The 53,796-nt window shown below is 73.7% G+C and carries 54 protein-coding genes and 2 pseudogenes (2 of these 56 cut by a window edge); 25 read left to right on the forward strand and 31 right to left on the reverse strand.

Features of this window, described 5'->3' with window-relative positions:
* Together ACE1OC_RS36220 and ACE1OC_RS36225 are read right to left on the reverse strand one after the other, a co-directional pair.
* A protein-coding gene (locus tag ACE1OC_RS36220; protein WP_407840550.1) for an SIR2 family NAD-dependent protein deacylase crosses the window boundary here: on the reverse strand, nt 1-226 show its start. 515 nt of this gene lie to the left of the window's left edge; 226 of the gene's 741 nt are visible here — the first part of the coding sequence; the start codon lies at nt 224-226; its stop codon lies off the left edge, out of view.
* Between the two features lie 47 nt (nt 227-273).
* Nucleotides 274-738: an AAC(3) family N-acetyltransferase gene (locus tag ACE1OC_RS36225; RefSeq protein WP_407841788.1), complete on the reverse strand. Its 465-nt coding sequence runs from the start codon at nt 736-738 to the stop codon at nt 274-276.
* A 145-nt stretch (nt 739-883) separates the two neighbouring features.
* On the opposite strand from ACE1OC_RS36225, the gene ACE1OC_RS36230 reads away from it, so the two are divergent.
* Together ACE1OC_RS36230 and ACE1OC_RS36235 are read left to right on the forward strand one after the other, a co-directional pair.
* Nucleotides 884-1,762, forward strand: coding sequence for an ATP-grasp domain-containing protein (locus ACE1OC_RS36230; RefSeq protein WP_407840551.1), 879 nt, complete (start codon nt 884-886; stop codon nt 1,760-1,762).
* A gap of 42 nt (nt 1,763-1,804) precedes the next feature.
* On the forward strand, nt 1,805-2,674 hold the full coding sequence (locus ACE1OC_RS36235) for a GNAT family N-acetyltransferase (RefSeq protein ID WP_407840552.1): 870 nt from the start codon (nt 1,805-1,807) through the stop codon (nt 2,672-2,674).
* Between the two features lies 1 nt (nt 2,675).
* Here ACE1OC_RS36235 and ACE1OC_RS36240 read toward each other — a convergent pair whose 3' ends face one another.
* The 3 genes from ACE1OC_RS36240 to ACE1OC_RS36250 all read right to left on the reverse strand — a co-directional run bounded on the left by ACE1OC_RS36240 (nt 2,676) and on the right by ACE1OC_RS36250 (nt 4,198).
* Complete coding sequence (locus tag ACE1OC_RS36240; RefSeq protein ID WP_407840553.1) at nt 2,676-3,119, reverse strand: subtilase-type protease inhibitor; 444 nt, start codon at nt 3,117-3,119, stop codon at nt 2,676-2,678.
* Between the two features lie 184 nt (nt 3,120-3,303).
* Nucleotides 3,304-3,762, reverse strand: coding sequence for a Crp/Fnr family transcriptional regulator (locus ACE1OC_RS36245; protein ID WP_407840554.1), 459 nt, complete (start codon nt 3,760-3,762; stop codon nt 3,304-3,306).
* 133 nt (nt 3,763-3,895) lie between these two features.
* The gene (locus ACE1OC_RS36250) at nt 3,896-4,198 is read right to left on the reverse strand and encodes a hypothetical protein (RefSeq protein WP_250739249.1); all 303 of its coding nucleotides are present in this window, start codon (nt 4,196-4,198) and stop codon (nt 3,896-3,898) included.
* Between the two features lie 423 nt (nt 4,199-4,621).
* Here ACE1OC_RS36250 and ACE1OC_RS36255 point away from each other — a divergent pair, with 423 nt between their 5' ends.
* Nucleotides 4,622-7,351 (forward strand): DNRLRE domain-containing protein, encoded by a 2,730-nt coding sequence (locus ACE1OC_RS36255; protein WP_407840555.1) that lies wholly within the window; start codon nt 4,622-4,624, stop codon nt 7,349-7,351.
* Nucleotides 7,352-7,415: 64 nt separating this feature from the next.
* Here ACE1OC_RS36255 and ACE1OC_RS36260 read toward each other — a convergent pair whose 3' ends face one another.
* On the reverse strand, nt 7,416-7,724 hold the full coding sequence (locus tag ACE1OC_RS36260; RefSeq protein ID WP_407840556.1) for an ArsR/SmtB family transcription factor: 309 nt from the start codon (nt 7,722-7,724) through the stop codon (nt 7,416-7,418).
* Nucleotides 7,725-7,797: 73 nt separating this feature from the next.
* On the opposite strand from ACE1OC_RS36260, the gene ACE1OC_RS36265 reads away from it, so the two are divergent.
* Complete coding sequence (locus ACE1OC_RS36265; RefSeq protein WP_407840557.1) at nt 7,798-9,870, forward strand: heavy metal translocating P-type ATPase; 2,073 nt, start codon at nt 7,798-7,800, stop codon at nt 9,868-9,870.
* Here ACE1OC_RS36265 and ACE1OC_RS36270 read toward each other — a convergent pair.
* Entirely contained in the window at nt 9,858-10,292 is a 435-nt protein-coding gene (locus ACE1OC_RS36270) for a DUF3224 domain-containing protein (protein ID WP_407840558.1), read from the reverse strand. The genes ACE1OC_RS36265 and ACE1OC_RS36270 overlap by 13 nt on opposite strands.
* A 115-nt stretch (nt 10,293-10,407) precedes the next feature.
* On the opposite strand from ACE1OC_RS36270, the gene ACE1OC_RS36275 reads away from it, so the two are divergent.
* Nucleotides 10,408-11,454, forward strand: coding sequence for a helix-turn-helix transcriptional regulator (locus tag ACE1OC_RS36275; protein WP_407841789.1), 1,047 nt, complete (start codon nt 10,408-10,410; stop codon nt 11,452-11,454).
* A gap of 108 nt (nt 11,455-11,562) precedes the next feature.
* Entirely contained in the window at nt 11,563-13,404 is a 1,842-nt protein-coding gene (locus ACE1OC_RS36280; RefSeq protein ID WP_407840559.1) for a hypothetical protein, read from the forward strand.
* 140 nt (nt 13,405-13,544) lie between these two features.
* Here the strand turns inward: ACE1OC_RS36280 and ACE1OC_RS36285 are convergent, their stop codons facing one another.
* Nucleotides 13,545-14,015, reverse strand: a complete 471-nt coding sequence (locus tag ACE1OC_RS36285; RefSeq protein WP_407840560.1) for a hypothetical protein — start codon at nt 14,013-14,015, stop codon at nt 13,545-13,547.
* A gap of 158 nt (nt 14,016-14,173) precedes the next feature.
* Between ACE1OC_RS36285 and ACE1OC_RS36290 the strand changes: the two genes are divergently transcribed.
* Nucleotides 14,174-14,527: a hypothetical protein gene (locus tag ACE1OC_RS36290; protein ID WP_407840561.1), complete on the forward strand. Its 354-nt coding sequence runs from the start codon at nt 14,174-14,176 to the stop codon at nt 14,525-14,527.
* On the opposite strand, the gene ACE1OC_RS36295 is transcribed toward ACE1OC_RS36290, so the two are convergent.
* From ACE1OC_RS36295 to ACE1OC_RS36305, 3 genes are all read right to left on the reverse strand, one after another.
* Nucleotides 14,494-15,039: an adenylate kinase gene (locus ACE1OC_RS36295; RefSeq protein WP_407840562.1), complete on the reverse strand. Its 546-nt coding sequence runs from the start codon at nt 15,037-15,039 to the stop codon at nt 14,494-14,496. The two genes, ACE1OC_RS36290 and ACE1OC_RS36295, sit on opposite strands and share 34 nt — an antisense overlap.
* Before the next feature lie 29 nt (nt 15,040-15,068).
* A complete protein-coding gene (locus ACE1OC_RS36300) occupies nt 15,069-15,905 on the reverse strand; it encodes a MerR family transcriptional regulator (RefSeq protein WP_407840563.1) in 837 nt (278 codons plus the stop codon).
* Nucleotides 15,906-15,988: 83 nt separating this feature from the next.
* Nucleotides 15,989-16,492 (reverse strand): hypothetical protein, encoded by a 504-nt coding sequence (locus ACE1OC_RS36305; RefSeq protein ID WP_407840564.1) that lies wholly within the window; start codon nt 16,490-16,492, stop codon nt 15,989-15,991.
* Between the two features lie 518 nt (nt 16,493-17,010).
* On the opposite strand from ACE1OC_RS36305, the gene ACE1OC_RS36310 reads away from it, so the two are divergent.
* The 4 genes from ACE1OC_RS36310 to ACE1OC_RS36325 all read left to right on the forward strand — a co-directional run bounded on the left by ACE1OC_RS36310 (nt 17,011) and on the right by ACE1OC_RS36325 (nt 20,239).
* Nucleotides 17,011-18,339: an MFS transporter gene (locus tag ACE1OC_RS36310; protein WP_407840565.1), complete on the forward strand. Its 1,329-nt coding sequence runs from the start codon at nt 17,011-17,013 to the stop codon at nt 18,337-18,339.
* Between the two features lie 285 nt (nt 18,340-18,624).
* The gene (locus ACE1OC_RS36315; RefSeq protein ID WP_250739300.1) at nt 18,625-18,771 is read left to right on the forward strand and encodes a hypothetical protein; all 147 of its coding nucleotides are present in this window, start codon (nt 18,625-18,627) and stop codon (nt 18,769-18,771) included.
* Nucleotides 18,772-18,866: 95 nt separating this feature from the next.
* Nucleotides 18,867-19,643 carry a peptidoglycan-binding domain-containing protein gene (locus tag ACE1OC_RS36320; protein WP_407840566.1) on the forward strand — a complete coding sequence of 259 codons (777 nt, stop codon included), beginning with the start codon at nt 18,867-18,869 and terminating at the stop codon, nt 19,641-19,643.
* 47 nt (nt 19,644-19,690) lie between these two features.
* The gene (locus ACE1OC_RS36325; RefSeq protein ID WP_407840567.1) at nt 19,691-20,239 is read left to right on the forward strand and encodes an AAA family ATPase; all 549 of its coding nucleotides are present in this window, start codon (nt 19,691-19,693) and stop codon (nt 20,237-20,239) included.
* A gap of 40 nt (nt 20,240-20,279) precedes the next feature.
* Here ACE1OC_RS36325 and ACE1OC_RS36330 read toward each other — a convergent pair whose 3' ends face one another.
* Nucleotides 20,280-21,023, reverse strand: coding sequence for an SDR family NAD(P)-dependent oxidoreductase (locus ACE1OC_RS36330; RefSeq protein ID WP_407840568.1), 744 nt, complete (start codon nt 21,021-21,023; stop codon nt 20,280-20,282).
* Between the two features lie 212 nt (nt 21,024-21,235).
* Between ACE1OC_RS36330 and ACE1OC_RS36335 the strand changes: the two genes are divergently transcribed.
* From ACE1OC_RS36335 to ACE1OC_RS36350, 4 genes are all read left to right on the forward strand, one after another.
* Nucleotides 21,236-22,315: an RNA ligase (ATP) gene (locus ACE1OC_RS36335; RefSeq protein WP_407840569.1), complete on the forward strand. Its 1,080-nt coding sequence runs from the start codon at nt 21,236-21,238 to the stop codon at nt 22,313-22,315.
* Between the two features lie 50 nt (nt 22,316-22,365).
* Entirely contained in the window at nt 22,366-22,980 is a 615-nt protein-coding gene (locus ACE1OC_RS36340) for an HD domain-containing protein (RefSeq protein WP_407840570.1), read from the forward strand.
* Between the two features lie 59 nt (nt 22,981-23,039).
* Nucleotides 23,040-24,098, forward strand: a complete 1,059-nt coding sequence (locus ACE1OC_RS36345; protein WP_407840571.1) for a LacI family DNA-binding transcriptional regulator — start codon at nt 23,040-23,042, stop codon at nt 24,096-24,098.
* 93 nt (nt 24,099-24,191) lie between these two features.
* Nucleotides 24,192-24,674: a hypothetical protein gene (locus tag ACE1OC_RS36350; RefSeq protein ID WP_407840572.1), complete on the forward strand. Its 483-nt coding sequence runs from the start codon at nt 24,192-24,194 to the stop codon at nt 24,672-24,674.
* A 44-nt stretch (nt 24,675-24,718) separates the two neighbouring features.
* Here ACE1OC_RS36350 and ACE1OC_RS36355 read toward each other — a convergent pair whose 3' ends face one another.
* Together ACE1OC_RS36355 and ACE1OC_RS36360 are read right to left on the reverse strand one after the other, a co-directional pair.
* A complete protein-coding gene (locus tag ACE1OC_RS36355) occupies nt 24,719-25,234 on the reverse strand; it encodes a putative immunity protein (protein WP_407840573.1) in 516 nt (171 codons plus the stop codon).
* Nucleotides 25,231-26,556: an ROK family transcriptional regulator gene (locus ACE1OC_RS36360; RefSeq protein ID WP_407840574.1), complete on the reverse strand. Its 1,326-nt coding sequence runs from the start codon at nt 26,554-26,556 to the stop codon at nt 25,231-25,233. Before ACE1OC_RS36360 ends, ACE1OC_RS36355 begins: the two co-directional genes overlap by 4 nt.
* A gap of 245 nt (nt 26,557-26,801) precedes the next feature.
* Here ACE1OC_RS36360 and ACE1OC_RS36365 point away from each other — a divergent pair, with 245 nt between their 5' ends.
* On the forward strand, nt 26,802-27,719 hold the full coding sequence (locus ACE1OC_RS36365; protein ID WP_407841790.1) for an NADP-dependent oxidoreductase: 918 nt from the start codon (nt 26,802-26,804) through the stop codon (nt 27,717-27,719).
* Nucleotides 27,720-27,892: 173 nt separating this feature from the next.
* Here ACE1OC_RS36365 and ACE1OC_RS36370 read toward each other — a convergent pair whose 3' ends face one another.
* The 7 genes from ACE1OC_RS36370 to ACE1OC_RS36400 all read right to left on the reverse strand — a co-directional run bounded on the left by ACE1OC_RS36370 (nt 27,893) and on the right by ACE1OC_RS36400 (nt 39,618).
* A complete protein-coding gene (locus ACE1OC_RS36370) occupies nt 27,893-28,966 on the reverse strand; it encodes a DUF1996 domain-containing protein (protein ID WP_407840575.1) in 1,074 nt (357 codons plus the stop codon).
* A gap of 134 nt (nt 28,967-29,100) precedes the next feature.
* The gene (locus tag ACE1OC_RS36375; RefSeq protein WP_407840576.1) at nt 29,101-31,287 is read right to left on the reverse strand and encodes a discoidin domain-containing protein; all 2,187 of its coding nucleotides are present in this window, start codon (nt 31,285-31,287) and stop codon (nt 29,101-29,103) included.
* A gap of 324 nt (nt 31,288-31,611) precedes the next feature.
* Entirely contained in the window at nt 31,612-34,488 is a 2,877-nt protein-coding gene (locus ACE1OC_RS36380; RefSeq protein WP_407840577.1) for a poly(A) polymerase, read from the reverse strand.
* Complete coding sequence (locus ACE1OC_RS36385; protein ID WP_407840578.1) at nt 34,488-36,416, reverse strand: RNA ligase family protein; 1,929 nt, start codon at nt 36,414-36,416, stop codon at nt 34,488-34,490. Before ACE1OC_RS36385 ends, ACE1OC_RS36380 begins: the two co-directional genes overlap by 1 nt.
* 81 nt (nt 36,417-36,497) lie before the next feature.
* A complete protein-coding gene (locus tag ACE1OC_RS36390; RefSeq protein WP_407840579.1) occupies nt 36,498-37,163 on the reverse strand; it encodes an NAD(P)-dependent oxidoreductase in 666 nt (221 codons plus the stop codon).
* Nucleotides 37,164-37,260: 97 nt separating this feature from the next.
* The gene (locus ACE1OC_RS36395) at nt 37,261-37,758 is read right to left on the reverse strand and encodes a hypothetical protein (protein WP_407840580.1); all 498 of its coding nucleotides are present in this window, start codon (nt 37,756-37,758) and stop codon (nt 37,261-37,263) included.
* A 105-nt stretch (nt 37,759-37,863) separates the two neighbouring features.
* Nucleotides 37,864-39,618: a VanW family protein gene (locus ACE1OC_RS36400; protein WP_407840581.1), complete on the reverse strand. Its 1,755-nt coding sequence runs from the start codon at nt 39,616-39,618 to the stop codon at nt 37,864-37,866.
* Nucleotides 39,619-39,925: 307 nt separating this feature from the next.
* On the opposite strand from ACE1OC_RS36400, the gene ACE1OC_RS36405 reads away from it, so the two are divergent.
* Nucleotides 39,926-41,035 (forward strand): NUDIX domain-containing protein, encoded by a 1,110-nt coding sequence (locus ACE1OC_RS36405; RefSeq protein WP_407840582.1) that lies wholly within the window; start codon nt 39,926-39,928, stop codon nt 41,033-41,035.
* A gap of 54 nt (nt 41,036-41,089) precedes the next feature.
* Entirely contained in the window at nt 41,090-41,620 is a 531-nt protein-coding gene (locus ACE1OC_RS36410; protein WP_407840583.1) for an SRPBCC family protein, read from the forward strand.
* Between the two features lie 44 nt (nt 41,621-41,664).
* Here ACE1OC_RS36410 and ACE1OC_RS36415 read toward each other — a convergent pair whose 3' ends face one another.
* On the reverse strand, nt 41,665-42,735 hold the full coding sequence (locus tag ACE1OC_RS36415; RefSeq protein WP_407840584.1) for a hypothetical protein: 1,071 nt from the start codon (nt 42,733-42,735) through the stop codon (nt 41,665-41,667).
* A gap of 206 nt (nt 42,736-42,941) precedes the next feature.
* Between ACE1OC_RS36415 and ACE1OC_RS36420 the strand changes: the two genes are divergently transcribed.
* Nucleotides 42,942-43,478 (forward strand): hypothetical protein, encoded by a 537-nt coding sequence (locus ACE1OC_RS36420; protein WP_407840585.1) that lies wholly within the window; start codon nt 42,942-42,944, stop codon nt 43,476-43,478.
* A gap of 69 nt (nt 43,479-43,547) precedes the next feature.
* Here the strand turns inward: ACE1OC_RS36420 and ACE1OC_RS36425 are convergent, their stop codons facing one another.
* Nucleotides 43,548-45,050 (reverse strand): DEAD/DEAH box helicase, encoded by a 1,503-nt coding sequence (locus ACE1OC_RS36425; RefSeq protein ID WP_407840586.1) that lies wholly within the window; start codon nt 45,048-45,050, stop codon nt 43,548-43,550.
* 79 nt (nt 45,051-45,129) lie between these two features.
* Nucleotides 45,130-45,624, reverse strand: a complete 495-nt coding sequence (locus tag ACE1OC_RS36430; RefSeq protein ID WP_274547250.1) for a MarR family transcriptional regulator — start codon at nt 45,622-45,624, stop codon at nt 45,130-45,132.
* A 105-nt stretch (nt 45,625-45,729) separates the two neighbouring features.
* Between ACE1OC_RS36430 and ACE1OC_RS36435 the strand changes: the two genes are divergently transcribed.
* Nucleotides 45,730-46,098 carry an HGxxPAAW family protein gene (locus ACE1OC_RS36435; RefSeq protein WP_407840587.1) on the forward strand — a complete coding sequence of 123 codons (369 nt, stop codon included), beginning with the start codon at nt 45,730-45,732 and terminating at the stop codon, nt 46,096-46,098.
* On the opposite strand, the gene ACE1OC_RS36440 is transcribed toward ACE1OC_RS36435, so the two are convergent.
* Nucleotides 46,016-47,065 carry a 2-oxoglutarate and iron-dependent oxygenase domain-containing protein gene (locus ACE1OC_RS36440; protein WP_407840588.1) on the reverse strand — a complete coding sequence of 350 codons (1,050 nt, stop codon included), beginning with the start codon at nt 47,063-47,065 and terminating at the stop codon, nt 46,016-46,018. The two genes, ACE1OC_RS36435 and ACE1OC_RS36440, sit on opposite strands and share 83 nt — an antisense overlap.
* A 223-nt stretch (nt 47,066-47,288) precedes the next feature.
* Here ACE1OC_RS36440 and ACE1OC_RS36445 point away from each other — a divergent pair, with 223 nt between their 5' ends.
* Complete coding sequence (locus ACE1OC_RS36445; RefSeq protein ID WP_250739345.1) at nt 47,289-47,495, forward strand: cold-shock protein; 207 nt, start codon at nt 47,289-47,291, stop codon at nt 47,493-47,495.
* Between the two features lie 95 nt (nt 47,496-47,590).
* On the forward strand, nt 47,591-48,115 hold the full coding sequence (locus ACE1OC_RS36450) for an AAA family ATPase (protein WP_407841791.1): 525 nt from the start codon (nt 47,591-47,593) through the stop codon (nt 48,113-48,115).
* 38 nt (nt 48,116-48,153) lie between these two features.
* Here the strand turns inward: ACE1OC_RS36450 and ACE1OC_RS36455 are convergent, their stop codons facing one another.
* Nucleotides 48,154-48,729 (reverse strand): TetR/AcrR family transcriptional regulator, encoded by a 576-nt coding sequence (locus ACE1OC_RS36455; RefSeq protein WP_407840589.1) that lies wholly within the window; start codon nt 48,727-48,729, stop codon nt 48,154-48,156.
* Nucleotides 48,726-49,079 carry a DUF1304 domain-containing protein gene (locus ACE1OC_RS36460; protein ID WP_407840590.1) on the reverse strand — a complete coding sequence of 118 codons (354 nt, stop codon included), beginning with the start codon at nt 49,077-49,079 and terminating at the stop codon, nt 48,726-48,728. Before ACE1OC_RS36460 ends, ACE1OC_RS36455 begins: the two co-directional genes overlap by 4 nt.
* A gap of 112 nt (nt 49,080-49,191) precedes the next feature.
* Here ACE1OC_RS36460 and ACE1OC_RS36465 point away from each other — a divergent pair, with 112 nt between their 5' ends.
* Nucleotides 49,192-50,226: a BtrH N-terminal domain-containing protein gene (locus ACE1OC_RS36465; protein ID WP_407840591.1), complete on the forward strand. Its 1,035-nt coding sequence runs from the start codon at nt 49,192-49,194 to the stop codon at nt 50,224-50,226.
* Nucleotides 50,227-50,322: 96 nt separating this feature from the next.
* Here ACE1OC_RS36465 and ACE1OC_RS43380 read toward each other — a convergent pair.
* Nucleotides 50,323-50,505: pseudogene (locus ACE1OC_RS43380) on the reverse strand (transposase); the annotation flags it as partial.
* A 153-nt stretch (nt 50,506-50,658) separates the two neighbouring features.
* Here ACE1OC_RS43380 and ACE1OC_RS36470 point away from each other — a divergent pair.
* Nucleotides 50,659-51,471: pseudogene (locus tag ACE1OC_RS36470) on the forward strand (RNA-guided endonuclease InsQ/TnpB family protein); the annotation flags it as partial.
* Nucleotides 51,472-51,647: 176 nt separating this feature from the next.
* Here ACE1OC_RS36470 and ACE1OC_RS36475 read toward each other — a convergent pair.
* The 3 genes from ACE1OC_RS36475 to ACE1OC_RS36485 form a co-directional block, all read right to left on the reverse strand.
* Nucleotides 51,648-51,845 (reverse strand): ferredoxin, encoded by a 198-nt coding sequence (locus ACE1OC_RS36475; RefSeq protein ID WP_407841792.1) that lies wholly within the window; start codon nt 51,843-51,845, stop codon nt 51,648-51,650.
* 23 nt (nt 51,846-51,868) lie between these two features.
* Nucleotides 51,869-53,059, reverse strand: a complete 1,191-nt coding sequence (locus ACE1OC_RS36480) for a cytochrome P450 (RefSeq protein ID WP_407840592.1) — start codon at nt 53,057-53,059, stop codon at nt 51,869-51,871.
* A 150-nt stretch (nt 53,060-53,209) separates the two neighbouring features.
* Nucleotides 53,210-53,548: a thioredoxin family protein gene (locus ACE1OC_RS36485; RefSeq protein WP_407840593.1), complete on the reverse strand. Its 339-nt coding sequence runs from the start codon at nt 53,546-53,548 to the stop codon at nt 53,210-53,212.
* Between the two features lie 94 nt (nt 53,549-53,642).
* Here ACE1OC_RS36485 and ACE1OC_RS36490 point away from each other — a divergent pair, with 94 nt between their 5' ends.
* Nucleotides 53,643-53,796, forward strand: the 5' portion of a protein-coding gene (locus tag ACE1OC_RS36490; RefSeq protein ID WP_243340458.1) for a hypothetical protein. The gene runs 116 nt beyond the window's last position; 154 of the gene's 270 nt are visible here — the first part of the coding sequence; its start codon is at nt 53,643-53,645; its stop codon lies off the right edge, out of view.

Genomic DNA, 53,796 nt, shown 5'->3' on the forward strand with positions numbered 1-53,796 from the left:
CGGCGAGGTGCGCGGCGTTCGGCCGCGCCCCCAGGGCCCCGATCTCGGCGCGCATCAGCCAGGACCGGCGCCGGATCTCCGGATCGGCCATGTAGGAGGCGTAGGTCACGAGCTTCTCGGCGTCGGGCTCCCGGCGCCACAACCCCTGAGGCCCCCGGTAGTCGGGAATCCCCGAATCGGTGGACATCCCGGCCCCACTGAACACTGCGACGAGCGGCTTTCCCATGGGGCCGACTCTAGGCAGCCCGGGTGATGATCTCCACGGGGTTTCGGCTAGCTTGCACAGTCCGCGCCCACGCCCCCGTCGGCATCGAGCAGTTCCTGAAGGCGGGGGACCGCGCATCGGGAAGCGCCGCAGCCGCAACCGGGGGCGGGGCACGAGGGACTCGACGTAGTGCAGGAACGAGTTCCGGTTGTGACCAGGGACCGCAGTGCCTCCGGTACGGCACCCAGTGCACGAGTGACCGGCATGCCCGCGTGGAACAGCGGCACCGCGGCCCGGTGTGCCACGACCGCCGCGTCCGGCGGGCCCACGTGCTCCGGTTCGGGATCGGCCACCTCCCAGGTGAACGCCGGGACGGCCACCGTCCCGGCCGGACCCACGGCCTCGCGCAGACTCGCCACCACCGTCGCGGCGCCCCCGTCCACCCGTCCGAGCGCGGACAGCGAGGCGTGCACCATCAACGTCATGCCCTCGCAGACCCCGGCCTCCCGCCAGCCGGCGACCAGCTCACCCATCCCGAGCACGAACGCCCTCCCGCTCCCCGGCCGGCTCCGATTGCGGCAAGTCGGCCTTCCGGTTCCTGTGGCGATCACATCATTGCGCCGGGCCGCCGGTGCATCCGGGGCTCGTGTTCCGCGCGGACGTCCGTAGGGTGGCGGCATGCAGACCACCGTCCTGTACTGCTCCGATCCGCTGAACGGGCGCCGTCCCGACGCCCACTTCGCCGAGGAGGCCCGCGCGGTGCGCGCCGTCGGGGGCGGCGTCGTGCTCATCGACCACGACGCGCTGCTCGCCGGGGACGCCGGCCGGGCCGTGGCCGGGGTGCCCGCCGGGGCGGGGCCGCTCTGGTACCGGGGCTGGATGATTCCGGCGGCCCGGTACGCCGAACTCGATGCGGCCCTGCGCGAGCGCGGCGCCGGACTCCGGGTCACCCCGGACGCGTACCGCCGCGCCCACGAACTCCCCGGCTGGTACGAGGCGTTCGCCGGGCTTACCCCGCCCAGCCGCTGGCTGGCGACACCCCCGGGGAAGACCCCGGAGCCGGCCCGTCTCGCGGACGCCGCCGCGGCCCTGCCGTCCCGCGCGGGCATCGTCAAGGACTACGTCAAGTCCCGCAAACACGAGTGGGCCGAGGCCTGCCACCTCCCCGACCTCGCGGACCGGACCGCCGTCCACCGCGTGGTGAACCGGTTCGTGGAACTCCAGGGCGAGGATCTGGCCGGCGGGGTGGTGCTGCGCGCCTTCGAGACGTTCACGGCGACCGAGGGCGTGGCCACCGAGGTGCGCGTCTGGTGGCGCGACGGCGACCCCCGGCTGGTCACCGCCCACCCCGACAGCCCGTACGCCGAGGCCGCGGCGCCGGACCTCGGGCCGGTGCGGGCCGCCGTCGCGGAGCTCGGCTGCGCCTTCGTCACCACGGACCTCGCACTGCGCGCGGACGGGGTCTGGCGGGTCGTGGAGGTGGGCGACGGGCAGGTGAGCGATCTGCACCGGGAGGCCGATCGCGCGGCGTTCGTCCGTCTCCTGACGGGCGGTTGAGCCCACGCGGACCGCAGTGGTGGATCTGGTACAACAGCGGACATGACGGGACTCGCTGGATTCGAGATCAACGGCGCGAGCGCCGCCGACATGGCGCTGCTCCGGGACTGGGCCGATGAGGAGGGCTGGAACCCCGGGGACTCCGACCGGTTCGCGTTCGCGGTCGCCGATCCGGGCGGATTCCTCGTCGGGCGGCTCCGTGGGGAGCCCGTCGCCTGCATCTCGGCGGTCCGCTACGGCGCCGGATTCGGCTTCATCGGCTTCTACATCGCCCGCCCCGACGTGCGCGGGCAGGGGTACGGGATCCGGTTGTGGAAGGCCGGGATGGAGCGGCTCGACGGGCGGCTCGTCGGGCTGGACGGAGTGGTCGAGCAGCAGCACAACTACCGCAAGTCCGGCTTCCGCTCGGCCTGGAACAACGTCCGTTACGAGGGGGTGCCGCGGGCGTCCGGGGACCTCCCGCAGGAGCCGGCGCCCGGGGTGCGGATCGTGGACGCGGCCACCCTGCCCTTCGGGCAACTCGCCGCGTACGACCGGAGGTTCTTCCCCACGCCGCGCGACGCCTTCCTCTCCGCCTGGGTCGCGCTGCCCGGCCGCATCGCCGTCGCCGCCGTCCGGGACGGCCGGGTCGAGGGGCTGGGAGTGGTCCGGCCGAGCAGCGGCGCCGCGCGCCTCGGCCCGCTCTACGCCGCCGACCCGGCCGTCGCCGCCGCCCTCCTGCTCCGGCTCGCGGAACGGACCCCCGACGGCAAGGTCGCCGTGGACGTGCCGGACGCCCATCCGCGAGCCGCCGCCCTGCTGGGCGGACTGGGCCTGGCCCCGACGTTCGAGACCGCCCGGATGTACACCGGCCAGGAACCGGACCTCGACCTGACCGGCATCTACGGGGTCACCAGCCTGGAGCTGGGCTGACTCAGATGGTGAAGGCCGCGCCGGTGCTGTTCCACAGCGCGCACGGGTTCGCGTAGGTGTAGCTGTAGCTCATCCGGCGGCCCTGCCACACGCCTTCGGCGGTGACGGTCAGCGGGCTCCACTCCCGGGTACACGCCGCGTCGGGGCGCGGCTCGGCGAGTGCGTCCAGGTCGGGGGCGTGGGCCTGTAACTCGGCGCAGGCGGCTTCCGGGTCCGGGTGGGTTCCGCCGGGCCGGGGCGCGCAGACCAGGGTGACCGCGCGCAGCACCGTACCGCCCACCGCGTCCTCGCCGTCGGTCACGCTCAGGACGAGCGCGGACGGGGCGTACAGGCTTTCGCCGCCGGCGGGTGCGGCTCCGGCGGCGCCCGAGCCGGCCAGGGCGGTGAGGGCGGTGAGCCCCATGGCGGCGGACGACAGTCCCAGGGTCCTGGTGACGGATCGCATGTCGAACACTCCTCGCGTCGTTGTGTCGGATAACGGACGCGAGTCTTGCCCATGCGGAACCGGAACGCCCGTTCGCACCGCTACTTCTCGTCACGCAGCGCGCACGCATGACCGCAGACCGCAGCGGTCCGGGGCGCCTGACCTGTGGGGGAGCGGTGGGTGGAATCGGCCCGAACCGCCCGGGTCAGCTCGCGGCGAGCCGGGGGGCGTACGTGTCGAGGAGGCGGGTCCGGGTCTGGTGCAGCCGCAGCGCGAGGACCCGCCCGACCCAGTGGCCGAGGGCGGACCCGAAGGCCGGATCGGCGTCCATGAGCATCCGTACGGTCGTGGCGTCGAACTCGTACGCGCGGACGGGCGTCATGGCCTCGGCGCCCAGCTGCCACACGTACGGCGGGAACAGCCACGACCAGCCGACCAGCTCTCCCGGGCCCAGGCTCTCGATGGGGGTGGGCCGGCGGCCCGGAACCGGGATCTCCAGGGTCACCGTGCCGGAGCGCACGATCCAGAAGGAATCCGCCCGGCTGCCCTCGTCGAAGATCCGCGCGCCCTCGGGGAAATTGACCTCACGGGCGTGGGACATCAGCCGTCCGCGGTACTCGGTCGACAGGACGGCAGCGATCCGGATGGGGGAAGGTGTGCTCACGACGGCCTCCGATCGGGACCCCCCGCTCCCCCCAGTGTCGCCCACGCCGGGCCGAATCCGAGGTGTCCACCTCCGGAGAATTGTCCGATTTTCGGCGATGCAAACCCGGAGGTGCTCCGCGGCTGCTCCGCGGTCATTCCTCGGCACCGGCCTCCAGGCAGGCCAGCTCCATGGCGTCGAGGACGGCCTCGTGGCTGCGCCCGCTCAGTTCGGAGACGTTCTCGATCTGTGCCGTCGCCCAAGCCGCCAGGGTCATCACCAGCACGCGGAGCCCGTCGGTCCCGTACTCGGCGAGTACCTCGTCGGCGGTGTTCATCGCCTCCTCGGGCACCTGTTCCGGTGGTTCCAGCCCGGCCAGGCCGCGGAGCAGGGTCAGGGTGCGGCGGGAGATCTCGGGGGTCATCCTGGCCAGCCGCGTGTCTTCTTCGTCGCTCATCCCGCTCCGCCCCTCCGGTCCCGCGCCCGCGCCCGCGTACGTCCCCGGGCGTGCGCTTCTGCCCGTGCCTGTGCCGTCCCCCCAGGGCACCGTAGAGGGGCGCGGGCCCGGGTGGGGCGGCAATCGCCAGAACGGGCCCGGCGTCCCATGTTCCGGACGGATGGGCGGGTGCGCGCCCGCGGTGTCGTCGGCGCGGGCCGTCCCGTCGCAGTCCGTGGCGGCGAGCCGGAAGCCGGCCTGGGGTGTCCGGACCGGTGCGATATGGGATCCGATGGGTCAAGTGCGGTGAAAGGAGCCGAGGTTCCTTCTGGGGGCCCGTGGGCGCGGCCGTGGACGTCCGTACGATAGCTTCCGGCCATTCCGTTTTTCACGGTCCGTCAATCCGGTCCGTCATTCCGCATTCCATATCGAACTGGGGGGTTCATGCGTAGATCCAGAGGGCTGGCAGCCGCTCTCACCCTGGCCCTGGCCGGCACCTGCACGGCCATGGGCCTCGGCCTCGTGGAAGAGGCCGCGGCCATCACGCCGCCGGTGGCCTTCACCGCCGACGAACTGCCCACCTGGCAGGTCAACGGCGTCGTCTGGGCCCTCGCCGAGGCGGGCGACCAGGTCTTCGTCGGCGGCACCTTCTCGGCGGTTCGCCCGCCGGACGGCGCCGCCGGGACCGAGCAGGAGGCGGTGAACTTCGCGACGCTCGACGCCGCGACGGGCGCCCCGACCGCCTGCAAGCTGTCCTTCACCGTGGGTTCCGGTACCGCCACCGTCCGCGCGCTCGCCCTGTCACCGGACAAGGCGACCCTGTACGCCGGCGGCTACTTCGGAGCCGTCAACGGCACCCCGGTTTCCAGCCTCGCCGCCATCGACGTGGCGAGCTGCACCGTGAAGACCGACTTCCGGCCCGCCTTCGCGGCCACCGTCCGGGCCCTCGCCGTCACCGGCGACACCGTGTACGCGGGCGGCGACTTCCTCACCGTCGCGGGCCAGACCCGCGAGCGGTTCGCAGCGGTCGCCGCGGCCGACGGCGCGCTCAAGCCGTTCACCGCGAACGCCGACGAGCCGGGCCGGGCCGTCGAACTCACCCCGGACGGGCAGCACGTGCTCCTGGGCGGTGACTTCTTCACCGTGGGCGGTACGAACAGCCACGCCCTCGCCGTCGTCGACGCGACGAGCGGCGCCGTCACCAAGGCCTACCCGGGGTTCATCGAGACCAACTCCGTGGTCAAGGACATCGCCACCGACGCGACCGGCTTCTACACCGGCAACGAGGGAACGGGCGGAGGCGTCTTCGACGGCCGGATCGCCCTGAACCTGAGCGACTTCGGCCAGCGCTGGCGCGACACCTGCCTCGGGGCGACCCAGGCCGTGCTCCCGTACCAGGACGTGCTCTACAGCGCCTCGCACGCACACGACTGCTCGGGCATCGGCGAGTTCCCGGACGGGCAGCGCCACCACCTGCTCGCGCAGCCGACCACCGCGACCGGCAAGCTGGGCTGGGCTCCCGACACCAACGACGGCATCGGCGAGGGCATCGGCCCGCGCGCGATGGCGGTCGGCGCCAAGGGCGGAGTCCAGTACCTCTGGGTCGGCGGCGAGTTCACCACCGTCAACGGTGCGGCGCAGCAGAGCCTGACGCGCTTCGCCTCCACCGGGGACACGGGCGCGCCCAGCGTCCCGGTGACGAGCGCCGTGAGCTTCAAGCCCGGTGAGGTGCAGGTGCGCTGGCGCACCAGCCTCGACCTGGACGACAGCAGGCTCACGTACAAGGTCTACCGCAACGGTTCGGCCACGCCGATCGCCACGGTCGAGGCGGACTCGCTGTTCTTCCGCCGCCCGCAGGCCTCCTGGACCGACACCACCGTGACCGCGGGGCAGTCCTACACCTACCGGGTGACCGCCACCGACGCGGCCGGCAACACCAGCGCGCTGTCGGCGACGGCGAGCGTGACGGTGCCGGCCTCGGCCGACGCGTACCCCAGCGCGGTCCGTACGGACGGCGCCCAGCTGTTCTGGCGCTACGACGAGTCGGCCCTGCCCTTCGTCGCGGACTCCTCGGACGGCAACCAGAGCGGTGTGCACCTGAACGCCCCCGCCCTGCGCCAGACGCCCGGTGCGGTCACGGGCGCGAGCACGGCCATCGGCTTCAACGGCACGGACACCCAGGTGTACGGGGACCGGCGCCAGAACGTCGGCTCCACCTACAGCATCGAGACCTGGTTCAAGACGAACACCACCACGGGCGGCAAGCTCATCGGGTTCGGCAACAACCAGGCCCGCGGCAGCAGTCAGTACGACAAGCACATCTACATGACCAATGACGGCCGGCTCGTCTACGGCGTCTACAGCGGCGGGACCCACACCGTCACGACCGCCGCCGCGTACAACGACAACCAGTGGCACCACGTCGTCGCGACCCAGGGTCCGGGCGGCATGACCCTGTACGTGGACGGCGCCCAGAAGGGCACGCTGGGCTTCACCGCGCACGAGAACTTCGCCGGTTACTGGCACGTGGGCGGCGACAGCCTCGGCGGCTGGCCGGACCGTCCGGTCAGCGAGTACTGGGCGGGCCAGCTGGACGAGACCGCCGTCTACCCGACGGTCCTGAGTGCGGCCCAGGTGCAGAACCACCACACCTTGGCCTCCGCCCCGGCCGACTCGGTCGTCGAGGTCCAGGCCGCGGAGGACACCTACGCCAACGCGGGCGCCCCGAGCACCAATTACGGGACGTCCGGCTCGCTCGCGGTCCGCGGAACCTCGTTCTACGCGAGCTACCTGCGGTTCAACCTGCCCGCCGCACCCGCCGGCACGGTGCTCAAGTCGGCCACGCTGAGTGTGAAGACCAGCACCATGGCCGGCGCCGGTACGACGGACACGGTGTCCGTGCTCCCGGTCACCGGCTCCTGGACGGAGGCCGGAACCACGTACGCCAACCGCCCGGCACTCGGCAGCCCGGCGCTCGGCAGCTTCGCGGGCGTCCCGGACGGCTCGGCCGTCCAGACGACCGGCCTGGACAAGGCCACCGTCGCCGGAGCACTCGGCAGCGCGTACAGCCTGGCGCTGAGCAGCGCCGGGACGGACGCCCTGTGGCTGTGGTCCTCGGAGGCCGCGGCCAACGAGGGTGGCCCGAAGCTGACGCTCACCTTCGGCGCGCCGTAGCGGGAGCGGATTTCGCACGCGGCGGCCGGGGCGGTTCCCACGCCCCGGCCGCCGCTGTGTTTCCCTACGCCCGACCGGCGTGGTGGACGTGCGCCAGGATCTGCCGGAGCAGGGCGTCGACGTGTGCGTCGTGGAGTTCGTAGATCACGCTGCGCCCGTCGCGGCGGCCGGTCACCAGGTCGAGGTGGCGCAGGAGCCGCAGATGGTTCGAGACGGTGGGCTGGCCGAGGTCGAGTGCCTCGGCCAGCTCGCCGACCGAGCAGGGGGCGTGCAGCAGGCGGGCGAGGATGCGGATCCGGGCCGGGGAGGCCAGGCCCTGCAGGACCTCGGCCACGGCGGCGGCGTCCGGTTCGGTGAGCGGTTCCGGTTCCATGCCGGCCACTTTAGATCAGTACATCAGGATCTCCCCAGGTTCATATATTTCAACATGCTGATATGTTGATGTCATGACTGAAGCTGAGAACGCGACCACGAGCGGTGGTGCGACCACCCACCGCCACGGATTCCTGGGCGAGCGCGCGGAGCTGGTCAGCGCCCTGCTCGCCCTCACCGTCTACCTCGCGGGCCTGACCCTCCAGCTCACCGGCCACGGAGGCCCCGTACCTAGGGCCCTCTTCCTCGCGGCGTACGCCTTCGGCGGGTTCTTCACCCTCCGCGAGGCCCTCCTCGCCGTACGCGGCGGCCGCTTCCAGGTCGACTTCCTCATGCTCGTCGCCGCGGCCGGCGCCGCCGCGATCGGGCGCTGGGAGGAGGGCGCCGTCCTGCTCGTCCTGTTCAGCCTGGGCCACGCCCTGGAGGGCTACGCCATGGGCCGGGCCCGCCGCTCCATCGAAGCGCTCGGCGCGCTGGCCCCGCGTACCGCCCTGGTGCGCCGGGGCACGGGGGCGCCGGTGGAGGTCCCGGTCGAGGAGCTGGCCGTCGGGGACACCGTCGTCGTCCGCCCCCACACCCGGGTTCCGGCCGACGGCTTCGTCGCCGCCGGCACCGGCAGCGTCGACCAGTCGCCCATCACAGGCGAGAGCGTCCCCGCGGACAAGGTCCCCGTCGCCGACCGGGCCGCCGCCCTCGCCGACCCGGGCGCGGCCGGTCCGGAAAGCCGCGTCTACGCCGGCACGGTCAACGGATCCGGCGCCCTCGACATCGCCGTCACCCGCCTCGCCGGGGAAAACACCCTGGCCAGGGTCGTCAAGCTGGTCCAGGACGCCGAGGAGCGCACCTCGCCGACCCAGCGGTTCACCGAGCGGTTCACGAAGTTCTTCGTACCGGGCGTCCTCGTACTCGTCGCCGTACTGCTCGCCGCCGGGGCGCTCACCGGCGAGCCCTTCGCCGACACCTTCTACCGCGCCATGGCCGTCCTCGTCGCCGCCAGCCCCTGCGCCCTGGCCATCGCCACCCCGGCCGCCGTGCTCAGCGCCGTGGGCCGGGCGGCGCGCGGGGGAGTCCTGGTCAAGGGCGGGGCGCCGCTGGAGGAGTTCGGCCGGCTGCGGACCATCGCCTTCGACAAGACCGGCACCCTGACCGAGGGCCGGCCCCGCCTCACCGAGATCGAGCCCGTCCACGCCGCCGGGCGCGAGGAGCTGCTGCGCACCGCCGTCGCCGTGCAGCGCCTCAGCGACCATCCCCTCGCACAGGCCGTGGTCCGCGACGGCGCGGGACTCGTGCGGGCGGCTGCCGTTTCCGAGGCCGTCGTCTCCGAGGCCTTCGTGGCTGAAGCCGTCGTCTCCGAAGTCGCCGTCGCTGAAGCAGCCGTCTCCGAAGCCGCCCCGTCCGAGGCCAGGAACCTGCGCGCCCTCGTCGGCCTCGGGATCGTCGCCGAGCTCGACGGGGAGGCCGTCCACATCGGCAGCCTCGCCTACGCGGACACCCTCGCGGGCCCGCCCGTACCGGCCCGGCTCCGCGACCGTACGGAGGAACTCGCCCGGACCGGCCGCACCACCATGCTGGTCCGCCGCGGCGACCGCTGGCTCGGCACGCTCGGCCTGATGGACGCCCCGCGCCCCGAGGCCGCCGCGGCGGTGGCCGCCCTGCGCGGGCTCGGCGTGCAGCGGACCGTGATGTTGTCCGGCGACGACCAGCGGGTGGCCGACGCGGTGGGCCGCGCGGTCGGCATGGACGAGGTCCGGGGCGGCCTGCTGCCCGAGGACAAGGTCGCCGAGGTGGCCCGGCTGCGCCGCACGGCCCGTACGGCGATGATCGGCGACGGCGTGAACGACGCCCCGGCCATGGCCGGAGCCACCGTCGGCGTGGCGATGGGCGCGGCCGGCTCGGCCGTGGCACTGGAGACGGCGGACATCGCGCTGATGTCCGACGACCTGCGCCGGCTCCCCTTCATCACCGGCCTCAGCCGCCGCGCGAGCCGCGTCATCCGCCAGAACCTCTGGCTGAGCCTCGGCATCGTCGCGGTGCTCGTCCCGGCCACCGCCCTGGGGCTCGGCATCGGCCCGGCGGTCCTGGTCCACGAGGGTTCCACCCTCGTGGTCGTCGCCAACGCGCTGCGCCTCCTGCGCTACGCCGACTGAGCCGCGGCTGCGTCCGTGAACGCGTAGTCGAAGGCGTACTCCACCGAGGTGTCGCCGTAGCGGTGGGCGAACGAGCCGGAGCCCCCGAGGCCGGTCAGGCCGCCGGTGCCCGAGCCGGGGACCACGGTGAAGGTGCAGTGGGTGCCGGTGGCGTCGAAGGTGCCGCGTTCCTCCAGGACGAAGGCGCCTTCGCGGCCGTCGACGGTACCGGTGACCAGCTCCATGCCGGTGAAGGTGCCGGTGGTGTCCCCCGTGTAGGCCACGGTGTAGGCGCAGGTGGTCGCGGGTGCGGTGAGGGCGCCGGCGAAGGCGTTGGTGACCGTGGCACGGGCCAGGCGGGGGAAGACGCCTTCCGGGCCGACCGGGTGCTCCTCCCAGTCCTTGAAGGTGAAACCGTTGGTCGTGGTCGTGGTCGTGGGCACGGGGGCCTCCTGCTGGTGCGGGCGGGTTCGGCGTTCGGCGGGCTGTCGGCCCGTCTGTGCACAGCCTGGACCGCGTACCTGACATCTCCTGTCAGGTATGCCGGACAATGACCGCATGCGCGCCGACCGGCTCCTCTCTCTCCTCCTGCTGCTCCAGAACCGCGGCCGGATGACCGCCCCCGAGCTCGCCGCCGAACTGGAGGTCTCCGTCCGCACCGTGTACCGGGACGTCGAGGCGCTCGGAGCCTCCGGGATCCCCGTCCACGCGGACCGCGGGCCGGCCGGCGGATTCCGCCTGGTCGACGGTTACCGGACCCGGCTCACCGGCCTCACCGACGTCCAGGCCGGCTCCCTGTTCCTCGCCGGCGCCCCCGGCCCCGCCCGGGACCTCGGCCTCGGCGCGGACCTCACCGCCGCGCAGCTGAAACTCGAGGCCGCCCTCCCCGCCGAACTCGCCGACCGGGCCCGCCGGATACAGCAGCGCTTCCACCTCGACGCGCCCGCGTGGTTCCGGGACGCCGACCCCGTACCGCACCTCGCGCAGATCGCCGAGGCGGTGTGGGAGCAGCGGACCCTGAAGACCCACTACCGCCGCTGGAGCGGAGCCGTCCACCGGGTGCTGTGGCCGCTCGGACTCGTCCTCAAGGGCGGCATCTGGTACCTGGTCGCCCGGGCCGCGGAGGCGGAGGGGGTGGCGGTGGCCGTGGCGACGGAGGTGGAGGGCGAGGCAGAGGGGCCCCCGGCCGCCCCCGGGAACGCCGAGGGCGCCGTGCGGACCTACCGGGTGGGGAGGTTCCTCGCCGTGGACACCCCGGGCGAGCGCTTCGAACGCCCCGAGGGTTTCGAACTCGCCGCCTACTGGGAGGAGTCCGCCCGCCGCCTGGAGGCGGCCACGCGCCGGCAGACCGCCTTCGTACGGCTCTCCCCGCGCGCCCGGCGCCTGCTGCCGATGTGGTTCGGGGCGGCGGGCGTCCGCGCCCTCGCCACCGCGGGGCCGCCGGACGCGGAGGGCTGGGTGGGCGTGGAACTCGCCGTCGAGTCCGGTTCCGTGGCCGTCGGAGACCTGCTCCGCCTCGGCGCGGAGGCCGAGGTGCTCGGACCGCCGGAGCTGCGCCGGGCCCTCGCGGACACGGTGGCCGAACTGGCCGGCCGCTACAGGTGAGGACCTGTGGAACAGGTGAGAACCAGGGGCAAACCGGTTGCGCGCGGCCGATGGCCCGGCGAAGATCCACGGCATGACGACACGAAAGGGCGTTCTGCGCCCGGGGCTTTGAGCCCCCGAACGCCGGGTCCCGAGGGCCCGGCCGACTGTGTGGACGCCTGGCTGGACGAGGCCGGGCAGGACCGTACCGGCGATGCCTACGGGGCGGCCCGCTCCGCGCTCTTCGCCGCCGTACGCCGTGACGGCGACGGCCCCGAGGCGAGGCGGCTCGCCTCCCTTGCCTCCGGCGCGCGGGGCGACGTACGGCTGTGGGTGCTCCGGCTGCTCACCGATCTGGCATCCGGCGCCGAGGACCGTACGGCCGCGGCCCGGACCGCGCTGCCCCTGCTGGACGACCCCGACCCGCGCGTGCGGCGGGCGGCCGCCTGGCTGTTCGCCGAGGCGGACCGGTCAGGGGCCGAGCAGCTCCTGACCGCCCCGGTGGACCATCCCGGCGCACCCGACCCGGTGGCCCGCCTCGCGCTCGCCGAGGCCCTGCTCGTACGGGACGGGGACGGCCTCGCGGAGCGGCTGGGCACCGACGCCGATCCTGCGGTCAGACTGCGCGCCGCCCCGGCTCCCGAGGGCGAAGCCGTCCTCGAGGACCTCGACACGGCCGGGACGCGGATCGGCGGCCCCGGCAGCCGGGTGACCTGGCGGATCGGCACCGTGTGGGGGATGAAGGCGCGCAGCTCCGTGGACGAGAGCACCTGCTCCGCGTGGATCGCCCGGCTCGCGGTCCGGCCGGCGGAGGCGGCCCGGCTCGCGGCCCTGGACCTGGCGGCGGAGGCGATGCGCCACTGGCGCGCCGCCCCGGCGGCCCTCGTACCGCACCTGCGGCCACTGCTGGCGGACCCCTCGGCGGGGCCCGCGGCCGTACGCGTGCTCGGGGCCTCGCTGGAGGCCACCCGGCTGTGCCGGGAGGAACTGGCGGAGCCCGGTGCCAGCCGGGCGGAGGCGGCCACGTTGGCGCTCGCCCGGATCGGGGACGTACGGGCCCTCCCGGAGCTCTGCCGGATCGTCCGCGCGGGGTCGTCCGGGTGGCAGTCCGCGGAAGCCGCCAAGGGCCTGGCCGGTGTACCCGGCGCGGACCTCGCCCCGCTCGTGGCGGCGGCCGTGGCGGCCCTGGACCTGCCCGGGCCCGAGGAAGCGCGACGCGCGCTCGCCGTTCTGAGCGCGTGCGGAGCGGCCGCGGCCCCCGCCGTGCCCACGCTGGTCCGGATGCTGGCGGGGCTGCCGGCCGGGCCGCCGACCGGCAGCCCGCGCAACCAACGGGAGAGCCGCCGGGCGGGCAACCTGATCGCCGCGCTCGGAGCCATCGGTCCGGCGGCGGCCCCCGCCCTGCCCCTCCTCGACGCGATCCCCGAGAACGGTCCCGGCACCCGCGCCGGGCACACCGCCATGGCCAGGATCCGGATCTCCGGGGACCGCCGCCGGGCGGAGCAGACACTCGCCGGGCTGGGGGACCGGCCGCGCGACGTCGCCCTGGCGGCCCGGATCCTGGAGTGGCTGGCCGACCACGGCGGACTGGAGCCCCACCACGTGGCCCGCCTCCGCGAGAACGCCGCCGACGCGGAGCGCACGCACCCGCGACTCCTCGCCACCTTGTGGCTGCACGCCGGGGACGAGCCGACGGGACCGCGGCTCGACGCCCTCCTGGACCACGTGGCCCGCGACGGCTTCGGCCCGTACGTCAGCCGAGCCCTGGCAGCCCTGGGCCCCGCCGCAGCCCCGGCCCTGCCGACCCTACGGGCGGCGGCGGAGCAGCGCGTCCGCATCCCGATGCACCTCGGCGACCGCGACGAGGAGATGCGCGAGGACGAACGCCTGGCCGAAGCGATCCACAACACCCTGCACCGCATCGCCGGGCTCCGGCATGAAAAACCGGGCTCCGAAGGGGAGACGGCCTAAGGCGTGTCTTCCGGATCAGGCCGGGCCCGCGGTGTCCGGTGCCGCGCGGGCCTTGGCCGCCGCTCCGGGGCGGGGCACGCCGTATTCGGCGAGTGTGCTCCGGCGGTGTGCCCCGCGGGTACCGGATTTCGGCGGTGGTGTCAGGCAGTGGGCGGTGGTTCGACCTCCAGGAAGCGGCGGCGGCGGGGGCCGCGGTACAGCAGGCAGACCCAGCCGAGGCGTTCGAGGGCGGCAGCGCAGGCCGTGAGGCGTTCCTGTTCCTCCTCGGCCGCGCCGCCGCCCGGTGGGCCGAGCCAGGTCACCTCGACGCGGCCCTCCCCGGACGCGGCGGTGCCCACCCGGTACCCGGTCCGGGTGCGCGGCCCGTCCGGGTCCTGCGGATCCCGCGCCGACGGCGGGATGCCCGCCGCTTCCAGTACGAGGGCCACCGCGCGCGGCATCAGCCGGAGCTCCCACGGGGCGGGAACTCCGGCGCCGGACGGGCCGTTGACGAGCCGGCGGATCTGCAGCAGGCCCTCGTAGGCGGTACGGAGCTCCGCCGCCCGCCCGGCCTCGGAGGCCGCGGGGCCGTCGCCGCTCGCCGGTTCGAAGCCCTGCCCGGGTGTGTTCACGTACGGCTGTCCTCTCCTGCGATCCGATCCGATCCGATCCGATCCGGTCCAGTGCAATCCAGTCCGGTCTCGGCGCGTGCGCTTCTGAGTACCTCACACCCAACGGCCTGAGTATCCGGGCCGATTCCCGGAGCGGCCCCCGCTGATCGAATGGGGGCATGACCTCCGAGACCGTCACCAGCGCCGCCACCGCCACCGCGCCCGCCGCGAACCGCCCGCGGATGCAGCAGCACGTGACCACCGCCGGTTCCGCGCTCGCCGTGGCCCTGGTCCCGCTCGTGGTCGGGGTCCTGGTGGCCAAGGGGCTCGCCGCGGACCCGCACGCGCCGGTCAACGCCCTGATCACCAGCGGCGGCCAGCGTGCCGGTCTGCCGCGGGCGGAGTGGCGCCGCCGCGGGCACGCCACGATGCGCCGGCTGCGCACGGTCCGGCGCGGAGCCGTGCGCGGAACGGTACGGGGCGCGGCACGGGGGCGTGCCTACGTGACGGGCGGCCGTCCGGCGGGTCGCTGAGCCCGCAGCCAGGCCCCGGCGGCCTTCGGGGAGCGCAGCCGCACCACCCGCAGCGGGGCGAACCGGGCGTCGCCGGCCAGCCCGCCGATCTCCGCACGCCGGGCCCCGTACTGGGACCAGGCCCACCACACGGGGTGGTCGGCGTGCAGCCACTCCCGCCACCGCTCCCGGTTGCCGCCGAACAGCCGCTCCCGCAGCAGGCTCCGGCGCAGCGAGCGCACCAGGACCCGGCGCATGACCGTACGGCGCGGCTGGTCCAGCCACACCACGGTGTCGGCCCGCCGCCACAGCAGCTCGCGCGCGGCCTCGGGCCCGTGGGAGTCGAGGATCCACCGGTCGCCCTCCCCGATCCGTGCGAGGTCCGCGACGTAGGACGGGCTGACGGCCCACCCCGGCCCGGAGAAGTGCAGTTCGTCCATCTCGTGGTACGGCAGGGCGAGCAGCCGTCCCAACTCCCGTGCCAGGGTGGACTTGCCGGCTCCGCTGATGCCGACCACGAGTACGCGTTGCATCAGCGGAGCCTAATCGGAGGCGTGGCCCGTCAGGCGCCGAGCGGTTCCTGCAGTTCGGTGACCCACTGGTTCCGGTCCTCCGGGCAGGCCAGCGACACCTCGCGGGCGTAGCCGGAGGAGCGCTCCCCGTTCGCGTCGATCCACTGGGCCAGGGCCTGCGCGGTCGGCAGGACGGAGTCCATCGAGCCCCGGTGCACGACCGTCGCCGCCCGCTCGACGGCGGGCAGTACGACGATGCGTACGTCGCCTCCGAGGTCCTCGGCCCGGACGTCCGGCGCCACCGCCACCCCTGCGTGGACCAGGACGGCACCGGGACGGGACGCGTCACCGGCGTCCTCGTAGTACGCCACGCCGGGGGCCGTCAGCGTGACGCCGGCGGCCTCGACACGGCTCAGCAGCTCTTCGTAGAGCGGGCCGATGACCGGGCCGATGTCCTGCCCGTCGTAGCTGGCCGCGACCCCGCTCAACTCGGCCAGGCGGACGGGCGGAAGGCTCTTCACGACGATGTCGATGGAAGACATGGTTCCCTCGTTCTCGATGATCCGGAGCCTCGTCTCGACCTGGGTCAGCCGGGCCGCCGCAGCGGCCATGGCCGATTCCAGTTCCGCCTGCCGCAGCCGCAGCATGCCGCGCAGCTCCTCCGCGCTCACCAGCTCGTCGAGTATCGACCCCACCTGTTCCAGGCTGAAGCCGAGCTCTTTGAGCGCGATGACACGGTTGAGGCGGGCGAGCTGCCCGGCCTCGTAGTAGCGGTAGCCGCTGGCGGGGTCGACACGGGCCGGGTGCAGCAGTCCGAGGGCGTCGTAGTGACGCAGCATGCGGACCGATACCCGGCCGTGCTTGGCGAAGTCTCCGATGGTGAACATGACGCCTTCCAGTGCAGGCCCTGACACGGTGTGAGAGTCAAGCGCGCCCAGAATATGCGGCCATGTGCGGCCATCAGGCCAGGTCAGCGGCCGGCTTGGCGGATGCAGAGATCCACGATGGAAGGCGGCAGGGACCCTTCCGCGGCCGCGCACAGCTCGTCCGTACGGGGCAACGGCGGTACGGGGTTCCGTGCGGGGCGGTCGGGCCGGGCGGCGGCCTTCTTGGGCGGGTGCGCGCGGCGCGGCGCCGCCGGCTTCGTGCGTCGTTCGGCCGCCGGGCGCGGGGCCTCGGCGGCACGCCGGGCGGGTGCGTGCCCGGCGGCCCGGCCGGCGCCGGTCCGGTCGGCGCCGTCATGGTCGGCGCCGGCCCCCGCCGGGAGTTCGCCGAGGGGCAGCGCCTCGGCGGGGAGCCCCACCGCACCGGCCGCGGGGGACGCGCCGCCCGGCCCGCTCAGATCCGGCGCATCGGCGGGCGGTACGGAGCCGCGCGCGGGCACGTCGGACACCCCCGGGCCGCCGGCGGACACGCAGCCGGCGCTCGCGAGGAGGGCGACGAGGGAGAGGGGCAGGACCCGGCGCAACTGCATCGGACCACCATGCCGCACCGGCGGGCGGGCCGGTTCCCGCGCTCGCGTGCGGGGGTGGGGCGGGGACGGCCGAGTGGGCCGGGAAGGGCGCCGCGGGGGCTGCTGAAACGGTTCGGCGGGCTCACTGTGGTCGTTTCAGCCGTGTCGGGAGGTTCACCGGCCCGGGAGCACGCCCACGTGGACGGGGGTGGACCTGGCGGAGAAATCCGGACAAGGTTCGGATGGGAACGACAGTACGGATGCCGGGGGAGGCGCGACCTCCGGTATTCCGCACCGCCGTGCCGGTTCCCCGGACCGGCCCCGCCCGAGCGGTGGGAAGGCTCCGGTGGGCCGCCCGCCTGCCCTCCCGCCTGCCCCGTATGGAGTCCCGCCCCATGACCGCAGCCCCCGCGCCCGGCAACGAACCGCAGCCCCCGGAGCCGGAGCACCCGCAGAGCACCGCTCCCGTACCTGCCTCGGCTCCTGCTTCCGTCCCCGTTCCCGTTCCCGTTCCCGTTCCTTCCTCCGACCCTGCTCCAGTGCCCCCGCCCGGATCGCCCGGATCGTCCGCTGGGCCCGCCTCCGCGACGGGCGAGGCGGTCGCGGTCGCTGCGGACCAGGCCGCCGCCGGGTGGCGGGGATGGGGGGCCGTAGGGGCGGTGGCGCTCGGGATCTTCTGCCTCATCACCTCCGAGCTGCTGCCCGTCGGCCTGCTCACCCCCGTGGGCGCCGATCTCGGTGTATCCGACGGCACCGCCGGGCTGATGGTCACCGTGCCCGGGCTGATCGCGGGATTCTGCGCGCCCCTCGTCACCGTGGGCGCCGGCCGGCTCGACCGGCGGTGGGTACTGGTCGTGCTGATCGCCCTGATGGCCGTCGCCAACCTGGTCGCGGCCCTCGCGCCGGGCTTCGGGGTGCTGCTGGCCGCCCGGCTGCTCGTCGGGGTCAGCGTCGGCGGGTTCTGGGCCATAGCCGGCGGCCTCGCCGTCCGCCTCGTCCCGGCGCACCACGTCGGCCGGGCCACCGCGCTCGTCTTCGGCGGAGTCCCCACGGCCTCGGTGCTCGGCGTTCCGGCCGGGACCCTGCTCGGTGAACTCGGCGGCTGGCGCTTCGCCTTCGCGGCCGTGGGCGGGCTCGGCCTCCTCACCCTGGCCGCGCTGCTCCTGCTGCTCCCTCCGCTGCCGCCGACCCGGACCATCACCTTCGCCCAGCTCCCGGCCCTGCTCCGGCGCAACCGCGCGGTCCGGGCCGGGGTGGCCGTCACCTTCCTGCTGGTGACGGGGCAGTTCGCCGCGTACACGTTCGTACGGCCCATCCTGCAGGACGTGTCCGGTGTCAACGCCGCCTACGTGAGCACCCTGCTCCTCGGGTACGGGGTGGCCGGCGTGGCCGGCAACTTCCTGGCGGGGGCGCGCGACCCGTACCGCACGCTGTTCACGGTCGGGGCCTCCCTCGCCGTGATCCTGGCGCTGCTCGCCACGGTGCCGGGACCGGTCGCGGGGACGGTGCTGTTGCTGGCCTGGGGGCTCGTGTACGGCGGGGTCTCGGTCAGTCTCCAGAGCTGGATGATCAAGGCCGCACCGGATGATGCGGAGGCCGCCTCCTCGCTCATGGTGGCGATGTTCAACCTGGCCATCGCCGCGGGTGCGCTGGCGGGCGGTCTCGCCGTCGACGGGATCTCGGTCCCCGCGGCCCCCTGGGCCGGAGCCGCCCTGATGGCCCTGGCCGCCGTCACCGTCCGGGTCACCTCGACGTCCCGCGCGGCCACGCGAGCCGTCACGGGCGGGGGAGAGGCGCCCGCACCCGGCGCCACCCCTACCGGAGGCCTCGCCGAGGCCCGCGACGCCTCACCGGTCGACCGGCGATAGGTCCCGGAGTATGGGCCAGCGGTAGACCCTGGAGCAGGAGTTGACCGTCCGCAATCCGGACGGGCGACCTCCCCGGCCGGGCAGCGGGACCGATCCCGACGGGACGGTTCCGGTGAAGTGGTCATGCCCAGACGGGGCGGATGGGGTGGATCGGACATCCGGCTTGACCTGGGGCATCTCCTGGGGAAAGAGTGCGCCGGTCGAACACCATCAACCGGACCGACCGCGTCCGCGCATTCGGACGTCCAGCGCCACCGCGCGAGCATCACCTCGGAGATCCCTCACATGCCCATGTCCGCCCGCTCTCCTCTGGCTTCGGCAGCCGTCGGCGGTTTCGGCGCGGGCATGTCCGCGCCCCCGGCGATCGGCGGTGGCCGTGTTCCGGCCGCCGGCGCCGGGACGGTCCTGGTCGCCCGGCGGCGCAGGACCTGACCGGCCGGGTACGGGGGCCGACACCGCACCGCCGCGCCGTCCCCCGTACCCGCCGCGAGACAACCGTGTCCCCTGACCCCTATGAGAGTGGGATCGTGCCCGACGACGATCGCTTGCTCGTACGCCCCTACGTGGCCCCCTCGGGCCCGCTGCACGGCTCCTCCGGGCCCGCCTGGCCCGAGGAGTCGGGGCGGCTCCTCGTACCGACGCGCTTCGGGGCGTCCGCCGAGGAGCCCGCGCCCTCGCGCGCGCCCGGTTCGGACCCCGCGCCCGAGGAGCGGACCGCACCTTCATCGGCTTCATCGGCTTCGTCGGCCTCGGCGGCCGACCGGCAGGGCAGTCGGCTCCCGTTCGTGGGACTCGCCCTCCTCGCACTGGGGGCGGCCGGGGCCCTCGCGTTCCTCCTGCGCGGCCCCGACCGGGAGCCGCCGCGCGCCGTGGTCCCGCCGAACCTGTCCGTGCCGGTCCTCCCCGCGCGCAGCCCGGGGGCGGGCGAGGAGACCGCGCCGGCCGCGGAGTCCCCGAGCCCGCCCGAGCCCGGAGCCCCGTCCGCGACGGCTCCGCCGGCCACGGGACGGCCCTCTTCCGGCCCGTCGCCGAGTACGAGCCGGTACCCGAAGCCCACGGGCCCGACCGGCACCCGCCCGACGCCCGGCGACGGAACCCTTGGCCCGGGGGACCGCGGGGCCGAGGTGCGCGCCCTGCAGGAACGGCTGCACGCGCAGGGGTTCACGTACGTCTCCCTCACCGGCGTCTACGACGAGCAGACCCGGCGCGGCGTCACCCAGCTCCAGCAGAACAGGAGCATCAAGGGCGACCCACTGGGCGTCTACGGTCCGGCAACCCGCGCGGCCTTCGGAATCGAAGGCTGAACACGGCTCGCTCGCGCGGTTCGAGTACTCGGTGGCAGGGTGCAGTCATGGATCAACAAGCAGAGGTATTGCTCATCGGAGGGCGGGCGGGCGTCGGCAAGACGACCGTGGGGTGGGAGGTCTCGGCGCGTCTGCGTGCCGCGATGGTTGCCCACTGCGTCATCGAAGGCGACTTCATGGGGCAGGCCCATCCGGCTCCGGAGGGAGACCCCGGCCGCAGGAAGATCGCCGAGCGCAACCTGACGGCGCTCTGGTCGAACTACGCCGAGCTCGGGTACCGCCGCCTGATCTACACGCACACCGTGAGCGTTCTGGCCGAGCACGAGGGCATGTTCCAACGGGCCATGGGGGCGAACGTCAGGATCGTGCGGGTCGTGCTCACCGCCTCCGACGCCACCGTGCGCGAACGGCTGACCGCTCGCGAACTGGGTTCGGAGCTGGAGCACGAGCTGGCGAGCAGCGCCCGCAAGGCGCGGATCCTGGAGGAGCGGACGCCTCCGGACACCGTGTGCGTGGCGACCGACGGACGGGCCGTGGTCGACATCGCGCGCGAAGTGGTGGACACCGCCGACTGGCTTCCCCGCGCCGCTGGTTAGCTGCTCGCTGCTCGCTGCTCGCTGCTCGCCGCTCGGCCCGTCAGCGCCCGCCGGCGACGCGCAGGATCGTACCGGTCGTGTACGCGGCGTCCGCGGACAGCAGCCAGGCGATGGCCGCGGCGACCTCCGCCGGCTGGCCGGCCCGCCCGAGCGGGATCTCGGCGGCCGCGAGCGCCGGGCGGTCGGGGTCGCCCATGGCGGCGTGCATGTCGGTGTCGATGATGCCGGGGGCCACGGCGTTGACCCGGATCCCGTCCGGGCCCAGCTCCTTGGAGAGGCCCAGGGTCAGGGTGTCGGTGGCGGCTTTCGTCGCGGCGTAGTGGACGTAGCGGCCGGGACTGCCCAGGGTGGCGGCCGCGGAGGAGACGTTGACGATCGCTCCGCCGCCCGATTCGGCCATGTCCCGGGCGGCCCGGCGGCAGCAGAGCAGGTACCCGAGGAGGTTCACGTCGAGCACGCGGCGCAGGTCCTCGGTCCGGATGTCGGCGAGCCGGCCCGGAGTGCCGGTCACTCCGGCGTTGTTGACCAGTCCGGTCACGGCGCCGAACTCGGCTCCGGCGATGTCGAAGAGCCGATCCACGCCGCACTCCTCGGAGGTGTCGCCGCGCACGGTCACACACCGGGCGCCGGCCGCCCGCACCCGGTCCGCGGTGGCCTTGGCGGCGTCGTCGTCGTGGAGGTAGCCGAGGACGAGATCGTGCCCGTCGGCGGCGAGCCGGACGCACGTGGCGGCGCCGATTCCGCGACTGCCTCCGGTGACGACGGTGACCGGACGACGTGACATATGAGCCTCCTGTGTGACGCAATACCCCGTGTCGTGCCCACACCTGGGATCGCCGCAGGCTAACACCGCGATATGTGGTGGACCAGCGGAAATGGCGTAGCGCAGAGTGCTGGCGGAGCCCGTGCGAAGGCTCCGCCGGAGCGTCCGCCGGTACTCCTGCCGGAGTCCCCGCGGCGGCTCCGCCCGATTCCGCCCTACCGAGGAGCACCACCATGTCGACCCTGCGGGTCACCGCCGAAGAGCTCGTAGTCCATCCGCACCCGAACGCCGACGCACTGGAACTGGCGCAAGTCGGCCTCTATCGGGCGGTCGTGGCCAAAGGTGCCTATCGGACCGGCGACTTCGCGCTCTACATCCCCGAACAGTCCGTCCTCCCGGTCGAGTTGATCGAGGAACTCGGACTGACCGGCCGCCTGGCCGGCTCCACGGCCGACCGAGTCAAAGCCGTTCGGCTGCGCGGCGAACTCTCCCAGGGACTCGTCTGCCTGCCGCGCGCCCTGGACGGCGTGGACCTCGTGCGGGCGGCCGAGGAGGGCGCGGACTTCGCCGGGCTGCTCGGCGTCGTCAAGTGGGTCCCGCCCGTCCCGGCGACCATGAGCGGCGACGTGGAGGCGGCCCCCGAGCTGCTCCCGTGGGTGGACATCGAGAACCTCCAGCGCTACCCGGACATCTTCGAGCCCGGCGAGCAGGTCGTCCTCACGGAGAAACTGCACGGTACGGCCTGCCTGTTGACCTATCTCGCCGGCGAAGGCCGCGTCCTGGTCTCGTCGAAGGGGGTCGGGTCCCGGGGGCTGGCCCTCCGCGAGGACGAGCGCAACCTCTACTGGCGTGCCGTACGCGGCCACGGAGTCCCCGAGGTCGCCGCCCGCCTGGCGGAACGGCTCGGGGCGACCCGGGTCGGGATCTTCGGCGAGGTGTACGGCAAGGGCGTCCAGGACCTGGCGTACGGAACCGACGTACGAGGTGGGGCCGACGCGGCACCCGGGTACGCCGTCTTCGACATCTCGGCCGAGATCGACGGCCAAGTACGCTGGCTGGACCCGGCGGAAGTCCTCATCGAGTCCGAACTCCCCCTGGTTCCCCGGCTGTTCGAAGGCCCGTACGCCCTCGACAAGGTCCTGGAGTGGGCGAGCGGCCGGGAGACCGTGTCCGGCCGGGCCGTCCACCTGCGCGAGGGTGTGGTCATCCGCCCGGCGACGGAACGCTACAGCGCCCTGCTCGGAGGCCGGGCCATAGCCAAGGCGGTCAGCCCGGCGTACCTGACGCGCAAGGGGGGCACGGAGTACGAGTGAGGCGGGGGTGGTCGCCGGCGGCCGGGATCGCCCCCGGCTAGTCTGGTCGGATGCCCGAATCCGCCCCCCTCGCCCGAGCGCTCGACGCCCCGGCGGACCCGCCGCTGCGCCTGCTCCCGGAGGCGGTGGCCGCGTTGCTGCGCGAGCTGGCCGCGCCGCCCCGGCTCGCGGCGCACCTGCGGCTCGTGCACGACGTGGCGTACGAACTGACGGACTGGTTCGCCCGGTTCCGTCCGGAGCTGACCTTCGACCGTGAGGCCGTGCTCTTCGGCGCGGCCACGCACGACATCGGCAAGGCCGTGCACACCGCCGAACTCGAAGGCCCCGGTTCGGCGCACGAGCCGGCCGGGCGGGAGCTGCTCCTCGCGCACGGCTTCACCCCTGAACGGGCCCGCTTCGCCGCCACCCACGGGGCCTGGCTGGCCCCTGCGGTGAGCCTCGAGGAGCTGCTGGTCAGCACTGCCGACAAGGTGTGGAAGGGCAAGCGGGTCACCGGCCTGGAGGACCTGCTCATCGACCGCCTGGTACGGGCCTCCCCGCCCGGAACCGAGCGCTGGGAGGCCTACCTCGACCTCGACTCACTGCTCGCCCGGATCGCGGACGGGGCGGACGGCCGTCTGGCCTTCCAGGCGGCCCACCCGATCCACGTCCGCCGCCCGGCCTGAGTCTCCGGACCGCTCCGGGGGGCGATCGGGCGCTGAGCGCGGGCGACTACAGTGCCGACATGGACGCAGCGAGCACGGCCACCGGTGCGGGCGCCGGGACGGCCACCGGCACCGGCACGGCCCCGACCCTGGAGGACGTGGCCCGGGCGGCCGGGGTGTCCCGGGCCACGGTGTCCCGCGTGGTGAACGGGGTCCGCAACGTGGACCCCGCCATCCAGCAGGCGGTCCAGCGCGCCGTCGCAGCGACCGGATACGTACCGAACCGCGCGGCCCGCTCGCTGGTGACCCGGCGCTCGGGTGCGGTCGCGCTGGTGGTCTCGGGCGCGGGCGCGGACACCGGCCGGGTGTTCCAGGACCCCTTCTTCGGCCGGGTGGTGAGCGGGGTCGTACGGGCCCTGCGCCCGCGCGGAGTGCACCCGGTGCTGCTGTTCGCCGACGGGGAGGCGGACCGCGCGCAGGTGGTCGCGTACCTCACCCAGGGCGGTGGGGACGGAGCACTGCTCGTCACCACCGACGGTCGCGACCCGCTGCCCGGGATGCTCGCGCGCGCCGGCCTGCCCGCGGTGCTCTTCGCCCGGCCGGCGCCCGGGGTTCCGCTGGACTGGGTCGACCTGCGCCACCGCGAGGGCGGGGCGCTGGCCGCGCGGCACCTCCTCGCCCGGGGCTGCCGGCGGCTGGCCGCGATCGGCGGCCCCGCGGACGTCCCGGCGAGCCGGGACCGGGTGGCGGGCTTCCGGGACGAGCTGGCAGGGACGGCGGTACGGGTGGCCGAGGCGGACTTCACGCTGGACGGCGGCGAGCAGGCGATGCGCGCGCTCCTCGCCGAACACCCCGACCTGGACGGAGTGTTCGCGGCGAACGACCTGATGGCCCAGGGCGCCTGCCTGGTGCTGCGCGAACACGGCCGCCGGATCCCGGAGGACGTGGCGGTGGTCGGCTTCGACGACTCCGGCGCGGCGGTGGCGGCCAGGCCCCGCCTCACGACGGTCCGGCAGCCGGTGGAGGAAATGGCGGCGGAAATGGTCCGCCTCCTCCTGGACCGGGTGGCCGGCACGGCCCCGACGGACCCGGCGGCAGTGCTCTTCGACCCGGAACTGGTGGTCCGAGACTCGGCGTGAACGCGGCCGGTCCGCGGTCCGCAGTCCGTGGTCGGCCCGCAGTGGGCGGGAATTCGGGTGCGGCACGGGCGCGGACCGGGCAATCATGCCCCCATGGTCGAGCTGCCGTGGGACGAAGTGAACAGCCTCTTCGGGCGGGAGGGGAGCTGCATCATCGAGGGATGGGTCGAAGGGACCGGTCCCGAGGACTGGCAGGCAGTCCTGGACCTCGTCGCCGAGAACGGCTGGCGCGGTGAGTACTCCGTGACCGAGGGAAACCCTCTTCCGCTGCCATCGGCCGAGGCCCTCTTCGACCGACCCGTCGGTGCCGATCGGGCGAGGCTGCGGATCTGGCCGCACCCGGACGTGCTGGTGATCTTCTGTGCGCTCTCCGCGGCCGAGATCGACTTCGACGTGGACATCTGGCAGCTTCAGGGACAGGAACGCGTGGACGTGCTGGGCGGGTTCCTCGGTGCGATCGGGCGCAGGCTGCGCAGGTCGGTGGTGCTGGTTTCCGAGGGTGCCGAGGATCGCAGCCGCCCGCTCATCGGCTTCGACGTCGGCCGCGACCGCGTGCTGTTGCGGCCCAACGGCTAGGTACCGCCCGGGACATCAGGGCCGCACGGCCCGGAGGGGCGTGTTCAGCAGTCGAAGGCCGACCAGCAGATGTCGTTCCGCAGTCGCTGGTCGTCGAGGACGAGGGCGCGGATCGCCTCCGGGAGCTGGTCGCGCTGCCAGCGGCACTCCCGGCGTCCTGCCTCCTCGGCTTCGGCTTCCGGTGCTGCGGCACGGGCGGCCTTGATCGCGTAGGCGGCTGCGCCGAGTTCGTGCGCGGCGACGTGGGCGACGGCTCCCGCCTGGCCCGCGGCGTACGCCGCGTGGCGGGCCGCCCCGCGCAGGTCCCTGGCCGCGCCCATCGCGTGGCCGCCCGCCGCGCGTGACCGGGTCATCGTGACCTCGCCGCGCACCCACGCGCGGGCGTGCTCGATCGCCTGGCGCGGCCGCGGGTCCTCGGGTCGAACCGACTCGAACAGGCCGAGGACATGCTCCGCGCAGGACGCCGCCCACAGGGCGAGGAGGTGATGGTCCGGGTCGGTGAGGGTCCCGCCCCGGCGGATCGTCACGAAACGGGGGTCCCGGATCTTCGGGAGGATCATGGGGCGCTCCGCTCCCCGGCCGCCGTCGAGCCGCCGCGGGTCTGGAGCGAGGTCTGCCAGCCCGGAGCCTCAGTCGTGGGCTCCGGCGGCGTGCGTCGGCCGCCCGCGGCGAAGAAGGCCGCCAGCGGGAGGGTGGCCGCGCCCACCGTGACCGCGTCCGGGCCCAGGGAGCCCATGTCGATCGTGACCCGGGCGGCCGGATGGCGCAGCGAGTAGCGCATCGCGTGTTCCCGTACCGCCGGGAGGATGTGCGGGCCCAGCATCAGGCCCGCCCAGCCGCCGATCAGGATCCGCTCCGGCTGGAAGAGGTTGATCACGTCCGACAGGCCCGCACCCAGGTACTCCGCGGTCTCGTCGAGCAGGTCCAGTGCGATCTTGTCCCCGCCGCCGGCCGCCGCCAGCAGTGCGGCCAGGGCTTCCTCCTCGTCCCCCACGGCTGCGTCCCCGCCCCCGCCCCGCTCGGCCCACCGCGCCAGGAGCGACTCCGCCCCCGTGTAGGCCTCCAGGCACCCCAGCGCCCCGCAGCGGCAGCGCCGCCCGCGGACCTGCACGGTGAGGTGGCCCCACTCCAGGGGTGCGCCCCCAGGGGTGGCACCGTCCGGGGAACCGTCGGTGATGAGGCTCGCTCCGACGCCGGATCCGAAGAGCACGACCACCGCGTCCCGGGCCCCGCGCCCCGCGCCGAACCACATCTCCGCCTGGCCGAGCGTGCGCGCCCCGTTGTCGATGATGTACGGGACCTCGGGCGGCACGGCTCCCGTCGCGCGCAGCAGCGCCTCCAGCGGGACGGCGTCCCAGCCGATGGTCTGCCCGTGGACGACGGTTCCGCCCGGCGCGTCGCGGTCGACGATGCCGGGTACGCCGATGCCGACCCCCAGCAGCCGGTCCGACCCGACCTCGGCGCGCTCCAGGACGGTGGCGATACCGCTCCGGATGTGGTCGACGATCGGGCCGACGTCGTAGCAGCCGCGCGGCTGCAACGGGAGCTCGGTGCGCGCCAGTTCGGTGAGGGTCAGGTCGAACAGCTCGACCCTGACCCGGGTTTCGCCGACATCGATGCCGATCATGTGCGCGCTGCCGGGCGCCACGCGCAGCAGCGTGCGCGGGCGGCCGCCGTCCGAGTCGACGATGCCGGCCTCCTCCAGCAGTCCGTCCGCGACGAGTTCGCCGACCACGTTGCTGACGGATCCCGAGCTCAGCCCGGTCGCGGGCCCCAGTTCCTGCCGACTCAGAGGGCCTCCGAAGTACAACTGCTGCAGCACGGCGCTGCGGTTGCCCGTCCGTAGGTCCCGCACCGTGCGTCCACTGCGCCCCGTCGTCATATGACTCCTTCCGCCCCTGACATCGGTCGCAACATACCGTGCGGGACCCCTGGGCGCGATCCATCGCCGCCACTTACTTCACGACCTGAATTAATCGGCTCCGCCGGACCGCGGAAAGGCTCCGCCGCGCCGCGCCCGGCCCTCCTCCCGGGGCGGGCGCGGCTCTTCGTGGTGGGATGGGGGGCGGGGGCAGGCGAACGGCTCACGGAGAGGCGAGAGGTATGTCCGAGGACCAAGAGGGCACCATGCGGGCGATGACGTACGACACGTACGGCGGAGTGGAGGTGCTCTCCGAGACCCGGATCCCGGTACCCAAGGTCGGACCCGGTGAGGTCCTCGTCCGGGTCAGGTGCGCCTCCGTCAACCCCGTCGACTGGAAGATCATGGCGGGCGGTCTCGACGGCCTGATGGACGTCGTGTACCCCGTCGTCCCCGGCTGGGACGTGGCCGGGACGGTCGAGTACGTGGGCATCGACACCCCCGAGTTCACCGCCGGCGACGAGGTCGTCGCCTACGCCCGCAAGGACTACGTCCACGGCGGCACCTTCGCCGAGTTCGTCACCGTGCCCGTACGGGCCCTCGCGCCCAAGCCCGCCTCCCTGACCTGGCAGCAGGCCGCGGGGTTGCCGCTGGCCGGCCTCACCGCGTACCAGCTGCTGACGCGCCTGGACACCGGCAAGGAGGACACCGTCCTGGTGCACGGAGCCGCGGGCGGAGTCGGCTCCCTGGGCGTGCAGATCGCCCGGGCGCTCGGGGCGCGCGTCATCGGCACCGCCTCCGCGCGCAACCACGACCGGCTGCGCGAGCTGGGCTGCGAACCCGTCGAGTACGGTGACGGCCTCGCGGAGCGGGTCCGCGCCCTCGCGCCCGACGGGGTCACCGTCGTCGCCGACTTCGTCGGGGGAGTCCTCGACACCACCCGGGCGGTACTGGCCGAAGGCGGCCGGCACGCCTCCATCGCCGACCACACCGTGCTCGGCGCGGGCGGCCAGTGGATGTGGGTGCGGCCCGTCGGCGCCGACCTCGCCGAGCTGGGCCGGCTGGCCGACGCCGGCCAACTCACCGTCACCGTCGCGAAGACCTTCCCGCTCGCGGAACTCGCGGCCGCCTTCGACCTCAGCCGGGAGGGACACACCGCCGGGAAGATCGTCCTGGAGGTCTGAGCCGGACGTCGCAGGCGTCGCAGGCATCGCGCGCGTCGCAGATGCCTCGGGCGCCGCAGGCTTCCGCACGCGCGACCGCGCGCCGCCCGGGTCGGTTCCGGGCGGCGCGCGGAGCGTACGGGAGCGTCGTGCCGGGGATCAGGCGTAGGCCAGGCGTGGACGCCGAAGTGGTGCTACGGGAGACGGCCGTCGGGGCCCAGGACGGTGCCGGCCTCCGGGTGGAACTGGTCGTAGCCGCGGTTGTTGCACTGCAGCCCGCCCTTGATGCAGTGCTCGACCATGGCGTTCAGGGTGCGCTCGTCCCACGCGTTGAAGAAGTCGTAGTGGAAGGTGTGGCCGGACCCGCTGGAGAGCCTGACCTGGGACATGTCCCCGCTGACCGGGAAGGCCATCTTGAACTCGACCATCGGGACCGCGACCGGGTGGGAAGCAGGGCAGACGTTGTCGTTGTTGCCCGGCTTGGTGACCGGGTAGGCCATGTGCGCCTTGTGGTCCGGGACGTCGAGGTTCTTGCCGTCCCAGCAACTGGGCGACTGCATACGGATGTTGAGCTGGGTGCCGGCCGGGCAGTTGGCCGGGAACTCGGTGTTCTTGAAGCTGTCACCGCACTCCCAGCCCTCGACCCAGCCCTTGTGCGCGCGGAACTCCGCCGCGGTCTGGGTCGGGCTTCCGACGAGGAAGCGCAGTCCCTTGGGGAAGGGGCGCACGCTCGTGTAGTCGGTGACCCCGGTCTTGTAGTAGATGACCTGGGGGCCCGTGGGCAGGATCTTCTGGCTGCCGTTGAGGAGCGTCGGCATCCAGTAGCCGGACAGGTCGCCGAGCGCGGTACAGGCCGTGCTGCCGGCACTGAGGGAGGCGGTGGTGCTGTTGCCGTCCGTGCCGGTGTTGCCCATGAAGGTGTGGTCGTGCGAGGCGCCGGGCCGGCCCGCGTACACGATCGGGTCGTCGGGCGCGGTCTTGGTGACCGAGCAGTTGGCCTGGAACTCGTGGAAGTAGCGGTCCGGCGGGTTGTTCCAGGACGGGGTCACGCCGGTGACCTGCGGAACGGCCGGGATGTAGCCGTCGCCGTCGGGGTCGTCGCCCCCGGCGACCGCCGCCACGGCGGAGTGGTCCATGTTCATGTGGACGGCGCCGGAGTCGGGCGAGGCCTGTGCGGTGAGCGTGGTGGCGCCGAGTCCGGCGGCCGCGGTCACGGCGATGGCCGCCGAGACCAGGAGTGCGGACAGGGTCCGCGGTCGGAGATGCATTCCTCTGCTTCTTTCTCGTGGGAGGAGAGGGAGGGAAAGGAGAGGGAGCGGGGTTGGGAGAGCGCTCTCTCGCGTGCCCCGGAAAAGGCGGGGCGGCCCGGTGGCCGCCCCGCGAACCGGGCGTCAGGGGGTGATCAGGGGAAGGAGACGACGGTGGAGGGGATGGTCGAGGTGCCCGAGGTCGGCGCGCCCGTGTTGTTGATGACGTGCTCGTACTGGCCGTTGCCGCCGAGCGAGACCACGAGGATGTCGTGGAACTTCACGCCGGGCTTCACCGGCACCTGGAAGCCGTGGTCCTGGCGGATCGTCGGATCGACGTTGTAGTAGCAGTAGCTGCCCAGGCCCCAGCCCTCGTGGGTGTTGACCGAGTCGGCGACCTTGTAGGCGGCGTATCCCTTGATCGAACCGTTCTGGATCGCGGCCTGGTTGGGGGCGTCGTACGCCTTCTCGTTCTGGAAGAAGATCGTGCGGCCGCGCTCGCCGTTCCACTCCACGTCGTACTTGTTGAAGTGCTCGACGAACAGGCCGGTGGCCAGCACGTCGTCACCGTTGACGCGGAACCCGTAGTCGGAGCGGTTGGTCTCCCAGCCCACGCCGTCGCCGTGGTCGGCGCGCCAGATCCAGGTGTGGTCGACGATCGTGTCGTGGTTGTTGATCACCATGCCGACCGTGGCCTTGCCCGCGCCCGCGCCGCCGACGCGGATGAACACGTCCTGGACGGTGGTCGGGTTCGCCGCGTGGTCCGTGGTGGTGCCGGCCGGGCCGACCTCCAGCAGGGTGGGGGAGTTGACCTGGCCCGCGTCGACCAGGAACCCGGCGAGCTTGACCCCGTCGACGTCGCCGACCTTCATCGCCGTCACCCCGTTGTCCGGGATGATGGTGGCGAGGCCGAGGCCCAGGACGACCGTGTCCGCACGGTTGACCTGGATGGTCTGGTCGACGTGGTAGACGCCCGGGGTGAAGAGCAGGTGCAGGCCCTGGGCCAGCGCCTGGTTCATCGTCGCGGCGGTGGTGCCGGGCTTGACCACGTAGAACTGGCTCAGCGGGATCGAGGAGCCCTGCGGGGCTCCGTTGCCCCAGGAAGTGCCGCGGGCGTTGGTGCGCTTGGCGGGGACGAACACCTTGTACTCGGAGCCGTCCAGGTAGAGGAACGGCTTCTCGCGGGAGACCGGGGTGGTGTCGAGGGTGGTGTAGCGCGGCTCCGGGAAGCTCTGCGCGGGCGCGCCCTGGGTGCCGGAGAAGACCTGGTTCCAGACGCCGTTGGACCAGCCGCCGATGGAGCTGTCGCGGGTGTACCACTGCTGCTGCGAGTAGTTGCCGACCTGACCGTCGATCTTCGAGTCGGCGATGAAGCCGCCGGAGGACCAACCGTAGCCGGACGGGGCGAGGTTGAGGCCGCCCTTGACGTGCATCCGGCGGAACGGCGCGGCCTGGGAGACGGCCCAGCGGTCGGTTCCGTTGACCGGGTTGAGCGCCAGGTTCTCGGCCGAACGCCAGAAGTTCTGCGTGGCGTTGCCGCCGAACCAGCCCGCGTCCACGGTCACGTCACCGTTGATCGTGGTGTCGTCCGGGCTCAGCCCGAGGCCGGAGATCGAGGTGTAGAAGCCGATCTGGGCGTTGAGGCCGTTGTAGGTGCCCGGCTTGAAGAGGAACTGGTAGCGCCCGGAGCCGAACTGCGCCGACTCCTGCTGGGCGAACACCTCGTCCAGCTTGGCCTGGATGTTCGGCGTGGACGGGTCGAAGACGATCACGTTGGGGCCGAGGTCGCCGCCGCCGGGCAGCTGCGGTCCGGTGCCCCCGGTGCCGTAGACCTGGAACTCCCAGAGGGAGTACCCGTATCCGGTGGTCCGCTGGGTGCCGTACACGCGGACGTAGCGGGCGGTGCCGGTGATGTCGTGGGTCTGCACGCCGCCCGTGCCGTTGGCCGTGGAGTAGGCCGTGGACCAATTCGCGCCGTCCGTGGACAGCTCGAGGCGGTACGCCTTCGCGGCGGCGGTCTCCCAGCGCAGGACGACCTGGCTCAGCTGGGCGGCCGCGCCGAGGTCGACCTGTATCCACTGCGGATCGGCGAACTGGCTCGACCAGCGGGTCCCGTTGCTGCCGTCCACGGCCGCGGACGCGGGGGTGCCGGCGCCCTCGGAGGAGGAGGCGGTGGCGGGCTTGCCCTGGGAGAGCAGCGTGGGCGCGGCGGTCGCCGCGGTGCTCGGCAGGAGCACGAGGAGGGCCGCGACCAGGGCGGCCGCGAGGGAAGCCACGGTCAGCCGGGACGGTCGCGACACGCGGCGCGCCGGGTGGGGAGGGTGGGCGGAGAGGAGGGGCATGCGGGGCTACTCCTGACGTTGTGGATCCGGGGGGATCGAAGCGTGAGTGAACTGCCCGGCGCCGGGGCCGTCAAGGGTTTGAGCGTTCATGAACTGAAGATCCAATGCCATGTCAAACACGCATCAGGCCTGTGAACTTGGAGTTTCTTCAATCCTTGTGAAAAGTATTGACGAAAAAACTTTGCACAACTCTACTGAGGCTCTGACCGCTCCGTCTCGCCGTGCCCGCTACGGCGGGGCGGAGCTCTGGTCGGGAGTCCTCGCCGCGTTCGGAGGGTGGGCGCCGAGGTTCGACCGATGCCGTCCTGCGTTCGCTACTTGTCGTCAGGAAAGGTCGGGGACGGTGCCGCAGTCCGCCCGGCTCACCTCGGTGCCGGGGAGCGTCGCGGACCAGGGTGATGCCAGGGCCGCCAGGGCGCTCGCGTCCGGAGGCGTGTGGCCGAGGCCGATCGCGAAGCGGGCCAGGCTCGGCGTCCGCTCGAAGGGCCGGGGCCAGGCGTGGGCGTCCGCGCACCCGGCCTCCGTCAGGGCGCCGAGCAGGGCGCGCAGCCGGCCGCGGGTGCGGCCCAGGTTGTCCTCGAAGTCGCCGGGCCGGGAGCCCGTCACGGTGACCACGGCCCAGGCGGCGTGCAGGCGGTGCGGTGGCGTGGCAGCGGCGACGGCGTCGGCCAGCCGTGCCGCGGGGCTCTCCTCCAGTGCCTCCCATGCGGCGAACAGCTCCCGCGTCAGCAACTCGGCCATTCCTGCGGTGACTTGTCCGGTGCAGCTACGGACCGGGGCGGACGGGGTCAACACGGTGACCGGGTCCCCGGCCGCGCATGCGGCTGCGCATGCGGCTGCGTACGCGGCTGTGCCCTGGGCGGCCGGCGCGGCCTGCGGCAGGTCCAGCGACACCGGGGTGCGCCAGTCCCAGGCGGCCCAGGTGGCGAAGAAGGTGCGGAGCAGGGGCCCGGGGGAGAGGTCGGGGGCGGAGCGGACCGTATGGGCGGCCAGCACCGACCAGGCGAGTCCCGGCAGGCCGCCGAAGGGCGCCGAGTCCACACCCCGGGACCGGGCCCAGGCCTTGACCTCGCGCGCCAGCCGGGCGAACGCGGCGTGCTCCGGGCCCACGAAGTCCCGTACCGCCTCGGCGTCGCTCACCGCACTCAGCGCCACCGCCGCGGCCTCGCCCAGCTCCGCCCGCCCGGCGACGGCCCGCTCCGGCGGCACCGGCCCGGTGGCGACCACCACGAGGTCCACGTCCAGCCCGGTGACGCCGAACCGCAGGCCCGGCACCCGGGCACCGGCCACCTCGCGGACCCGTTCGGCCTCGGGGAGGGCCGACGCGATGCGCGCCCGCACTCCCGCCAAGTCGACGGCGCCGGGCAGGGCCGCGACCAGGTCCAGATCGGAGCCCGCCCCCGCACACCCCATGCGGCGCGAGCCGGCCACGTACACGACCCCCTCGGGCAGCGCCGCGGCGACCCTCGCGGCGAGCCCCGCGTCGCCCGGGCCGGAGGGTGCGGGGCGTGGCGGGTCGGGGGTCCAGTGGGTTCTCCCCGTGCCGAGTTCCACCGTGGCGCGGATCTCCATCGGGCCGTCCCCGCGTCGGGACAGTACGGCGAGCGAGGCCACGCGGGCCGTGCGGCCGGCGCCCAGGCGGCCCGCGAACTCGCGTTCCGCGCGGCGGGGATCGGGGCTGCGGCCCAGGGTCAGGTGGGGGGTGAAGCCCTCGGCCCGGCCCCGGCAGCCCGGGAACCGTGCCGCCAGGGACTGCCGCATCGCCTGCCACGGCGCGTCACCGGCCGCGGCCGGGTCCAGCCACAGGGTCGGGCCGAAGGCGTACACGCCCTCCAGGCGTGCGGTGAACGCGGCCGTTTCCGCGGCCGCTTCGGCCAGCAGGGGCAGCGCCGCCTCGAAGGAGGACTCCGGTACGAAGCCGAAGAGCAGGTTCACGTGCGCGGGCCAGCGCTCCGCCTGCGGGTCGTGTGCGCGACGCAGCGCCTCGACCGCCTCGTCCGGCGGCGCCAGCCACGCCACCGCCGTCCGCGCGGTGGCGTGGACGTCCAGCACCGCATGTTCGGACCCGTCGGCCGCCGGGCCGAAGTCCAGGGCGGCCTCGACCCCGTAGTGGTCGGAGATGAACAGTCCGTCCGCTGCCGGGGAGTCGCCGCGCAGTGCGGCCTCCGCCACGCGAACCCCCGCCGACCGCAGCAGGATCCGGTCCAGGCGGGCGGCCCGCCCCGTCAACGACCCCACGGCCGCGAGCGGATTGGCGACGGGGTCGAAGGTCGCGGTCCCGTCCTGCGGCCCGTGCACCTCGGTCCACGCGTCCCGGAGCCCCAGCGTCGCCGCCGGTCCCTCGGCTCCCGACCGACCGTCGTTGAAATCGCCGAGCAGGGCCACGTCGGCCGCCTCGATTCCGGCCAACCCCTCAGAAAGTCGCGCCAGTTCGGCCGTGCGGCGGTCCTCGCCCCGCTCCGTGTGATCGCTCGTCAGGTGCGTGGCCGCGACCACCAGGGGCCCACCCGCCGTGTCCACGGTCACGGCGACGACCGCCTTGTGCGGACCCAGCACGTGAACGCCCGCCTCCCGCACCGGCAGTCGGCTCAGCACCAGCAGCCCGCTCTCCGCCACGTCCCGGCCGCCCGGGTCCGCGGCGACCGTGTAGCGGGCCCGCACCCACGGCTCCGCGAGGAGCATGCCGAGCAGCTCGCGCTCCACCTCCTGGAGCGCGATCACATCGGCGTCCGCCGCCGCCAGGTCGGCCAGCAGCAGCGGCCTGCGCCGTGCGGTGGCGATGCGTGGGGCGTCGTACCGGTCCCAGAGCGTGTTCCATGTCAACAGGCGTATGTGTGAAGGTCGTTGAGCGCCGGTGGCCGTACCCTCGGGCGCAGCCCGCCACGCGCCGCCGCCGGACGCGTTCCACGCGTACGGCGTCCGTGCGGTGAAGAACGGCGCCCGCAGCAGCCTCGGGTCGCGGACCCGTCCGGCCGCGGTGCTGTCGATGACGTCGACGCCCGTCGCCCGGTCCCACACCAGCTGGCCGTCGGCTTCCACGAACAGCACCCGGTGCCAGGGGATGTCTCCCCCGGGCACGAAGGACGGCAGCGGTACCCGCTTCGGCGCGGCTCCGCGCTGCAGCAGTCCCAGTGTGAACCGGGCGGGATCGAAGCGGGGGTCCCAGCGGACCTGGTGGTAGAGCTCCTCGCTGGTACGCATCAGCCCTCCTCGCGGGTCGTCGTGCGGGTCGCGGTGCCGGGCACCGTGCGGGTCGCCGCACCGATCGTGCCCGCCGTGTCCTCGACGGTTCCGCCCGCCCCGATGTACCACGTGCGGTGCGCCTCGCCGGGATACGGCGGAGCGAACCGGCGCAGCTGGGAGGACAGCACCTGCTCCGGAACCGGGTGGGTCCGCGTGGAGTTGCGGCGCATCAGCTCCGCCTCCTCGACCAGCAGCACGGCATGCGTGACGAGCGCGTCGCGCCGCCGGGCGACCGCGCCGGCCGGCCCGCGCTGCCGGGCCGTGAGCGAGGTCGCGTCCCACACCACCGTGCCCCCTCGGCGCGCTGCCGCGGCGAGCGCGGAGTCCAGCCGGTCGAGGCCTTCGCGGAGCACGTCCGCGTTGTCCCGCTGGTCCGCGCGGGAGCCCCGGGCGCCGCGCAGGTCGTCGAGGCTGATGTACGCCTCCACCCCGGGCAGGCTCCGGGCGTAGGTGCTCTTCCCGCTGCCCGAGGGTCCGCAGAGCTGCACCAGGCGGGGGAAGGAGGCGCCGTCCCGCCAACGCCAGGTCGCCGCGACCGCCTCCTCGGCGCCGGTCAGTTTGCCCTGCCCGTAGGCATGGCGCGCCTCGGCCCAGCAGCGGTCGGCGGCGTCACCGCCCGTACCTCCGTCGCCCGCGTCGCCTCCGTCGCCTATGCCGGCTCCGGCGAGGGCCTCGCGCAGTCCGTCCCGCAGCGACTCCAAGGGCGCCGGACCGAGCAGCCCCGCCTCCTCGGCGTGCAGTGCGGACCACTCGACGCACTCGACGTGTTCGGCGTGCTCGACCCGCTCGCCGGCCCCGTCGCCCCGCTCACCGCCCCCACCGGCCCCGGGGAGGGCCCCGGCCAGCGCGTGCAGCACTCCCAGGTCGGCCGCCTCCGCCATCCGTACGAGCCCCGCCCGCCGTTCCGCGTCCGGGTAGGGGAAGGGCCTGCGCAGCGCCGGGTAGAGCCCGACCAGGTCCGCGACCCGCCGTGCGGTGGCCATCCCGAGCGGCCCCGCCGCCAGCCGGGACGCGAGCACGGACCGCGGTACGCCGTGCAGGGCCGCGGCCAGGATCCCGGCCAGCCGTTCCTCCCCGGACCGGCGCACGCTCAGCCCGTCGATGCGGTCCGCAACTTCGGCGACCAGCTCCTCGACTCCGGCCGCCTCGACCGCCGCCCCGGTCGCAGTGGCGGTCCCCACCCCCAGGCCCGCCCCCACCGCGCGGAGCAGCCCGGCCGCGTCCGGATCCGCGCCCGACCGGGCGTCCCAGAGGGCGGCCGTCGGACCGAGCCCGTTCGGCACGACCTGGGCGTACATCCAGTGCGTGTCCGTCTGCACGTGCCCGCCCCGCACCCATTTGGCCACGCACCGCCCGAAGTCGGCCCGGTCGAAGCCGGCCGCGGTGCGGACGACGTACCCCTCCTGCCGCGCCGTATCGAGCCGGAGCCGGCGCAGTGCCCGCTCGTCGAAGACGCCGCGCCACAGGACGCGGGGTCCGGGGACTCCGAGACCGCGCAGGAAGAGCTCCGTCCGGTCCCAGTCCAGGCAGTGGTCGCCGTCCCACACCGAGAACCCGTAGAACCACGCGTCGAGTTCCTCGTACGCGAGCGAGTGCCGGGCGAAGACGTTCTCCCCGCACACCCGCCAACCGGCCGGGATTCCCGGGCCGATGCGGCTCTGCAGCCCCTTCACCCAGGCCCGCGACGGATGGTGGCCCGAGTCGAGCGACCGTGCGTGCAGGCCGTCCGTGTAGAGGGTGGTGTTCTCGCCGTCGAGCTTCTCGGTGACCACGACCTCGCGCCCGGCGAACCCGGCCAGCATGCCGGGGCCGGTGGTCCGCACGTCGTCGGACGTCGCACCCGGAGACCAGGGCAGGTGCGGGGTCCGGGGGTAGTGCGTACGCATGATCCGCTCCCTGCGGGCCGAGGCTGGTGCCCGGCCACTCTAGGGAGGCCGAACCAGCCCGGACCAGCGAATATCGGCGGCTCAGTACCCGATGGTGAACCGCTTGCCCGCGTGCGCGTCGCGCTCGATCTCGTCCAGCAGCGCGACCGCGAAGTCCTCCGTGGAGATCAGGCTGTTCCCGTGATCGTCCACGACCAGCTCGTCGAGCCCCAGCCGGTACGTGCCCGTCCGGGTGCCCGGCTCGATCGTGGCGGCCGGGCTGAGGTTGGTCCAGTGGACCTCGTCCACCGGAACGGTCCGCAGGAAGTCGAGGGCGTCCCCGTGGGCGTGCATGACGGCGAGCACCGGCGCCGGGATCCCGGCCTGGTCCCAGACCTTCGGTCCGCCGGGGGTGCGCAGGGAGCCCGCACCGCCGACGGTGACCACGCGCGGCCGGGGCCCGTCCTCGCCGAGGGCCTGGACGCCGCCGATCAGTGCCTTCGCCGCACCGACGAGCGTGCCGGGATCCCCGGAGCCCGGACCGTACGCGCTGACCACCACGTCCTGCCCGGCCGCCGCCCGGCTCACGGACGCGGGGTCGAGGACGTCGCCGCGTACGACGCCGACGTCCGCGGAGCTGACTTCGGACTCGGCGAAGTGCGCGGGATCGCGTACGACGGCCGTGACCTCGTGTCCGCGCCCGAGTGCTTCGTGCAGCACCCGGGATCCGATCATGCCGGTCGCGCCGAAGAGAGCGATCTTCGCCATGGCCACTCCTGGAGGTGGAGGCTGGAGGGGCCCCGGTCGGGGTCCGCCGGGCCCATCCAAGCGAATCCCGCCTCCCGCACGCGGCAGCGCCACGCGGTCAGTGGCACAGCGCGACGATGGCCGGGTCCACCGTCCCCCGGGCCGCCGCGCACAGCGGCGCCATGTCGTACGTGCGGTTCGGTGCGGGCCGGGGGCGACGGGCCTGCGCTGCGGGCGCCGCGGGCTTCTTCGGCACGACCCGCCGGGGCTTCGCCGGCCGGTGCCGCGGGGCGGCGGGCTTCACCCGGGTCCGCGCCCGGGCGGCGGGCGCAGCGGGCGGGGCCGGCCGCGGAGCAACTGCGGCCCCCGGCGCGGGAGTCGAGGCGCCCTCCGGCGCAGCATCGGCAGCCGCATCCTGTGCGACCTCCGGCAGCGCCCCCAGCGGCCAGGCCTCGGTCGCCGGTCCCGGCAGGACCGTCCGCACCTGCGTCGGCGCGGGCCGTGCTCCGTTCCCCGGCCCGGGTCCGGGAACGGCCCCCGGCCCGGCCGGACCCACGGTCACACATCCGGTCACACACCCGGCCGCCACGGCCAGCGCGACAATGATCAGGGGCATCCACGGTCCCCGGCGCGAATCCATCCGCCCACCCTGCCCGACGGACGTCCGCACCCCCGCACGCGCTCACCCGGACGGGTGGTGCGGACTCCTCGGCAGGAGGCCTCAGCCGCAGGTCACGCTGTCCCTCGGCGTGTAACGGGTCTTCATCGTCTCCCGCTTGACCTCTTGCCCGCCCTTCACGAACACCCGGTCGACGGCGACGTCGAAGCCCTCCAGCGGGGACTGCGGCTCGCACTTCGGGCCGGTGTCCGTGCGCGTGGCGGGCGGCTTGACGTTCGTCCGCGGGCCCTTGGCCGCGCGGATCTCGTCGTACTGCTTCGTTCCGAGGAAGGTGATGGTGACCGAGGTGTCGGTCGCCTCGGCCTGGATGTAGAGGGCCTTGCCCGAGTCGTTGGCGAAGCGCAGGTCCAGACTGCCCCATGCCACGGTGGCCTCGCGGCCCTCCGGGTAGCGCTCGATGTAGAAGGAGTGCGCGCCGTACTCGACGGGCTTGACCCCGGAGAAGAACATCGCGTTGAAGACCGTGGTGGCCACCGCCGAAACGCCGCCGCCGGAGGCCTTCTCGTACTGGCCGTTGTTGATGATCAGGCCGTCGACGAAGCCGTTCTCCTTCGTGCGCTCGCCGACGCGGCGGTTGAAGCTCCACGTCTCGTCGGGCAGCACGAGCGAGCCGTTGATCAGCTCCGCGGCCCGCCCGATGTTCGTCGTACGGTACGGGGCCTTCTCGAAGTCGACCGTGAAGGAGGACACCTCCTCCTTGATGCCCAGCTGCCCGATCGTGTCCTTGGTGAGCTTGGGCCGGACCTCCTCGGTGGCGACCTCGGCCGTCCGCTCCGCCGCGCCCGCCCGCGTCAGCAGCGGCAGTACGGCGGCGGACAGGCCCTCCTCGGCGACCCGGCGTCCGGCCCGGCCCTCCTCGGCGACGGAGACCGCGCCGGCTGAGTCCGTACGCAGCTTCGCCTCGACGGGGCCCGGCGTGGCCTGCCGCAGCGGACCGGCCAACTCCGGGTCGGCGAGCAGGGCCTTGGCGTCGAGCTGGGGCGCGAGGCGGCCCTGGCCGTCGTCCTTGAGGGTGAGGTGCTTGGCGAGGACGGCCGGGCCGACGGGTATGCGCTTGCCCTGCACGGTCAGGGTGACCGGCGCGGACACCGCGGGTTCGGCGAACTCCTTCAGCGCCCGCTCCGTCTCCTGCTGCCCGATGCGGGGCTCCGTGGTCCGGACGGGCAGCACGACGGGCCCGCCGGGCGCCCCGTCCGCGGGCCGGGCGTAGGACGAGCGGAGCACGCCGAGGGAGCCGTCGACGTCGAGCTCGGTACCGGTGACCGGGGCCACGGCCTTGGCCTTGCCCTTCTCGAAGGAGACCGCACCTTCCCGGGCCTCCTGACGGGTCTTCGCGCCGAGCCCGTCCAGGGCGGAGCGGGCCGCCTTCTCGTCGAGCCGGACCACGGGCTCCACCGAGGGGTCACCGGAGGAGAACAGCCGGCCGATCACGCTGACGGGGTCGGCGCCGGAGCGGGCCGCCCGGTCGGCGGTGGCGCCGGTGTCCAGGGACAGGCCGAGCGTGGCCGGCTGCGCCTGCTCGGTCCGCTCCCCGATCCGCAGGACCAGCGGGGCCGCGGCGGACGGGCCGAGCGCACGGTTCAGGGTCTGCCGGGCCTCGGCGCGGCTCATCCCGCCTATGTCGACGCCGCGCACCTTCGTACCGGCGGCTATGTCGTCTCCCGCCAGCAGCAGGCCCGCGGCGTACAGCCCGCCGAAGCCGAGGACCGCGACGCCGCCCGCCACGCCGGCCACGCCCGGGACGGTCCACCGTTTGCGGGTGTCCGCCGGGGGGCCCGTGCGGGGTGCGCGTCGCATGTCTGGGTCTCTCCTCGGTGCGGTGACGTGGTCGGACCGGCGGTTTTCATGCCGCCAGTCCGCCCCGGGAACGTAGCAAGATCCGTGTAACCAGGTAATAAGGAGGTATAGGGGTGGCAAAGGGGAATGTGTTGATCTCCGTAACCCGGTGCTCGTCCGCGCTGTTGCACAGCCCGCGGGCCCACCCGTGCGGAACGCCCCGGCGAGGCCCGCACGATGGCCGCGCGATGCCCAGCGATGCCCAGCGATGCCCGCGCGACGGGGCAGCACGGCGCCCCCGCGGCGCCCCTACGGTGAATGGAGTCCGATGCCGCAGCTGACCGACGAGGACGTGACGCAGGACACGGGCGCCACCCCGGCCGAAACCGGAGCCCAGGCCGCATCCGGGGCCCACGCCGCACCTGGGTCCCGTGCCGAACCCGCTGCCCCCGCCGCGCGCCCCGGCACGTGGATGACCCCGGAGGAGTACGGGGCCTCCCGCGCCACCCTCTGGACCGGCGCCGTCGTCCTCGTCACCGACGGCGACGGGCGGGTCCTCGTCCAGAGCGTCGACTACCGCCCCGACCGGCTGCTGCCCGGCGGCGCCGTGGACGCCGGCGAGGCGCCGGCCGCGGCGGCCGCGCGAGAGGTGTACGAGGAGCTCGGCGTCGAGGGGCGCTACCCGCGCGGCCTCGCCGTCGACTGGATCCCCGCCGACGCGCCCGGCATGCCGCCCGGGATGGGATTCCCCGGCGAGATCCTGCACGTCTTCGACGGCGGTACCTGGACCCGGGAGCGCATCGACTCCATCCGGCTCCCCGCGCAGGAGATCACCGGCATCCACTTCGCCGAGCCGGCCGAGCTGCCCGCCCTGATGGACGCGGGCGACGCCCGCCGCGCCCTGTCCGCGCTGCGGGCCCGCATCAGCGGAGGAGGCGCCGCCCTGCTGGAGGACGGCCGCCCCACCACCCCCACCGCCCTGGACCGGCTCGGCGCCCTGCGCAGCCGCCGCGTTCCACTGCACGGCACCTGGCACCCGGGCCCCGCCCCCGCGCACCTGACGCCACGGGACCCCGTCGGCTGGCTGTTCGCCCCCGACGGGCGCGTGCTGCTGCTCATCGCCCGCGCCACCGGCGCCGCCCACCTCCCGCCCCCGACGGCGGGCCGCACCGCGGGCGCGCTCACGCTCGGGTACCGGTGCGCCGACCAGGGTGCCCACCCGAGGACCGCGGCCCGGCTCACAGCGCTGCCACCGGGACCGGACCCGGCGTACGCACGGCTGCTGGCCACCCCCGAACAGGTCCGCGAACTCAGCGACTGGGGCCCGGCGGGCCACGAGGAACTCGCCGCCGTCCACACCGCCCGCACCCACCTCTGCCTCCCGTCGCCGCCCCGCACCCCGCCGACGGAACTCCCGGCGGAGGGCTGCCACTGGTGAGCGCGGAGCGGCTCAATCCCCGGTCCGCGGGCCCCGGTCCCGCAGCATGAGGGGATGAGCGAGACTGCGATCACCTACACCGTCTACATCCAGGCCGACCCCGCGCGCGTGTGGCAGGCCCTGACCGAGCCCGCGTTCACCCGCCGCTACTGGGGGCTCGACTTCGAGACCGACTGGCGGGTGGGCTCGACGATGGACTGGGTGGAGCGCGGGGCGCGGACGAGCGATCCGGAGCAGGTCGTCCTGGAGTGCGTACCGGAGCGGCTGCTCTCCTACACCTGGCACACCTTCACCCCGCAGTGGGCCGCCTCCGTGGGCATCGGCGAGGAGCTGCGCGCCGAGCTGGCCCGCGAGCGGCGCACGAAGGTGACGTACGAGATCGAGCCGGTCGGTGACACGCTCGCCCGGCTCACCATCCTCCACGAGGACTTCGAACCGGGCGGCACCCTCATCGGGATGTGCGGGCGCGCCTGGCCGATGCTCGCGTCCAGCCTCAAGACCCTCCTGGAGACCGGCGCCCCGCTCCCGGAGCAGGGGCACGCGAACGAACAGGGCTCCGGCGGATACGAGAGCCACGGCGCCTGAGCCCGGGGCCGCCGGGGGCAGCGAGGCCGGCGGGGGCCGCGAGGTCAGGTGCGTGACGGGACGGTGCAGCTCGGCCGCCCGTCGGGGATGTCCTTGCTGTCGTCGTACGGGTCGACCACGGGCCACGGCCGTTCGGCGGCGGCCGCCTCCTTGGAGAAGTAGGGGTGGACGAAGCCGTCGACGGTGCCGCAGTCGTGGTTGCCGAGCTGCCGGCGGTACCCGGCCGGAATCAGCTTCCCGGCCGTCACGCCGGGGGAGTCGGACGCGGCGTAGAGCAGCACGAGCTGCCTCCGTACGACCACCCGTGCCACCTCCTCCGTGCCCGGCGCGGGCCCCGGCTCCGGGCGCGGGGACACGCGCCGCACGGCGTAGACGAAGGTGTAGTCGGCGTGGATCCTGATCTGCCCCGGAGCCCCGCCGGCCTCGAAGGCCATCCGGCCGCGCACCCTGATGCCGCCCCGGGCCGGAGTGAGCCGGGCGGGGTCGAAGCGGGTGAACAGCTCGGTGGGGTCGGCGTCCGGGAGCCCCGGTTCGCGCAGGTGCTCCGTCAGCTCGGCGCGGGCGGGCTGCTGCGGATCGAGCAGCTCCATGGCCTCGGCGGGCCACGCGCCCTGGAGCACCTCCGGATCCAGATTGGCCGCGACCAGGAACTCCCTGGCCCGGCTCAGTCCGTCCGAGACCTTCTCCTTCGGGATCGAACCGACCGCGGTGGCCGCGGGCAGCGGGAGCTCGTCCTTCTCGGTCGCCCAGGTCCGGGCGGGCGAGCCGCGCAGCGGCAGGCCCGTCGTGGCCGGCCACTCATCGGGCCATGCCTGCTCGTCGAGCCCGGCGGCGTGGAGCCGGCCCTCGGGCCGCCCCTCCGGGGCGGCCACCAGCCACGCGGTGACACCGGCGAGCGCCAGGGCGGCGACCGCTCCGACGGACAGGCGTCTGACGCGCCGTCGGCGCTGGTCGGCGTGGAAGGCCGCCTCGCGGCCCTGCTCCCGGCCCTGATCCCAGCCGCGGCCATGGCCCTGGCCCTGGCCCCGGTTCTGGCCCCGGTTCTGGTCCCCCACCCGTGCCTGGTCTTGTCCGTCCGCGCGCAGTCGCGTGACGAATTCCGCCGGTTCCGTCATGTCAGGCCCCCGCCCATGCTTTTGTCTCCGGCCCATCTCACAGGGCGTCACCGATGCGGCACAAGCCGGACCGAGATCACGTAATAGTCCTGTGACGTGCGCAGATGCGGGACGACCGGCTCCGACGGCCCCACCCTGACCGTCCCGCAGGGCCTTGATGCCACCCTGACAACTCGCCGTTCACCGGTGTCGTGTGGAATGGCCGCATGGGGAGAAGTGAGTACCAGATACGCCAAGGCGGCCCGGAGCGCCGGACCGGGGGGACGACGGGCGCGGCGGCCGCGAACGCGCCGTCCGAGCACTGGCGTTACGCCCGGCACCTGGAGTCCCTGGCAGCCGTCTCGGGACAGCCCGGGGAGGCCGAGGCCGTGGCCGCCGTCCTGCGCGACCCGGACCTGGTGATGGCGGAGAGCGCGGTGGTCACGCACCTCGACCGGCGGGCGGCCGGGCTGCTGGCCGACGAGGCCTTCCCGGCCTGGGCGCAGGCCGTCGGGGCCGCCCTCGGTGGCCGCAGCTTCGCGGCCCGCCGGCTGCGCGAGTGGACCCTGCTGAAGGCCGTCACGCAGGGCGAGCCCTGGTCCGCGGGGGAGCTCCTCGCGGCCTCCGACTGGTGTCAGCGCACGGCGGCCCAGTCCCTGCACGCGGACGATGCCCTACGGCTGCTCGCCGCGGGCGCCCGGACCCGCCGGGTCCGCAACGCGGCGGCGCAGCGGCTGCTGAGGCGGGCCGCCGTGAGCTCGTGACCCGATCCCCGGGCCGCCGGACGCACAGGAGGGCCGGAACCGCACCGCGGTCCCGGCCCTCCCGACGTGCTACTTCGTTCCGCGCCGCACACGCGCCGCCGCACGGGCCTCGGCGGCCTGCCGGGCCTCGATGGTCTTGCGGGACTCCTTGCCCTTGCCGGGCCGCCCGGGACGGGTGCCGATCCCGCGGAAGCCGAGGTCCGAGCCAGAAGGCCGGCCCTTGGCGTCGGTGGCCGCGGCGCCGGCCAGCGGCACGCCGGACGGGGCCTTCGCGCCGGTGATCCGGCTCAGCGCGGCCTCGCCGGAGCGGACCTGGGTGATGGTCGGCCGGATCTTGGCGTCGGCCATCAGCCGGACGATGTCGCGCCGCTGGTTGGGGGTGACCAGGGTGACGACCTTGCCGGACTCGCCCGCCCGCGCGGTGCGGCCGCCCCGGTGCAGGTAGTCCTTGCTGTCGGCCGGCGGGTCCACGTTGACCACGAGGTCGAGGTCCTCGATGTGGATGCCGCGGGCGGCGACGTTGGTCGCGACCAGGACGTTCAGCAGGCCGTCCTTGAACTGGCCCAGGGTCCGGGTGCGCTGCGGCTGCGACTTTCCGCTGTGCAGCCCCTCCGCGCGTACGCCCATGGCCCGCAGGTGCTTCACGAACTGGTCGACCCCGTGCTTGGTGTCCAGGAACATCAGCACCCGGCCCTCGCGCGCCGCGATCTCGGTCGCGGCCGAGACCTTGTCGGCGGCGTGGATGTGCAGCACGTGGTGGTCCATCGTGGACACCGATGCGGACTGCGGGTCCACGGAGTGCCCGACGGGGTCCTTCAGGTACCGCTGGACGAGCTGGTCCACGTTGCGGTCCAGCGTGGCCGAGAACAGCATCCGCTGGCCGGCGTGGTGGCACTGGTCGAGGATCTCGGTGACCTGCGGCATGAAGCCCATGTCGCACATCTGGTCGGCCTCGTCGAGGACGACGATCTTCACGCGCTCCAGGTGCACGTCGCGCCGGCCGATGAGGTCGCTGAGCCGCCCCGGGGTGGCCACCACGATCTCGGCGCCGGTGCGCAGCGCGCCGGTCTGCTTGCCGATCGACAGGCCGCCGACGACCGTGGCCATGCGCAGCTTCAGGGCCTGCGCGTACGGGGCCAGGGCCTCGGTCACCTGCTGCGCCAGCTCGCGGGTCGGTACGAGGACCAGCGCGAGCGGCCGCTTGGGATCGGCCTGCTGCCCCGCCGTACGGGCCAGCAGGGCCAGGCCGAAGGCGAGCGTCTTGCCCGAGCCGGTCCGCCCGCGGCCGAGGATGTCGCGGCCCGCCAGGGAGTTGGGGAGGGTCGCCGCCTGGATGGGGAACGGCTGGGCCACCCCCTGGTCGGCCATCGTCTTCACCAGCTCAGGGGGCAGACCGAGCTCCGAGAAGGACTCCACCGGCGGCAGGGCCGGCGTGGTCGTCCGGGGCATCGAGTACTCGCCCTGGGGGCCGAGGGTCCGCGGGGTCTTTCCGCCGCCCTTCGCACCGCCCTTCGGGCTCGTCTTGGCTCCGGCCTTGATGCCGAAGCGCCCATGAGCTGACGGGTTCTTCATGCAGAACCTTCCGTGAGACGCGCAAGATGTTCGGGAGTGCGACGCGAACGTCGCCAAAAGGCAAATTTTACCATCGGGGTTACGGGGCCACCGGCCCGAGTTCCCCGGCCCGCACCCGGTCCAGATGGGCGGTGACCTCGGCCGTCGCCCGCCCGAACCAGTCGGCGATGACGGCGACCTCGTCGGGGGTGTACTCGGCGAACACCGCGCCGAGCCGGGCGTAGAAGGGCTCGTAGACGGCGAAGATCCGCGCGGCGGCGGCCGGGTCCGCGACCACCCGTACCCGGCGCCGGTCGGCGGGATCGGGCTGCCGGCTCGCGTACCCGGCGCGCTCCAGGCGGTTGAGCACCCCGGTCACCGCGCCGGTGGTGAGGTTGGTCAGCTCGGCGAGGTCGCCGGCGCCGAGAGGGTCGTCACCGGCGCCCAGGATGTGGCCGAGGCAGGTCAGGTCGGTGACGTTCAGCCCGAGGAGCTGCGCCACTTCCTGCTGGCCGACGATGCCGAGAGCGACGTACCGGTCCATGCGCGACAGCGCCTCCTGGACCGTGGCCGCGGGGCGGGGCTTGCCCTGCACGCGGTTACTCCTTAGCATCTAAGTTACTTAGCTCGTGAGATAAATGGCTTTCTCGGTGAGAGAACGCCATTCGAGCCTACTGAACCGACGAAGCAGGGGAGAACGATGAGCGCTCACGGCCACGTGGACCTCGGCCACACGGTGGCGGGCTGGACCGGCACCGCAATCGCCCTGGTGGGAAGCGCGGTGGCGGGCGCCGCTCTCTGCGTCTCCTGGACCCCCGGCATCTGGATCGGCCTGGGGGTCGTCGTGGTGGCGGGCATCGTCACCTGGCTCCTGCACCTCGCCGGCTGGGGCAAGCCGAGCGGTCCCCGGCCGGAGAGCCAGTGGGACTGGCGGGTTCGCGACACCGTCGCGCACTCCGGCCACGCCGACTGCCTGGGCTGCCGGCTCAGCGGGCCGCGGCGAGGTGCCGCAGCAGCCCCTGGCTCTCGATCCGCCGTGTCGTTGCCCGCTGCGGATAGCACCGCATGAACATCCGGGTGAAGTGCTCCCCGTAGTGGATCGCCGCGGCCCCCTCGCCGCCGTCCCCGCCCCGCTGGGCCCCCGTCGGGTCGAGGGGGCGGATCCGGGCCCCGAAGCGCGGCTCGTGGAAGTAGGCGAGGGCGTACCGCTCCCGGTCCGCCAGCCGCACCCGGTGCGGGGTGGACAGCAGGGCGCCGCCGGTCATGAACTGGAGGATGTCCCCGGGGAACACCGTCAGCACCCGCGCCACGGGCCGTACGGGGGTCCAGTCGGGCCGGTCCTCGGCGAAGCCCGCGGTGCTCTCGCCCGGCAGCCAGTTGCGCGGGCGCTCCTCACCCGGCACCGGAGGCCGTACGAAGAGGCCGCCCACCTCGTCCTGGGCGGCGATCACGAGCAGTCCGTAATCGGTATGGGCGCCGATGCCGCGCTCGGCGGTCCGTTCCGCGGCGGGGAAGCGCAGCACCCGCATGTGGTGCCAGCCGCCGCGGGTCAGGCCCGCGAGCCGGTCGATGCCGGCCGGGCCGAGGCCGAGCCCGAGGGCCACGAGCCGCAACAGTCGCTCGCCGAGCCCGCCGACGCCGGTCAGGTAGGCCTCCATGGCCGCGCGGTAGCCGGGGGAGGGCCAGGGGACCGGTCCGTGGCAGGGCAGGCCCGCGGCCGCCGCCACCGGGATGTCGGGGGTGATGGTGAAGATCTCCGAGGCGTCCGGCCGGCCGTCCGTCACCTCCTCGCCCGAGGCGATGTACCCGCTGTACGAGGTGTCGTTGACGTACGCCGCCTTCTCCGCCGCGGGCCGGGCGAAGAACCGCCGGCTCGCCGCCAGCGCGGCCCGCGTGCGGGCCTCCTGCCGTCCGTCGGCGGCCACTTGGAAGATCCCGTCGCGCTGCCAGGCACGGACCATCGCCCCGCCGAGCATGATGTCCGCCGTCGTTCCCGTGATCCGAGCCGGCACCCGGAACGTCGCGAGCTCGCCCATGTCCGTCCCCTCTCGAAGACTCCTTCGGAGCGCCCCGCCGAGAGCCCTTCCCAGGGCCCGTGCGAAGGCCTGTTCCCCCGATTCACGGACGGGACGGAGAAAGGTTCGAATATCCGGGAGCACCCCGGTTGGCCGCGCTTGGCGTGTGCTCGGGCCGATCAATGGGCAGGATCGGGTCCGGCCGCGTGTGCGGCCGGTGGAACGTTGTGAAGGATCAGTACAGATGGCAACAGGCACCGTGAAGTGGTTCAACTCTGAGAAGGGGTTCGGCTTCATTCAGCAGGACGACGGCGGCCCTGACGTGTTCGTCCACTTCTCCGCCATCCAGACGACCGGCTTCAAGGAGCTGGCCGAGGGCGCGAAGGTCGAGTACAGCGTGACCCAGGGTCCCAAGGGTCCTCAGGCGGAGCAGGTGGTCACCATCGGCTAGCGCCGCTTCACGAGTCCGGCCCGTGACGTGAGCCCCGCCCGTTGACCCGGCGGGGCTCACGCACGCCCGGCCCGGCCGGTAGCGTGGGCCGGATGATGACCGGCACGCCGGACACCCGGCTGATCGTGCTGCGCGGCAACTCCGCCGCGGGCAAGTCCTCCGTGGCGGAGGGCATCCGCGACCGCCACGGCCGGGGCCTCGCGCTCGTGGGCCAGGACAACCTGCGCCGCGTCGTCCTGCGGGAGCGGGACACCCCCGGCGCGGCGAACATCGGGCTCATCGGCAGCGTGGCGCGCTACGCGCTGGACCACGGCTTCCACGTGATCGTCGAGGGGATCCTCTACGCGGACCGCTACGGCCCCATGCTCGACGCCCTGCGCCGCGCCCACCGCGGGCCGACCCACTTCTACTACCTCGACGTGCCGTTCGAGGAGACCCTGCGGCGGCACGCGGGCAAGCCGCAGGCCGCCGAGATCGGCGAGGCGGAGATGCGGGAGTGGTACCGCCCGCTCGACCTGCTGCCCGGCGACTGGGAGAGCGTCATCGGGGCGGAGCACTCGCTCGAGGACACCGTCACCCGGGTCATGGCCGAGACCGGGCTGGCGGTGGAGGCGGCGTAGCCCGTACCCGTCGGCCGGGGGCGGCCTGTCGCGAGGGGTCATCCCGCCCGGTGCAGGGCGATGAGGAGCGGCCAGATCCGGTCCGCCAGCTCGGCCGGGTCGGCCAGGCCGGCGGGCAGGTCGCCGTGCAGCCAGTCCGCGAGCACGGCGGTGAACGTGGCGGCCACGGCCGAAGCCACCAGCTCGGGGCGCGGAGCCCCCACCGCGGCGCGTTCGGCCCGGCTGCGCTCGCGCAGCTCCCGGTACAGGCGTTCGCCCAGCGGCCCGCCGCCACCCGGCAGGAGCAGGGTGCGGTAGAGCGCCGCCCGGTCGGCCGCGCCGCCGAGGAAGGCGGCCAGTGCGGCCGGGGGGCGGGCCGGGGGAAGTGCCGAGGGGTCCGTCTGCCAGGCGTGCAGGGCGTCGACCGCCGCGTGGACGACGTCGGCGCACGCGTCCACCGCGAGCGCGGTGAGGTCCTCGTAGTGCAGGTAGAACGTGGCCCGGCCGACGCCCGCCCGGCGCACCACCGCCGAGACGCTGACCTCGCCGAGCGGCCGGTCCGCGCACGCGGCGAGGAGGCTCTCGCGCAGCCGCTCCTTGGTGCGGGCGGTGCGGGGGTCGGTCCGGGCGGTCATCCGGCGAGCAGCGCCGCGCCCAGCGCGAGGGCGCCGGGCAGGGCCTGGGCCAGGAGGATGCGCCGATTGGCGGTCGCGGCCCCGTACACCCCGGCGACGATCACGCAGACGAGGAAGAAGATCTGGGTGGCGAGCGAGTCGATGACGAGGGACCAGACCAGGCCGGCGGCGAGGAACCCGTTGTAGAGGCCCTGGTTCGCGGCGAGCGGGGCGGTCAGACGGGCCGTGTCGGCGTCGAATCCGTGCAGGGCGCGGCCGGGCGGTCGCTGCCACAGGAACATCTCCAGGACCAGGAAGTACGCGTGCAGTGCGGCGACGAGGCCGATGAGGATCGTTGCGACCGTGTGCACGGCCACCTCCCTGGGGGCGGAGTGAGCCGAGGGCGGTTCCGCCGACTTCCTGGACAACTGTACAGGAAGTCGGCTCGCGGCCGACGGTCCGCGGCGCGGCTACGCTGACCGCATGACTGCGCTCGTATATGAAGACTTCGCCCCCGGACGCCACCGCGAGGCCACGCTGATCCGGCACGCGCTCGGCAGCGTGCACGAAGAGGCCCTGGTCGCGGGCCTGGCGGGCGGTATCGGCTTCATGTACTTCGTGTTCGAGTACGCCGGCCGGCCGCCGATGCCGACGATCGTCGCCCAGGCCCACCCCGACCCCTGGGTCCAGGTCGCCCTCGGCCGCCTGCGCATCCCGTACGAGGCCACGCGCAGCGCCAAGCCCCGCTGGCACCGGGTCGAGGCCGCGCTCGACGCGGGGGCCCCGGTGTTCTGCACCGTCGACCGGTCCGCCCTCCCCTGGCACGGCCCCGCCCCGATGGCCGAACTGGCCGCCGCCGACCCGTACGTGGTGGCCGTGGTCGGCTACGACGGGGACACCTTCCAGGTCGACGACCCGGCGGCCGGTCTGGAGGGGGCGGGCGGCCCGTACGTCATCGGCCGCGAGGAGTTCGGTGCGGCCTGGTCCGGGCACAAGAAGGGCCGCCACCAGATGGTGGTCACCACCGGGAAGCCCGCCGGCGAACCCGACCTGGAGGCGGCGATCGCCGCCACCGTCTCCCGCCTCACCGGGCCGGTGCTCGGCAACCACTTCGACGTCAACTTCGGCTTCTCCGGCATGGAGAAGTTCGCCGCGCAGCTGCGCGACACCAGCACCAAGACGGGCTGGGAGCGCCGCTTCGCCGCCCCCGAGGCCTTCGTCCTGGGGACGCAGCGGCTGTACGCCTGCCTGGAGGAGGAGTGGACCGCCCCGGGCGCCACCCGGCCGCTGTACGCGGACTTCCTCGACCTCGCCGGGCACGGTGAGGCGGCCGCGCTCTTCCGCGACTCCGGCCGGCAGTGGACGCGGCTCGCGGAGCTGGCCCGCGCGGCGGATCCCGGGGCGGACGCCGCGGGGCGGCGGGACCTCTTCGACGCCTGCGCCGAGCTCGTGGACGGAGCCCTTTTGCTGGAGCGGCAGGCCGTCGCGCTGCTGCCGGAGGCCGCGCCCGGGGAGTGATGCGCTCGGTGGTTCGGGGCCGCGTCTCCTGGCGGGGGTGAGGGTCATCCTTGGCTCGGAGGCGCGGAGCGCCGGAGTGCTGTTCGTCCTTGAAGTTTTCAGCTCGGCTTCGAAGTCGGCGCAGACCCGCATGATCTCTTCGGTGCGGGTCCGCATGGCGTCGGTGGACGCTTTCCTTCTGTATTCCGTGACGAAAACCGAGTGAACGTGCAGGTTGCGGACAACATGGCGGCCAATTCTGACATCGGGGCTGGGTTCCGGTGTGGTGGCATAAACCACTGCTAGTCCTCGGCTGTGAGTCAAGACACCTTGGTCAAGCGGCAGTTCGGGCACCATGCCCGGCTCGCGCTGTCGCGCGCCTAGGTGTTGAAGGCTGATGGTCAGGCGCATGCGGCCCGCACTGTGTGGAACCTGCTGCATGCGTGGTGGCGGATGATGCCGAAGGAGAAGCGGACCCTGGCGAACGCGGATGCAGCGATCCGGCAGGCCCGGGGCGACATCGACTTTCTTGCTGTTCTTCCTGCGCAGGCCGCGCAAGCGGTGTTGAAGACCTATTTCCAGGCGTGGAAGAACTGCTGGGACGGTCGCGCCGGCGCCCCGAATTTCAAGGGCCGGCTGCGCACGGTGATGTCCGTGGACGTCCCGCAGGGCCGGGACCTGAACATTATCCGCGTGCATCGCAGGTGAGGCATGGCCAACCTGCCGAAGATCGGCCGGGTCCGTTTCCGGTGGACCAAGGATCTGCCCGTGGGCAAGCGTGCCAACGCGGAGAACCGGATCACCGGGGCGCGGCTGGTCACGGACGCTCTCGGCTGGCACATCGCCTTCCGCGTCCAGAGTCTGGAGGTCGAGCCCGAGCCGCACCGGGGGCCGGAGGTCGGCATCGACGTGGGCGTCACCGTCCCCATCGCACTCTCCGACGGCGAGACCTGCGAGCACGATGAGTGGCTGACGGAGAGGGAGCAGGCGAAGCTCCTTCGCCTGGAGCAGCGCGCCGCCCAGCGCAAGCAGCACCGCAAGCCCGGCGAGCCAACCAGCCGTCGGCTGCACCACACCTACGACCAGATCGCAGGACTCCGCGCGAAAGCCAAGCGCCGGGCCCTGGACTGGCAGCACCAGACGACCACCACCATCGCCCGCACCTACGGCACCGTTGTGGTCGGAGCACTCACCATCACAGACATGATCAAGTCGGCCAGGGGAACCATCGAGGAGCCGGGAAGGAACGTCGCTCAGAAGTCTGGGCCGGCCCCAGCCGGGAGAGCACTTCAAAGCTCGCAGGCCATCAACCAGGACCAGCGGGGGCTGGACTTGGTTCGAGGCCCTGTTCCAGCGCCTGGGCGCGGCCGCCCGGTACTGAGCCGGCGGGGCCCGCAGCCGTTCCGTTCGGTCCTCCTCGACGGTGGCTGCCGCCGTTCCGCTCAGGCCTCCTCGACCCTGACCGCCGACACCGGGCAGGCGCGCGCCGCCTCCCGCAGCAGCGGGCTGCCATCGCCGTCCTCGCGACCCGGCAGCACCGCGCCGAAGCCGTCCTCGTCCTGGGTGAACACGCCCGGCGCGGTCAGGGCGCACTGGCCGGCGCCGATGCAGACGTCCGTGTCGACGGAGACGCGGCTCACAGGACCGGCCGGAGTCAAGGGGCTCACCACGCCACGGGGAGTTCGAGCATGCCCTGGACGGTGTCCCCGGGCTTGAACGGGATCCTGTCCGGCTCGGCCGCCAGCCGCAGGCCCGGGAGCCGTTCGAAGAGGGTGCCGAGCGCGATCTCCATCTCGGCGCGGGCCAGGTTCTGGCCCAGGCACTGGTGGATGCCGAAGCCGAAGGCCAGGTGGTGCCGGGTGGGCCGGTGCCAGTCCAGGGTGTCGGGCTCCGCGAAGACGGTCTCGTCGCGGTTGATCACGGAGGTGGAGAAGATCACCCCGTCGTCGGCGCGGACGGTCACCCCGCCGATCTCGATGTCCTCGGCCGCGACCCGGAGCATGCCGTCCGCGATCGACAGGAAGCGCATCAGCTCCTCCACCGCCGCCGGCAGCAAGGACGGATCGTCGCGCAGCTCGGCCAGCTGCTCGGGGTGGCTGAGCAGGGTGAACGTGCCCAGCGAGATCATGTTGGCCGTGGTCTCGTGCCCCGCGATCAGCAGGATCGCGGCCAGCGAGACCAGCTCCTCCACATCGGTCTCGCCGGTCTCCAGCCGCCGCACGATCAGCTCGTCCAGCAGCCCCTCGCCCGGGTGCTCGCGCTTGTGGCCGATGAGTTCGCGCAGATAGCCGTTGAGCTGCTCCCGGGCGTCCTCGACGTCGGCGAGTTCCGGGCCGCGCAGCAGCCGCCGGGACTGGCTCTCGAAGAACTCGTGGTCCGCGTACGGGACTCCGAGCAGGGCGCAGATCACCATCGACGGCACCGGCAGGGCGAAGGCGCCGACCAGTTCCGCCGGGGGTCCGGCGGCGATCATGGCGTCGATCAGCCGGTCCACGGTCTCCTGGATCCGGGGGCGCAGGGCCGCGGTGCGTCCCAGGGAGAAGCTCGGGATCAGCATCCGGCGCTGCGTGTTGTGGACGGGGTCGTCGACGCCGAGCAGGGCGGCGCGCCGGTTGCTCAGACCCTTGAACCGCTTGGTGGGGGCGGGGAAGGAGAGGTTCTGCCGGTCGGCGGAGAGCCGGCCGTCGGAGAGCAGGGCACGCGCCTCGGCGTGGCCGGAGACCACCCACACGGAGCGGCCGTCGAAGAGGGTGACCCGGGAGAGCGGCCGGCCCGTCCGCAACGGCTCGTAGGCCGCCGGCGGGTGGTAGGGACAGGTCCGGTCCTGGGGGAAGGCAATGGTCTTCTCGGACATGCAGCACCTCGCACGCGATGGTTCCGTTTCGCCGGGATCCATTACATGCCTCAGGCACCTATCTGATCCACGTGACTTTCGGCCAGATCGTGCGCTTCGCCCGTATGGCGCAAGAGGCGGTGCGGCGGCGGCGCGGCGGGGGTGCGCCGATCAGAGGTGGGCGTCGAGGAATTCCCGGAGCTCCCCGGCCGTCATCGGCCCCGCCTGGGCGGCCACCGGCTCGCCGCCCGCGATGAGGACGGCCGTCGGGGCCCCCGTCACCTCGTACCGCTTGGTCTGCGCGGGGCAGCGGGTGATGTCCACGCGCACCGCCGTCAGCCGGGTTCCGTACTCCTGCGCCAGTGCGGCGACGACCGTGTCCATCGCGCGGCAGGGCTCCAGGGCCTTCGGCCAGCTTCCGCAGAAGTAGGCGAGCACCGGCCCGTCCGTCATACCGAGGATGAAGTCGAACTCCTGGTCCTCCAGTGGCTGGTGTACCCGACGTGCCATGGATGGTGCTCCGCTTCGTGTGCCGTGCGATCCGAACGGGTCCCATCATCCCTGCCGGGGGCCGTTGTCAGTGCCGTCTGTGAAGCTGACCGGTATGGACGACAGGATGCTCCGGCGCCGGGTCTACGGCGCCGACCACGACGACCCCGACCCGGGTCCGCTCCCGGGGCACGCCTACGGAGAGCTCGTGGGCGGGCCGCTCGACGGGCTGCTGCTCGACATCACGGGCTGGAGCGCCCCGCAGCTCG

The sequence above is a fragment of the Streptomyces stoeckheimensis genome (assembly GCF_045822005.1).
GTDB classification, from domain to species: Bacteria; Actinomycetota; Actinomycetes; order Streptomycetales; family Streptomycetaceae; genus Streptomyces; species Streptomyces stoeckheimensis.

Excerpts from the sequence above, each read along its gene's own strand:
- ACE1OC_RS36225 (WP_407841788.1), bottom strand. The coding sequence starts at position 738 with ATGGGTGAGCTGGTCGCCGGCTGGCGGGAGGCCGGGGTCTGCGAGGGC.
- ACE1OC_RS36230 (WP_407840551.1), top strand. The coding sequence starts at position 884 with ATGCAGACCACCGTCCTGTACTGCTCCGATCCGCTGAACGGGCGCCGT.
- ACE1OC_RS36235 (WP_407840552.1), top strand. The coding sequence starts at position 1,805 with ATGACGGGACTCGCTGGATTCGAGATCAACGGCGCGAGCGCCGCCGAC.
- ACE1OC_RS36240 (WP_407840553.1), bottom strand. The coding sequence starts at position 3,119 with ATGCGATCCGTCACCAGGACCCTGGGACTGTCGTCCGCCGCCATGGGG.
- ACE1OC_RS36250 (WP_250739249.1), bottom strand. The coding sequence starts at position 4,198 with ATGAGCGACGAAGAAGACACGCGGCTGGCCAGGATGACCCCCGAGATC.
- ACE1OC_RS36255 (WP_407840555.1), top strand. The coding sequence starts at position 4,622 with ATGCGTAGATCCAGAGGGCTGGCAGCCGCTCTCACCCTGGCCCTGGCC.
- ACE1OC_RS36260 (WP_407840556.1), bottom strand. The coding sequence starts at position 7,724 with ATGGAACCGGAACCGCTCACCGAACCGGACGCCGCCGCCGTGGCCGAG.
- ACE1OC_RS36265 (WP_407840557.1), top strand. The coding sequence starts at position 7,798 with ATGACTGAAGCTGAGAACGCGACCACGAGCGGTGGTGCGACCACCCAC.
- ACE1OC_RS36275 (WP_407841789.1), top strand. The coding sequence starts at position 10,408 with ATGCGCGCCGACCGGCTCCTCTCTCTCCTCCTGCTGCTCCAGAACCGC.
- ACE1OC_RS36290 (WP_407840561.1), top strand. The coding sequence starts at position 14,174 with ATGACCTCCGAGACCGTCACCAGCGCCGCCACCGCCACCGCGCCCGCC.
- ACE1OC_RS36295 (WP_407840562.1), bottom strand. The coding sequence starts at position 15,039 with ATGCAACGCGTACTCGTGGTCGGCATCAGCGGAGCCGGCAAGTCCACC.
- ACE1OC_RS36300 (WP_407840563.1), bottom strand. The coding sequence starts at position 15,905 with ATGTTCACCATCGGAGACTTCGCCAAGCACGGCCGGGTATCGGTCCGC.
- ACE1OC_RS36305 (WP_407840564.1), bottom strand. The coding sequence starts at position 16,492 with ATGCAGTTGCGCCGGGTCCTGCCCCTCTCCCTCGTCGCCCTCCTCGCG.
- ACE1OC_RS36315 (WP_250739300.1), top strand. The coding sequence starts at position 18,625 with ATGCCCATGTCCGCCCGCTCTCCTCTGGCTTCGGCAGCCGTCGGCGGT.
- ACE1OC_RS36325 (WP_407840567.1), top strand. The coding sequence starts at position 19,691 with ATGGATCAACAAGCAGAGGTATTGCTCATCGGAGGGCGGGCGGGCGTC.
- ACE1OC_RS36330 (WP_407840568.1), bottom strand. The coding sequence starts at position 21,023 with ATGTCACGTCGTCCGGTCACCGTCGTCACCGGAGGCAGTCGCGGAATC.
- ACE1OC_RS36335 (WP_407840569.1), top strand. The coding sequence starts at position 21,236 with ATGTCGACCCTGCGGGTCACCGCCGAAGAGCTCGTAGTCCATCCGCAC.
- ACE1OC_RS36340 (WP_407840570.1), top strand. The coding sequence starts at position 22,366 with ATGCCCGAATCCGCCCCCCTCGCCCGAGCGCTCGACGCCCCGGCGGAC.
- ACE1OC_RS36345 (WP_407840571.1), top strand. The coding sequence starts at position 23,040 with ATGGACGCAGCGAGCACGGCCACCGGTGCGGGCGCCGGGACGGCCACC.
- ACE1OC_RS36350 (WP_407840572.1), top strand. The coding sequence starts at position 24,192 with ATGGTCGAGCTGCCGTGGGACGAAGTGAACAGCCTCTTCGGGCGGGAG.
- ACE1OC_RS36355 (WP_407840573.1), bottom strand. The coding sequence starts at position 25,234 with ATGATCCTCCCGAAGATCCGGGACCCCCGTTTCGTGACGATCCGCCGG.
- ACE1OC_RS36360 (WP_407840574.1), bottom strand. The coding sequence starts at position 26,556 with ATGACGACGGGGCGCAGTGGACGCACGGTGCGGGACCTACGGACGGGC.
- ACE1OC_RS36365 (WP_407841790.1), top strand. The coding sequence starts at position 26,802 with ATGCGGGCGATGACGTACGACACGTACGGCGGAGTGGAGGTGCTCTCC.
- ACE1OC_RS36370 (WP_407840575.1), bottom strand. The coding sequence starts at position 28,966 with ATGCATCTCCGACCGCGGACCCTGTCCGCACTCCTGGTCTCGGCGGCC.
- ACE1OC_RS36375 (WP_407840576.1), bottom strand. The coding sequence starts at position 31,287 with ATGCCCCTCCTCTCCGCCCACCCTCCCCACCCGGCGCGCCGCGTGTCG.
- ACE1OC_RS36380 (WP_407840577.1), bottom strand. The coding sequence starts at position 34,488 with ATGCGTACCAGCGAGGAGCTCTACCACCAGGTCCGCTGGGACCCCCGC.
- ACE1OC_RS36385 (WP_407840578.1), bottom strand. The coding sequence starts at position 36,416 with ATGCGTACGCACTACCCCCGGACCCCGCACCTGCCCTGGTCTCCGGGT.
- ACE1OC_RS36390 (WP_407840579.1), bottom strand. The coding sequence starts at position 37,163 with ATGGCGAAGATCGCTCTCTTCGGCGCGACCGGCATGATCGGATCCCGG.
- ACE1OC_RS36395 (WP_407840580.1), bottom strand. The coding sequence starts at position 37,758 with ATGCCCCTGATCATTGTCGCGCTGGCCGTGGCGGCCGGGTGTGTGACC.
- ACE1OC_RS36400 (WP_407840581.1), bottom strand. The coding sequence starts at position 39,618 with ATGCGACGCGCACCCCGCACGGGCCCCCCGGCGGACACCCGCAAACGG.
- ACE1OC_RS36405 (WP_407840582.1), top strand. The coding sequence starts at position 39,926 with ATGCCGCAGCTGACCGACGAGGACGTGACGCAGGACACGGGCGCCACC.
- ACE1OC_RS36410 (WP_407840583.1), top strand. The coding sequence starts at position 41,090 with ATGAGCGAGACTGCGATCACCTACACCGTCTACATCCAGGCCGACCCC.
- ACE1OC_RS36415 (WP_407840584.1), bottom strand. The coding sequence starts at position 42,735 with ATGACGGAACCGGCGGAATTCGTCACGCGACTGCGCGCGGACGGACAA.
- ACE1OC_RS36420 (WP_407840585.1), top strand. The coding sequence starts at position 42,942 with ATGGGGAGAAGTGAGTACCAGATACGCCAAGGCGGCCCGGAGCGCCGG.
- ACE1OC_RS36425 (WP_407840586.1), bottom strand. The coding sequence starts at position 45,050 with ATGAAGAACCCGTCAGCTCATGGGCGCTTCGGCATCAAGGCCGGAGCC.
- ACE1OC_RS36435 (WP_407840587.1), top strand. The coding sequence starts at position 45,730 with ATGAGCGCTCACGGCCACGTGGACCTCGGCCACACGGTGGCGGGCTGG.
- ACE1OC_RS36440 (WP_407840588.1), bottom strand. The coding sequence starts at position 47,065 with ATGGGCGAGCTCGCGACGTTCCGGGTGCCGGCTCGGATCACGGGAACG.
- ACE1OC_RS36445 (WP_250739345.1), top strand. The coding sequence starts at position 47,289 with ATGGCAACAGGCACCGTGAAGTGGTTCAACTCTGAGAAGGGGTTCGGC.
- ACE1OC_RS36450 (WP_407841791.1), top strand. The coding sequence starts at position 47,591 with ATGACCGGCACGCCGGACACCCGGCTGATCGTGCTGCGCGGCAACTCC.
- ACE1OC_RS36455 (WP_407840589.1), bottom strand. The coding sequence starts at position 48,729 with ATGACCGCCCGGACCGACCCCCGCACCGCCCGCACCAAGGAGCGGCTG.
- ACE1OC_RS36465 (WP_407840591.1), top strand. The coding sequence starts at position 49,192 with ATGACTGCGCTCGTATATGAAGACTTCGCCCCCGGACGCCACCGCGAG.
- ACE1OC_RS36480 (WP_407840592.1), bottom strand. The coding sequence starts at position 53,059 with ATGTCCGAGAAGACCATTGCCTTCCCCCAGGACCGGACCTGTCCCTAC.
- ACE1OC_RS36485 (WP_407840593.1), bottom strand. The coding sequence starts at position 53,548 with ATGGCACGTCGGGTACACCAGCCACTGGAGGACCAGGAGTTCGACTTC.